The sequence below is a fragment of the Pseudomonas sp. P129 genome, from assembly GCF_020312195.1.
Classification (GTDB): Bacteria; Pseudomonadota; Gammaproteobacteria; order Pseudomonadales; family Pseudomonadaceae; genus Aquipseudomonas; species Aquipseudomonas fragariae.
The window spans coordinates 226,926-284,596 of record NZ_JAGPYS010000007.1 but is presented as its reverse complement, the minus strand read 5'-3'; the positions used below and the strand labels follow the sequence as shown (position 1 = coordinate 284,596).

Sequence of the window (57,671 nt, the reverse complement as noted above, 5' to 3'; positions counted from 1 at the left end):
CTGCAGGGCGCGGGCATGACGCTGGACGTGGATGGCCTCAGCAGTCGCCCGCTGCTGCCATCGGACCCGTTTGCATTCAGCGGTGACAGTCAGGTCAATTGCACCTTGCTGGACGGGCCGATTCGCGATTTCAACCTGATCTACGCCCCACACCGCTACACTGCACGCTTGCACTGGATAGACGTGCGTCACCCGCAACGCCTGTTCAGTTCAGCCAGTACTCTGGTGCTGTTCAGCATGGCCGAGCAAGTGGCGATCAGCATCGACAGTCAGCCGTGGGAAATCCTCGGCAAACACGATTGCGCTCAGGTGGACAACGCTGGCGGTCTGCTTGAAGTCGAACTGCAATCACCGCGCGCCAGCCGTTGCTGCCTGATCGAGCTTACCGCCACAGGCCAGTAAGCGCCTGTCTGCACACTTTATAAAAACAGCTTTGCGTTCAAGGACGACCATGACTCAAGTTCCGAACCGGGAAACGCCCAGAGGCATTGCCATCCTCGCCCGCTTCCTCGCCTCCGAATCGGCCGGCGGCATCGTGTTGATGGCGGCTGCGCTAGCGGCCTTGATCGTTGCCAACTCGCCGCTTTCTGCCGGCTATTTCTCGATCCTGCACAGCGTCTGGCTGGGTCTCTCGGTCGAGCTGTGGATCAACGACGGGCTGATGGCGATCTTCTTCCTGATGGTCGGCCTGGAGATCAAGCGTGAAGTCCTCGCCGGTGGTCTGGCGAGCTGGGGGCAACGTGCCCTGCCCGGCTTTGCGGCGGCCGGCGGCATGCTGGTGCCGGCGCTGATCTACATCGCGATCAACTGGGGTAATCCGCAGACCCTGAGCGGCTGGGCGATCCCGGCAGCCACCGACATCGCCTTCGCCCTCGGCGTGCTGTCGCTGCTCGGCAATCGGGTGCCGACCTCGCTGAAGGTCTTTCTGGCCGCACTTGCGATCCTCGACGATCTGGGCGCCGTGACGATCATCGCCTTCTTCTACAGCTCCGGTCTGAACCTGCCAATGCTGGCCGCCGCCTTCGTGACACTGGCGGTGCTGATCGTCATGAACCGTTTGAACGTGCGTCGTTTGCTGCCCTATCTGCTGCTTGGCGCGCTGCTGTGGTTCTTCGTCCTGCAATCGGGCGTACACGCCACGCTGGCCGGTGTCGCCCTGGCGTTGTGCATCCCGATGGGCAAGCCCGAGGAAGAAGCCCGCTCACCACTGCTGTTCCTCGAAGAAAAGATGCACTACTGGGTGGCCTTCGCCGTGGTGCCGATCTTTGGTTTTGCCAACGCTGGCGTGTCGCTGGCTGGCATTACTCTGGGCAATCTGGTCGATCCTGTGCCGCTGGGCGTTGCGCTGGGGCTGTTCGTGGGCAAGCAGATCGGCGTGTTTCTCGCCGCCGTGCTGGCCATCCGCGCCGGGCTGGCGGTATTGCCGGAAGGCAGCAACTGGGTGCAACTGTACGGCGTGGCGATGCTGTGCGGCATCGGTTTCACCATGAGCCTGTTCATCGGCAACCTGGCGTTCCCCGGCTCGCAACACCTGATCGACGAGGTGAAGGTCGGCGTACTGATCGGCTCGGGGCTGGCCGCAATTGCCGGAATTGTGTTGCTGCGCAGCCGTTTCAGCAGGCCCTGAAAAAATATTTTCAAATCACTGCATCCAGACGGGTTTCTCGCGGGTAGTACATTCAGCAGCCACTTCGAGTTGCTGAGCGCGGTTAAACCTTCTGGAGATTTCTGCATGAACGCAAAACGCTTGCTCTGCCTTGCTGGTACTACTCTGGCCTTCACTTGCCTGTCGTCCGTTGCCATGGCTCAGACCGACCTCCCCGAAAGCGTCCGTGTGCCGGCTGGCAACAAGGTCGGCATGCAAACCACCGGGGTTGGCGAGATCACCTACGAGTGCCGCGCCAAGGCCAACATGCCCAACGAAATGGAGTGGGCGTTCGTCGGCCCCAAAGCAGTGCTCAACGACAAGAGCGGCAAACAGGTCGGCACCTACTACGGCCCGCCTGCTACCTGGGAAGCCAAAGACGGTTCCAAAGTAACCGGTACCCAAGTCGCCGTGGCCCCTTCGAGCGCTGGCAACCTGCCGTACCAACTGGTCAAGGCCAACCCGGCCGAAGGCAAGGGCGCAATGACCGGCGTCACCTACATTCAGCGTGTAGCCCTGAAAGGCGGCGTTGCCCCGGCCAAAGCCTGCGCAGAGAGCAACAAGGGCGCGAAGGAAGTGGTCAAGTATCAGGCTGATTACCTGTTCTGGACTGCCGGCTGATCAATGCGCTTAATCAGGTGACCGTGCAACAGTAGGCTATGCTGCTGCGCGGGAGCCTCGTGATGTCAACGAGGCAGTAGTCTTCCATTGATGGCGGATCATCTTGTCTTCGCACGAATCTCTCTTTGATTACGAAGCGACGTTGCAGGCCTGCGCTCGCGGTGAAAAACAGGCCTTGCAGCGTCTCTATCAACAGGAAAGCGCCCGACTGCTCGGTGTCGCTCAGCGCTTGGTGCGTGACCGCGCACTGGCCGAGGACATCGTGCATGACGCGTTCCTGAAAATCTGGTCCCACGCGGCCAGCTTCGATGCCTCGCGTGGTTCGGCACGTGGCTGGATCTTCAGCGTGACTCGCCACCTGGCGCTCAACACGTTGCGCAACACGACTCGCGAGGTGCGTGTCGAAGACGACGGCAGTGAAGATCATCATGAACAGGCGACACTGGAAGGCTGGCAGGAAATCGGCGATGCCTTCGATTGGCAGGTCAATCCAGGACGGATCACGTCATGCCTGGAGCAACTGGAGCCGGTAAGACGCAACTGTATTTTTCACGCTTACGTAGACGGTTATTCGCATCAGGAAATCGCGCAGAAAATTGGCGCGCCATTGGGTACGGTCAAAGCCTGGATCAAGCGCAGCCTGACGGCTTTGCGGGAGTGCATGGGATGACCCGGCCTTTAGACGACAACATTCACGAGCTGGCTGGCGAGTATGTACTCGGCACCCTCTCGGGGCAGAAGCGGCTCGACGTACAGCGTCGCCTGTCGCGCGAGCCCGACCTGCGGGCCGCCGTCGATGCCTGGGAACAGCGTCTGCAGCCCCTGACCGGACTGGCCGAACCGGTAACGCCCTCGCCTGGCCTGTGGGATCGCATCGAACGTAACCTGCTGGACATGGCCGCGCCTGCCAGCACGCCGCAACGACCGCGCGTGCGCTGGTGGGACAACCTGTCGATCTGGCGCGGCCTCGCCGGGGCCGGCCTGGCTGCTTCGCTGGTATTGGGCATGACGCTGCTGACCCGCGCACCGGCGCAACCGTCGTATCTGGTGGTTCTCGTAGGGCCGCAGGACAAGGCACCTGGCTGGGTCGTGCAGGCCAGTAATTCGCAGGAAATACAGCTTATCCCGCTGGGCGTGTTCGAGGTTCCGACCGACAAGGCACTGGAGTTCTGGACCAAGGGTGACGACTGGCAAGGCCCGGTTTCGCTTGGGCTGGTCAAACCGGGGCAAAGCCTGCATGTGCCGCTGGATAAACTGCCGCCGCTGCAACCCAACCAGTTGTTCGAGCTGACACTGGAGAAATCCACCGGCTCGCCCATCGGCAAACCCACCGGGCCGATTCAGTTCATCGGCCGGGCGGTGAAGGTGATCTGACGCGAAAGCAGCCTACTTGCGGCTGCAGTCGTCCTGTTGCAGCAGGTTGGCCTGGGTCAGGTTGCAGTCTGCCGGTACGCTGCGCGTCAGCCAGACATTGCCGCCGATGGTCGAACCTTTGCCGATGGTGATGCGCCCCAGAATCGTCGCGCCAGCGTAGATCACCACGTCGTCTTCAACGATCGGATGTCGTGCATGGCCTTTCTGCAACTGGCCGTCCTCGTCTGAGGGGAAGCGCTTGGCGCCCAGGGTCACGGCCTGATAGATCCGCACCCGCTCGCCGATGATCGCGGTTTCGCCAATCACCACGCCTGTCCCGTGATCGATAAAGAAGCTCGGGCCGATCTGCGCGCCCGGATGAATATCGATACCGGTCGCGGAATGGGCGATTTCCGAGCTGATACGCGCCAGCAACGGCAAACCGGCGCGATACAGATAATGCGCCAGACGATGGTGGATCACCGCCAGAATGCCGGGATAGCACAGCAGCACTTCATCGACACTGCGCGCCGCTGGGTCACCGTGATAGGCAGCCAGCACGTCGGTGTCCAGCAACAGACGAATACCCGGCAGGGCCATGGCGAAACCCTGAATCAGCTCGAGCGCCCGCGCATCGATGCTCTTCAGGTCACCGCCCTGCTGATGGGCCACGTAGCGCAATTCCAGCCGGGCCTGAGCCAGCAGCGCGTTGAGCGCCACATCCAGCGTATGGCCGACATAGAAGTCCTCGCTTTCCTCACGCAGGTCCACAGGGCCCAGGCGCATCGGGAACAGTGCACCGCTCAGGGCTTCAAGAATCTCGCCCATGGCCGCACGCGAAGGCAGCTCACGTCCACCGTGTTCACCGCTCACCCGCCTGTTGCGAGCCCGCCAGTCTTCACGCGCGCCACGCAACTGGCTGACGATGCGCTGCAACTGCCAGTGGCTGGAGCGGCCGTCGGCGGACGCTTCTGGAATATCGCTCACGCTTGACTCTCCTTGATGTGAAGGGTGGCGACCGACAGTACGGGCCGCTGCTATTACCACTCTACGGCAAACATTCAGACGAAAAAAACAACAATTTCTGTCGGAATACGCGAAGAGCGCCGTGCGCACAGATAAGTTGCCGTGCGAGAAACGTCTGCCTATAGTCCGGTGACTCTTTACACGGCTTATCGACCACCATGATCAAAAATCAGCTTGCCCGCTTCAATCGCCTGGACCTGATCAGCGCGCCAACGGCTCTGGAAAAGCTCGAGCGCCTGTCGATCTGGGCAGATCGTGATATCTACATCAAGCGGGATGACACCACAACGCTGGCCCTGGGCGGCAACAAAGTGCGCAAACTCGAGTACCTGGCCGCCGATGCGCTGGTCCAGGGTGCCGATACACTGATCACCGCCGGTGCCATCCAGTCCAACCATGTCCGTCAGACCGCTGCCCTGGCCGCGCGTCTGGGCCTTGGCTGTGTGGCGCTGCTGGAAAATCCCATCGGCACCGAAGACCCCAGCTACCTGAAAAACGGCAATCGCCTGCTGCTCGAACTGTTCGATGCCAAGGTAGAGCTGGTGGAAAACCTCGACAACGCTGACGAACAACTGCATGCCCTGGCTGCACGCCTGCGCTCCAGCGGCAAAAAGCCTTATCTGGTCCCCATCGGAGGCTCAAGCCCGGTGGGTGCGCTGGGTTATGTGCGCGCCGGGCTGGAACTGGCCGAGCAGATCAAGCAGACCGGCATCGAGTTTGCGGCTGTTGTTCTGGCCTCCGGCAGTGCCGGCACGCACAGCGGCCTGGCGTTGGCACTGGCTCACGAGCTGCCGCAATTGCCGGTCATCGGTGTGACCGTGTCGCGCAGTGAAGAAGCACAGCTGCCCAAGGTCCAGGGCCTGGCCGAGCGCACCGCAGAGTTGCTCGGCGTTGCGCTGCCTGAACACTTCAAGGTCGAACTGTGGGATGAGTATTTCGCCCCGCGATACGGTGAACCGAACGCCGGTACGCTGTCAGCCATCAAGCTGGTGGCCAGCCACGAAGGACTGTTGCTTGACCCGGTCTACACCGGCAAGGCCATGTCCGGTCTGCTCGATGGCATCGGCCGTCAACGCTTCAACGACGGCCCGCTGATCTTCCTGCACACCGGCGGTGCGCCAGCGCTGTTTGCCTATCCGGATGCGTTCGACCAGTGACGTTCTAGCCAACGGGTCCTTTATGCTTTTGTGGAGGGGAAATAACTTTTTTTGTTATTTTTCCTCATAAGCAGATGGCTATATAGTCGCGCCCGGCAGAGCACAACGCTTAACCTTACACCTGACCTAACTGCCTGAAAAAAGCTGAATAATCAGCACGAAGTTGCTTGAGTCGGGTCAGAAAATGGCCAGACACTTCCATACCAACCAGGGGCTCGCATGAACATTTCCGCTATTCGTCGTACGTTTCTTTTTTCGGCAATGGGCTTGATGCTCAGTGCCGGTATCGCCGGGCAAGCCATGGCTGGCGAGCAACTGCAGAAAATCAAGGACAGCGGTACGCTCAATGTCGGCCTGGAAGGCACTTACCCACCGTTCAGCTTTGTGGATGAGAGCGGCAAGCTCACCGGCTTCGAAGTCGAGTTTTCCGAAGCGCTGGCCAAGGAACTGGGTGTCAAGGCCAAGATCCAGCCGTCGAAGTGGGATGGCATCCTGGCCGCTCTGGACTCCAAGCGTCTGGACGTGGTGATCAACCAGGTGACCATCTCCGACGAGCGCAAGAAGAAGTACGACTTCTCCGAGCCCTACACCATTTCCGGCATCCAGGCGCTGGTTCTGAAGAAGAACGCAGACACCATCAAGTCTGCCAAAGACCTGAGCGGCAAGAAGGTGGGCGTGGGTCTGGGCACCAACTACGAGGAATGGCTCAAGGCGAACGTTCCGGACGCAATCGTCAAAACCTATGACGATGACCCGAGCAAGATCCAGGACCTGAGCGTAGGTCGTATCGATGCGATCCTCGTTGACCGTCTGGCCGCCCTGGAAATGGCTGCCAAGACAAAAAACAAACTCGTCCCGGCAGGCGAAGCATTTTCCCGCCAGGCATCGGGTATTGCCCTGCGTAAAGGCGAGCCTGAATTGCTGGCGGCCATCGACAAGGCCATCGACAAACTGCGTGCCGACGGCACGCTGAAGAAGCTGTCGGAAAAATACTTCAACGCTGACGTCACCCAATGATTGAAGAGAGCCTTCAGCTCGCGCTGGACTCCGCGCCCTTCCTGCTCAAGGGCGCGTACTACACGGTATTCCTCAGTCTTGGCGGGATGTTTTTCGGTTTGCTGCTGGGCTTCGGCCTGGCATTGATGCGCCTTTCGCGCATCAAACCGGTGAACTGGATAGCACGCATCTACGTGTCGTTCTTTCGCGGCACGCCCTTGCTGGTGCAGCTGTTCGTGATTTATTACGGCCTGCCGGAGCTGGGTATCCAGCTTGAGCCGCTGAGCGCTGCACTGATCGGTTTTTCCCTGAACATGGCCGCCTACGCCTGTGAAATCCTGCGCGCGGCCATCAGTTCCGTGGAGCGCGGCCAGTGGGAGGCTGCGGCCAGTATCGGCATGACCCGCTGGCAGACCATGCGTCGGGCGATCCTCCCGCAGGCCGCACGCACCGCATTGCCGCCGCTGGGCAACAGCTTCATCTCGCTGGTCAAGGACACGGCGCTGGCAGCCACCATCCAGGTGCCAGAGCTGTTCCGTCAGGCGCAGTTGATCACCGCACGCACCTTCGAAATTTTCACCATGTACCTGGCCGCTGCACTGATCTACTGGATCCTTGCCACGGCGCTCTCGCACCTGCAAAACAAGCTGGAAGCCAGGGTCAACCGGCACGATCTGGAGACCTGACACATGATAGTGGTTGAAAAACTCACCAAGGCATTCAAGGGCAATCAGGTGCTCAAGGGCATCGATCTGCGTATCGAAGCCGGGGAAGTCGTGGCCATCATCGGGCCCAGCGGCTCGGGCAAGACCACCCTGCTGCGCTGCCTGAATCTGCTTGAAACGCCTGACAGCGGGAGGATCAAGGTCGGTGACATCGAGATCGATGGCACCCGTTCCATGAACCAGCAACAGGGTTTGATCCGCCAGTTGCGTCAGCAGGTCGGGTTCGTCTTTCAGAACTTCAATCTGTTTCCGCATCGCACCGCTCTGGAAAATGTCATCGAAGGCCCGGTGGTGGTCAAGAAGGTGGCCCGTGAAGCCGCCGAGGCGCTGGGCAGAAAGCTGCTCGCCAAGGTCGGCCTGAGCGGCAAGGAAGACGCTTACCCGCGACGCCTGTCCGGCGGGCAGCAACAGCGTGTGGCGATTGCACGGGCGCTGGCGATGGAGCCGCAAGTGATCCTGTTCGACGAGCCGACCTCGGCCCTGGACCCGGAGCTGGTCGGTGAGGTGCTGACGACCATCCGCGCTCTGGCTGAAGAGAAGCGCACCATGGTCATCGTCACTCACGAGATGAGCTTTGCGCGGGAGGTTGCCAACCGGGTGATCTTCATCGACAAGGGAGTGATCGTGGAGCAAGGCGAAGCCAAAGCGCTGTTCGCCAACCCGAAAGAAGAACGCACAAGGCAGTTTCTCGAGCGTACCCGCTCCTGATCAGGACGATCAGCCTGCGCAAAAAGCAGCGTCCATTCAGCGGCGCTGCTTTTTTCTTACATTTCTGGAAGGATTAATCGTTCAATATCCTTGCTGAATTCCCGCGTAATTTTCCGAAAAATCATCGAAATAATAAAATTAGCGTACGCCCGTTTTGCGCCTGGATTCGTAGCCGGCTGCGCCGCTGTGTGCCCGTCTTGCCAGACTTTCCCTTCCGTGCGTTGTCCTGTCGGTTACGGCCTGCTGCCATTGATACTTTGTGGTAGGACGGTTGTTTAGTGAGGAGTCAACGGTTCCAAACATACAGCGTAGGAAGTCTCCGGTTTTCAAGTAAACAACCCTCAAATGCACTTCGCACATTGACAAGTGCCCGCAAAGCCCATTAGCTCACTGACTTCACTCATTCCAGTGAGACCGCAAAGTTTCAAGCACGCATTTCATACCGTTTGTAATGTTTGCCATAACTTGGATATTTAAGGTACTTATCCTCCTGCCTGAACCGCACATTTTATTACTTGAACATGACAACTTATGACGAATCTTTACTTGAACTATTGATTATCAGGAGCACCCCGACATGAGTCAAAACACTTGCAAAGCCAGCCCTATGAGCTTGCCGATCCCTGCTGTTCCGCTGGCCAGCCGACATGGCATAGGCGTGAGGAACGCCTCTCAACTCGTCGTTCATGTGGACCCCTACGGCAGCATGGAAGAGGGCGATCTGATCGAACTGTTTTGGGACGGCTGTTACGTCGCGTCAACAATTTTGAAGGCATCTGACGTCGGCAAGCCTGTCGTCCTACGTGTGCCGGAAAGCTTTCTGCAGAATGGCAAGGCGAGAACCTACTACCGGGTCATGAAGATCGGCGGAGTGCCCGTCACCTCGCCCTGCCGCAAGCTATGGGTCAAGCTGGACGCCCCGGGAGGGCTGCTGGTCAGCGCCAGCACGGAAGAAAACCAGGGGCTGGCGCCGCTCTATGTTGCGCCATCGGTCATACGCCACGGCCTGTCGCGCAGACACCTGGAAGGCGGCTTGCCGATGACCATCGAGCCTTATCTGAACATGGCTGTTCACGACGAGATCACCATACGTTGGGGCGATCTGCGCATGGACCTGCCGCCGCTCACCGCCGACGATATCGGTGAGCCGGTCGATTTGGTTGTACCGCCTGAGTTGATACGCGAAGGCGGAGACGAGCAACGGCTGGAAGTGAGTTACTGTGTGATCGACCGGGTAGGCAACAACTCGCTCTGGGCACCACCCCGTATAATAAGGATCCAACCGCTGGGGCATTGAATGCCTGAGGACGGCACGTCGAACACACCGCTTCGCTAACGATACTGCTTGATAGACAGCACCGCACGGATCACTCTAAAAACGAAGCGTTATTCATTCACGCTCATTACCTGTATTAAACATTGGCCAGGCGTGTAAGAAAGTTCAACGTCGCTCAGGCATCCGCCGTGTTTCATCCGTACTTGGTTCTGCGCAGGCGTCTTACATCTTGCGTGACGCAAGGTGAGTACACGAACGGGCAGTGGCAATTGACAATAACTGTCTATGCTTATTCCAAAAAGCACGTTTTAAAAACTTTTATACACGCTTAGGGTATATACACCGGACCACCGGACATCGTGATGTTTTCCAGCCGCACCTGATGCGGCCTACTGCTACGAGGTTCCGATGGTCCCTTTCACAACTACCCCTGTGGATAAACCCAGGGTCGTATCGATTGACGGTGAGCGACGCGAGTCTGATCCGGCGACGGTAACGGCCCACAGCGTCGAGGCTCCACAAGAGCCTGACGTTGCACCCCGCCTGCTGAAGGCCAGCGTGTTGCAAAACGACGCGCAAGCCATTGCAGCAGCCCATGAACTGGCCGCGGCCGCGCAGGTCAACGCCGCCAATCGCGACAGACAACGCGCCTTGCCATGGGCTGAAATCGAACAGTTCACCCGTAGCGGACTGGGCAGTATTTCCATCCCGCGCGCGTACGGCGGCCCGCAAGTATCGTTCGTCACGGTAGCCGAAGTTTTCAGGATCATTTCTGCTGCCGACCCGGCACTGGGACAAATTCCGCAAAACCAGTTCGGCATTCTGCACCTGCTGCAGAGCAGCGCCACCGAGCAGCAGAAGAAAGCGCTGTTCCAGAGCGTGCTGGACGGTTGGCGCATCGGCAATGCAGGCCCTGAGCGTGGCACCAAAAACACGCTGGAACTCAAGGCGCGGATCACCGCCAATGGCGACCGCCTTGCCATTACCGGACAGAAGTTCTATTCCACCGGCGCGCTGTTCGCGCATTGGGTCGCAGTCAAGGCGCTGGATGATCAAGGCCGGCAGATCATGGCCTTCATCGAGCGCGGCACACCGGGCCTGCGCATCGTTGATGACTGGTCGGGCTTTGGCCAGCGCACAACCGCCAGCGGCACGGTGCTGCTCGACAACGTGCCGGTGGACGCCGGGCTGGTGGTCGATAACTGGCGCCTGTCCCTGACGCCGAACATTCAGGGCGCCGTTTCGCAACTGATCCAGGCCGCAATCGACGCGGGTATTGCGCGCGGCGCCATCGACGATGCGATTGCCTTTGTACGCGAGAAATCCCGCCCGTGGGTCGACGCCAATGTCGAGCGCGCCAGCGATGACCTCTACGTGATTGCCGACATCGGCAAGCTGAAACTCGAACTGCACGCGGCAGAAGCGCTGCTGCGCAAGGCGGGTCAGGAGCTCGACGAGATCAGCGCTGCCCCCATCGATGAGCACTCGGCAGCCCGCGCCTCCATCGCGGTCGCGCGGGCCAAGGTACTGACTACCGAAATCTCGCTGCTGGCCAGCGAGAAGCTGTTCGAACTGGCCGGCAGCCGCGCGACCCTGGCCGAGTTCAATCTCGACCGCCACTGGCGCAACGCGCGCGTCCACACCCTGCATGACCCGGTGCGCTGGAAATACCACGCGGTCGGCACCTGGCATTTGAACGGCACCCTGCCTGCTCGCCATTCCTGGATCTGAACCAGACCACTGGAGAACACCCTTCATGAGTTCCAACCCGAAAGCGCGCGTCAACGCAGCGTTGATCACCAGTGACGCTCAGGCCCTGCACATAGCCCGCGAACTGGCCCTGCAATTGAAAACCGACAGCGCGCAACGCGATCGCGAGCGCCGTTTGCCGCATGCCGAACTCGACCTGTTCAGCCAGTCCGGTCTGTGGGGCATCAGTGTGCCGCAAGCGTTCGGCGGCGCAGGTGTTTCCAATGTCACCCTGGCCAAGGTGATCCAGCTGATTTCCGAAGCCGATGGCTCGCTGGGCCAGATTCCACAAAACCATTTTTACGCTCTGGAAGTGCTGCGTGTGAACGGCAGTCCGCAGCAACAGGCGCGCTTGTACGCCGAGGCACTGGCGGGCGTACGCTTCGGCAATGCGCTGGCCGAACTGGGGACCAGAACCGCACATGACCGCACCACTCGCCTGAGCCGCGACGGGGACGGTTATCGCATCAACGGCCGCAAGTTCTACGCCACCGGCGCGCTGTATGCGCACCGTATCCCCACCTCGGTGATTGACGATGAAGGTGTGCAGCAACTGGTGTTCGTGCCGCACGACAGCGAGGGGCTGAGCGTCATCGACGACTGGAGCGGTTTCGGGCAGCGCACCACCGGCAGTGGCTCGGTGGTGTTCGACAATGTGTATGTCAGCGCCAACGATGTGGTGCCGTTCCAGAGCGCCTTCCAGCGCCCTACCACGGTCGGGCCACTGGCGCAGATTCTCCACGCTGCGATCGACACCGGCATTGCCCGAGCGGCCTTCGAGGACGCCCTGACGTTCGTGCAGACGCGTACCCGGCCATGGATCGATTCGGGTATCGAAAAGGCCGTGGACGACCCGCTGGCCCTGCACAGCTTCGGCAAGCTGGGTATTCGCCTGCATGCCGCCGAAGCACTGCTCGAACGCGCCGGGGAATTTCTGGATGTCGCTCAGGCCGACAGCAATGCCGAGACCGTCGCCGCCGCCTCGATAGCCGTGGCCGAAGCGCGCGCCATCAGCACGGAGATTTCCCTGGCAGCCGGCAGCACGCTGTTCGAGCTGGCGGGCAGTCAATCCACACTGGCGGAACACGGCCTGGATCGCCACTGGCGCAATGCGCGCGTGCATACGCTGCATGACCCGGTGCGCTGGAAGTTTCACGCCATCGGCAATTACTACCTCAATGAGACTAATCCGCCCCTGCGGGGAACGATCTGATGGCGCGTAAAAAGATCCTCCTCAATGCGTTCAACATGAACTGCATCGGCCATATCAACCATGGCCTGTGGACCCATCCACGCGACACCTCGACACAATTCAACAGCCTGGAATACTGGACTGAGCTGGCAAAACTGCTGGAACGCGGGCTGTTCGACGGCCTGTTCATCGCCGACATCGTGGGCGTGTATGACGTCTATCAGAACTCGGTGGACGTCACCCTCAAGGAGGCGATCCAGTTACCGGTCAACGACCCGCTGCTGCTGGTCTCGGCCATGGCCGGGGTCACCAGACACCTGGGCTTCGGCCTGACCGCCAACCTGACCTACGACGCGCCCTATCTGTTCGCCAGGCGCATGTCGACACTGGATCACCTGAGCCGTGGCCGGGTGGGCTGGAACATCGTCACCGGTTACCTCGACAGCGCAGCGCGGGCCATGGGCCTCAGCGAGCAGAACGAACATGACCGCCGTTACGATCAGGCCGACGAGTACCTGGAGGTGCTTTACAAGCTCTGGGAAGGCAGCTGGGAAGACGATGCCGTGATCAACGACCGCGAGCAACGCGTCTACGCCCAGCCAGGCAAGGTCCACAAGGTCCGGCATCAGGGCGAGTTCTATCAGGTCGAGGGTTATCACCTCTGCGAACCGTCGCCGCAACGCACGCCGGTGCTGTTTCAGGCTGGCAGCTCGGAGCGCGGCCTGCAGTTTGCCGGACAGAACGCCGAGTGCGTGTTCATCAGCGGGCAGAACAAGGCCGCGACCCGCGAGCAGGTCGACAAGGTGCGCGCCAGTGCCGTGCAGGCCGGGCGCAACCCGGAGGACATCAAGGTGTTCATGGGCCTGAACGTGATCGTCGCCGCCACTGAAGCACTGGCTCGGGAGAAACACGCCGAATACCGCCGCCATGCCAGCGCCGAAGCTGGCGTGGCGCACTTCGCCGCATCTACGGGCATCGATTTTTCTCAGTACGAACTGGACGAACCCATTCAGTACGTGAAAAACAACGCCATTCAGTCCGCGACCAAAAACCTGAAAAACAACGACTGGACGCGCCAGAAACTGCTCGACCAGCACGCCTTGGGCGGCCGTTACATCACCTTGATCGGCTCGCCCCGACAGGTCGCCGACGAGCTCGAATCGTGGATCGAGGAAACCGGCCTGGACGGCTTCAACCTGACCCGCATCGTCACCCCGGAAAGTTACGAGGACTTCATTGACCTGGTGATCCCGGAGCTGCAACGCCGGGGCTCATACAAAACCGCTTACCAGGAGGGCAGCTTGCGCAAAAAACTGTTTCCGCAAGGCACCGACCGCTTGCCGGAGCGGCATGCGGGGGCGGCACACCGACATATTTGATGAAGACATGCGCCCCACGCCGAAGCGCTTGGCGTTGTACACAGGCTTTGTGGGAGCGATGCGCTGCGGGGGCGGCACACCGGCGTATTTGATGACGACATGCGCCCCCACGCTGAAGCGCTTGGCGTTGTACACAAATTTTGTGGGAGCGATGTGCTGCGGGGACGGCACGCCGCCGTATTTGATGACGACATGCGCCCCCACGCTGAAGCGCTTGGCGTTGTACACAGGCTTTGTGGGAGCGAGCTTGCTCGCGAAAGCGATTGTCCAGACGCCCTGTTTTTTGTGTCTGCACTGGCCTATTCGCGAGCAAGCTCGCTCCCACAGGACCGATGCGCTGCGGGGACGGCACGCCGCCGTATTTGATGACGACATGCGCCCCAACGCTGAAGCGCTTGGCGTTGTGCACAGGCTTTGTGGGAGCGAGCTTGCTCGCGAAAGCGATTGTCCAGACGCCCTGTTTTCTGTGGCTGCACTGGCCTATTCGCGAGCAAGCTCGCTCCCACAGGACCGATGCGCTGCGGGGACGGCACGCCGGCGTATTTGATGACGACATGCGCCCCACGCCGAAGCGCTTGGCGTTGTGCACAGGCTTTGTGGAAGCGAGCTTGCTCGCGAAAGCGATTGTCCAGACGCCCTGTTTTTTGTGTCTGCACTGGCCTATTCGCGAGCAAGCTCGCTCCCACAGGACCGATGTGCTGCGGGGACGGCACACCGACATATTTGATGAAGACATGCGCCCCCACACTGAAGCGCTTGGCGTTGTACACAGGTCTTGTGGGAGCGATAAGCACAAGGCGTGGGGACGAGACTTAGGGATTTTTAAAAGGACCGCATCATGAGCAAAACACTCGCTGCACTGGCCCTCGGCCTGTTGACCCTGACCGCTTACGCCGACGACAAACCCCTGAAAGTCGGGACCACGGCAGCCTTCGCCATACCGCTCGAAGCCGCTGTCGAAGAGGCCGGCAAGCAGGGCCTGAAAGTCGAGCTGGTCGAGTTCACCGACTGGATCGCGCCCAACGTCAGCCTCGCTGCTGGCGATATCGACGTGAACTACTTTCAGCACATCCCGTTTCTGACCAATGCCAACGAAGCCGCCGGGTTCGGCCTGGTGCCCTACGCCCCGGGAATCATCAACAACGTGGGTCTGTACTCGAAGAAGTACAAGCGCTTCGACGAACTGCCGACCGGCGCCACAGTCGCCATCGCCAATGACCCGATCAACAGCGGACGCGGCCTGCAACTGCTAGCCAAGGCCGGGCTGATCACGCTCAAGGAAGGTGTCGGCTACAAGGCCACCGAGGAAGACATCACCGCCAACCCGAAAAAACTCAAGCTCATTCAGGTCGAAGCCGTGCAACTGGTACGAGCCTACGACGATGCCGATCTGGTGCAGGGCTACCCCGCCTACATCCGTCTGGCCAAGACCTTTCCCGCCGACTCGGCGATCCTGTTCGACGGTCTGGATCACCCGGAATACGTGATCCAGTTCGTGATCAAGCCTGACCACAAGGATGATCCGCGTCTGGCGAAATTCGTCGACATTTATCAGCACTCGCCGGTCGTCCGCGCCTCACTGGACAAGGTCAACGGCAAGCTTTACCAGGCCGGGTGGAAAGAATGACCGCAACCGCGCAACGCCAACGGCCACTCGACACAACGGGCGCAGGTCAACGGGCGCAACAGGCCGAGCTGCATCCGGAGTTGAATCGCGCGCATGTGCGCTTCATCAACCTGGGCAAGACCTATCACGGCAAGCAAGGCCCGGTGGAGGCGCTGGGCAATATCGATCTGGCCGTCCAGCACGGCGAGATCTTCGGCATCATCGGCCGCAGCGGCGCAGGCAAATCCTCGTTGATCCGCACCATCAATCGCCTGGAGCAACCGAGCAACGGTCGCGTATTGATCGATCAGGTGGACATCGGTGAGTTCGACGAAGACAAGCTGGTGGAGCTGCGCCGACGCATCGGCATGATCTTCCAGCACTTCAACCTGATGTCGGCCAAGAACGTCTGGCAGAACGTCGAGCTGCCGCTCAAGGTCGCCGGCGTGCCCAGGGAGCAACGCGCGCGCAAGGTCGCGCAGTTGCTGGAGCTGGTGGGGTTGCAGGACAAGCACAAGGCGTATCCCGCGCAACTGTCCGGCGGGCAGAAACAGCGTGTCGGCATCGCTCGCGCGCTGGTGCACGACCCGGCGATTCTGTTGTGCGACGAAGCCACTTCGGCACTGGACCCGGAAACCACCCAGTCGATCCTCGGCCTGCTGCGCGAGATCAACCAGCGCCTGGGCCTGACCATCGTGCTGATCACCCATGAAATGGCGGTCATCCGTGATATCTGTCACCGCGTCGTGGTGCAGGAACAGGGACGAATCGTCGAGCAGGGGCCGGTATGGCAGGTGTTTGGCGACCCGCAGCACGACGTCAGCAAAACCCTGCTGGCGCCGCTGCAAACCGGACTGCCGAAAGAGTGGGCCGAGCGCCTGAGCGATCAGCCGCAACGACCCGATGCGGCCCTGCTGCTGGACGTGCATTTCACCGGCGTCAGCGCTGAAGGGCCGGATCTGGCGGCGCTGTTCACGGCACTGGGCGGCAAGGTGGAGTTGCTGCAAGGCGGCGTCGAGCGCATTCAGGACCGGGCCATCGGGCATCTCATTCTGTCGGTTGCCGGCTCGCCACACAGTCGGGACGAGCTACTGGCGCGCGCCCGCACACTGGCGCCACGCGCGGAGGTATTGGGTTATGTGGGTTGATCGCTTGCTGCAAGGCACCCTCGACACCTTCCTGATGGTCGGTGTGTCGTCATTGATCGCACTGCTGCTGGGCATCCCGCTGGCGGTGATTCTGGTGACCAGTTCCAAAGGCGGCATCTACGCAGCACCGGGGATCAACCGCGTGCTGGGCGGCTTCGTGAACCTGTTTCGCTCGATTCCGTTCTTGATCCTGATGGTCGCACTGATTCCGTTCACCCGGATGATTGTCGGCACCACCTATGGGGTCTGGGCAGCCGTCGTGCCGCTGACCATTGCCGCCACGCCATTCTTTGCGCGGATCGCCGAGGTCAGCCTGCGCGAGGTCGATCACGGCCTGGTCGAGGCCGCCCAAGCGATGGGCTGTCGTCGCTGGCACATCATCTGGCACGTGCTGCTGCCGGAAGCGCGTCCCGGTATCGTCGGTGGCTTCACCATTACCTTGGTGACCATGATCAACTCATCGGCCATGGCCGGTGCCATCGGTGCAGGCGGATTGGGCGATATTGCCTATCGCTATGGCTATCAGCGCTTCGACACGCAGGTGATGCTGACCGTGATCGTCTTGCTGGTTGCGGTCGTCGCGCTGGTGCAGCTGGGCGGCGACCGATTGGCACGCAGCTTCGACAGGCGCTGAGCAGCCGCCACGCAGCGAGGGTATATTGGCGGTCTTCCCTTACCGGACCGCCCTTGATGAAACTCGACCCACAGACCCTTGCGCAGATCACCGCCGCGACGCTCGGCAACTACAACAGCGTGGCCGACGACTTCCGCGCAGGCACCCGCGACCACGATGTCAGCCAGAATATCGACGCGCTGCTGCGCCATATCGAAGGACCGACGCCCTGGCAGATTCTCGACTTCGGCTGCGGGCCGGGGCGTGATCTGAAGGCGTTTACCGCGATGGGCCATGTGGCGGTCGGGCTCGACGGCTCCGAACGTTTCGCCGAGATGGCCCGCGCCGAGACCGGCTGCGAAGTGTTGCAGCAAAACTTCCTCGAACTCGACCTGCCGCAAGGCCGCTTCGATGGCCTCTTCGCCAACGCAGTGTTATTCCACATCCCCAAACAGGAGCTGCCGCGCGTCCTGCGTCAGTTGCATGCCACGCTCAAACCGGGCGGCGTGCTGTTCAGCTCCAATCCGCGCGGTGAGAATCAGGAAGGCTGGAACGGCGAACGTTACGGCGCTTATCACGACCTGGAATCATGGCGAAAATTGCTGACCGAAGCCGGCTTTGTCGAACTGGAGCACTACTACCGTCCCGCCGGGCTGCCGAGGGAGCAGCAACCATGGCTGGCGAGTGTCTGGCGGCGTCAGTGATGTCCGGCGTTGTGAAGCCGGTGTGCTGTTACTTCTGACAGTATCGCCCTGGCCACGCAAGCTTTAGCATCGTTGCACAGCAGTACTTGCATACGGCTGACAATGGACCTGACATCAACCGATCAAAGGAACTGATCATGGCGAATGAATATGTGCAGAACGGCGACTTCAGCGACGGCCTTGCCCACTGGGTAACACCGGAGGACTTTGAGCCAGACTTCAAGCCCATGGGGGAAGGCGCAGGTCAAAGCATTAAACTGAACATTGGAGTGGCAATCAGCCAGTCCATCGTCGATCTGCGGGCGAAGACCCTGCATATCGAATTCGATGTGATGAGCGCAGACCTGCGCATAGATGAGGTACTTTTTGTTATAGCCGTGGGTGGCTACAATCAGGAAGGCGCGATGAATCTATCCCCGGTCATCGGCCTCGCAACCCAGAAATGGGAACACATTTCCGGCGATATCAAGTTCGGAGAATTGCTTGATGACTTCTTCCTGAACGTATCGGCTCCGTCAGAAGCTTTTATCCTCGCGTTTTCAAACTCAAGACTGGCCTCACCGTACGGCCCTGTACGGTTCGCCAATCTCAGCCTGTCCATGATCGACGCCGAAGACGCCGACGGGAACGACTGATTACCGCGTCAGCAGCCCTGCCCCCTGTCACAGGCGGCAGGGCACGCCAGACTCAATGCGCCGGCTGCGCGTGCTCGCCTTCATCCTTGTCAGCCGCTTCGCGACGCTGTTCGTCGGTCGGCTCCTTGATGCGGTACCAGGCCACGTACAACGCGGGCAGGAACAGCAGGGTCAGCAGCGTGGCGATGATGATGCCGCCGATCATGGCGTAGGCCATCGGCCCCCAGAACACCTCACGGGCGATTGGAATCATGCCCAGGCTGGCCGCAGCCGCGGTCAGCAGGATCGGACGACGACGATGCTCGGTGGCTTCGACCACGGCGTCCCACGGCAGATAACCACTTTTCTCATAGGCATCGATCTGGGTCACCAGAATCACCGAGTTGCGGATGATGATGCCGATCAGCGCCAGCACCCCGAGAATCGCCACGAACCCCAGCGGCGTCCCCGTCGGGATCAGCGCAAGCACCACGCCTATCAGGCCGAGGGGCGCGACACTGGCCACCAGGAACATCTTCTGAATGCTGTGCAACTGAATCATCAGGAACGTCGCCATGAGGAACAGCATCAGCGGCGCAACGCTGGCAATCGGCCCCTGTGCCTTGCTGCTTTCTTCGACCGTACCGCCGGTTGCAACCTTGTAGCCGACCGGCAGACCCGCGGCAAACTTGTCGATTTCCGGTTGCAACTGCTTGACCAGATCAGTCGGCTGAATCGCGTCGCGGACGGCGCCTTTCACAGTGATGGTCGGCTTTCGATCGCGGCGCCAGACCAATGGCTGCTCCAGCTCGTAACCGACGGTGGCAAACGCCAGCAGCGGGATCGACGTGCCGGTCGGTGTCACGATTTGCAGGTTCTGCAGGGTTTCCGGCGTACCCCGCTCGGCGTCTTCAGCACGTCCGACCACGTTGATCAGATAGATGTCATCACGCACCTGAGTCACGGTAGAGCCGCTGACCACGCTGTTCATCAGCTTGGCGACGTCCTCGGACGACAGACCCAGCTGCCGGGCCTTGTCCTGGTTGATGTCGATGCGCAGCACCTTGCCCGGCTCGTTCCAGTCGTAGATCACTTCGCCCACATGTGGGTTGTGATCAAGCAGCGTGGCCAGCTCGATGGCGTGCTGACGCACCTTGTCGATGTTCTCGCCGCTGACGCGATACTGCAACGGACGACCCACCGGCGGGCCCATTTCCAGCGCCTGCACATACGACCCGATGCCGACGAAGTCATCACGCAGGCGCTTTTGCAGACGGGCAGTCAACGCGCCGCGCTCTTCCAGGCCTTTGCTGACAATGACCAGCTGGGCGTAAAACGGATTTTCCAGTTGCTGATCGAGCGGCAGGTAGAAACGCAACGCGCCCTGGCCGATGTAGGTGCTCCAGCGCTCGATGTCCGGATCGTCCTTGAGGCTCGCTTCAAAACGATCGACCAGCTTGCGCGTTTCGTTGATCGAGGCGTTCTGTGGCAGGTTCAGGTCGACCAGAATTTCCGGGCGGTCCGAAGACGGGAAGAACTGGTTCTGCACGAACTGCATGGAGAACAGCGATGCAGCGAACAACCCGACCGTGATGGCAATCGCCAGCCAGCGATGACGCATGGCCCAGAGCATGCTGCCGTTGAATGCCCGGCCTATGCGCCCCGGCTCTTCGGATTTGGGCTTGATGTTGGCGCTCAGAATGTGCACGCCGATCACCGGCGCAAACAACACGGCAACCACCCACGACACCAGCATCGCCACGGCAATCACGGCAAACAGCGTGAAGGTGTATTCCCCCGCCGAGCTGTTGTTCAGACCGATCGGCACAAAGCCGGCCACGGTCACCAGCGTACCGGTGAGCATCGGGAACGCGGTCGAGGTGTAGGCGTACGTCGCGGCCTGCTCCTTGGATTCCCCCATTTCCAGCCGTGTGACCATCATTTCCACGGTAATCATGGCGTCATCCACCAGCAGGCCGAGGGCGATGATCAGTGCGCCGAGGGAAATCCGTTGCATGGTGATGCCGCTGTATTCCATGAACACAAACACCATCGCCAGTACCAGCGGAATCGAGCACGCGACCACCAACCCCGCGCGAAACCCGAGGCTGACGAAGCTGACCAACAGCACGATAATCACCGCCTCGAACAACGCGCTGGTAAAGCCGCCCACGGCCTTGTTCACCACTTCGGCCTGATCCGACACCTTGTGCACGCCAATGCCGACTGGCAGCTCCGCCGTCGTAGCGTCCATACGTTCATGCAGCGCCTTGCCGAACGACTGGATATTGCCGCCCTTCTGCATCGCGATGGCCAGGCCGATCGCCGGTTTGCCATCGAAGCGGAACAGCGGCTTGGGCGGATCGGTGTAGCCACGGGTGATGTCAGCAATGTCGCTCAGACGGTAAAAACGGTCATTGATGCGCAGATTGACGGCAGCCAGATCCTTCTCGGAAGCGAACTGCCCGGAGGTGCGTACCGAGATCCGCTCCGGCCCGGCTTCGATCACCCCGGCGGGCGTCACCGCGTTCTGCGATTGCAGGCTTTGCACCACCTGGCTCTGATCGATGCCCAATGCCGCGAGTTTGCGTGTCGAGAAGTTCAGGTACAGCACTTCGTCCTGCTGACCGATCATCTCGACCTTGCCCAGGCCGGGCACGTCACGGATGTCGGCGCGAACCTTCTCGACGTAGTCACGCAACTGACGCATCGAGAAACCGTCGGCGGTAAACGCATAGATCGAGCCGTACACATCGCCGAACTCGTCGTTGAACGACGGGCCTTGCAGCCCCTGCGGGAACTGGCCACGGATGTCATCGACTTTCTTGCGCACCTGATACCAGATTTCCGGTATCGCCTTGGCATTGGTCGTATCACGCAAGTACACGAAAACCGTGGACTCGCCCGGTCGGGTATAGCTCTTCACGTAGTCCAGCGAGTCCAGCTCTTCGAGCTTCTTCTCGATCCGGTCGGTGACCTGCTCGAGGGTCTCGTCCACCGTCGCGCCCGGCCAGCGGGTCTGGATAATCATGGTCTTGATGGTGAAGGATGGGTCTTCCTCGCGGCCCAGCTTCATGTAGGAAAACACGCCCATCAACAGCGCGACGAACATCAGGTACCAGACGAACGACTGATGCTTGATGGCCCACTCGGACAGATTGAAATTCCCTTTCATCGCGGGCTTTCCTCATCGACTTTGACTTTCTGGCCCGGCTTGAGGCTGTTGACGCCCGCGCTCACCACTTTTTCACCCGCTTTGACGCCATCGGTCAGCACGAAGGAGTCGCTGTCACGGCTGGCAATAGTCACCGCTCTGGGGTTCACCGTCTGGCTCTGCGAGTCGACGATCCAGACCTGGCGTTTGCCATCGACTTCCTGCAGGGCATTGATCGGCAGACGCATGCGCGGCGTGATGGTCGAGCTGAGCGTCACGCTGATGGCCGTGCCCAGCCGGAACGCCGCTGGCGTTTGCGCCAGCGACAGACGCGCACGGCGCGTACGTGTGGTGCGGTCGGCCTGGGGCTCGATTTCGCGAATGGTGGCAGTGGTGTTCACTTCCGGATTCAGCTGACTGGCGACGGTGAAGACCACGTCGGACGGTAACTGGTCGGCCAATGTATCGGGCAGGTCGATCACCGCTTCCTTGATGTCCGGCCGCGCCAGGGTCACGACTTCCTGACCGGCTGTCACCACCTGTCCGGCTTCGACTTTCCACTCGGTAACCACCGCATCGTGATCACTGCGCAGCTCGCTGTAGCTTAATTGGTCGCGGGCCTGTTGAGCCGCGGCTTTGGCCTGCTCCTGCGACGAGCTGGCGGTCTTCAGGTCGGTCAGGGCGATGTCCAGTTGCGCCTGGGCACCGACGCCGCGATCGAACAGCTCCTGCTGGCGCCGAGCATTGGCCTGGGCGTTGATCAACTGCGCCTGAACATTGGCCAGGTCGCCCTGCCGGGCACGCACCGTGTTCTGCTGATCGGTCGGATCGAGGGTTGCCAGCAAGTCGCCTTTCTTGACTTCAGCGCCTACGTCAACATCGCGCCGGGCAATGCGCCCCGCGACACGAAAGCCCAGCACACTTTGATAACGCGCCTGGATATTGCCGGCGAAACGCCCGAAATCCTGATTCGACTCAGGCCGGACTTCGACAAACACGACGGGACGCACCGGCTCGGGAGGTGCTTCATCTTTGCCACAGCCACTCAATAAAACGCCGCTCAACAGCAGGCTGCCCAGCAACAGACATGACCGACGCTTCATGGCTGCACCTGTGCATTCTGTGGTTTGGGCTGTTCGGCAATGTCGACCTGCATGTCCGGGTGTAACAACTGTCCGCCTGCCACCACAACTTTCTCTCCACTCTTGAGCCCGTCGCCAATGATGACTTTGGACGTCAGGTAACGGGTAACGGTGACCTTGCGCAGATTGACCTTGCCCTGCTCGTCCACCACCCATACGGCAGGCTTGCCCAACTGTTCGCCGAGGTCCTTGGTCAGCGCCGCCCATGGCAACTCGACACTGGCGTTGGCCGGTGCGCTCAGCGCCACGCTGACCACCGAGCCCAGGTCCATGCCTTCCGGCAGCGGGTCCAGGGCAATCTTGATCTGCAAGGTACCGGTCTGCGCCGACACCGCCGGGGTCACTTCGCGCACTTTGCCGCTGACCTTGATGTTCGGGTTATCGAGCAACGTGACCTGCACGGCCTGATTGGTCGGCGGCTGAACGAACAGCGACTCGTAGACATTGAACACCGCATCGCGATCACCGTCGCGCGCCAGATCGAAAATCGGCATGGTGGCCTGCACCACTTGCCCGACTTCAGCCTGACGCGCGGTGATCACACCCGGCGCGTCAGCGACCAGAGCGGTATAACCCAGTTGCTCGCGAGCATTGGCCAGTTGCGCCTGCGCCGCTTTCAACGAACTCTCGCTGCCACGCACGGCGGCCTGGGCCGAGTCATATTCGCTGCGACTGGTATAACCCTTGGGCAGCAGCTTTTGCTGACGGACAAACGCAGCGCGGGACTGGCTCACGCGGGCCTGCTCGGCCGCCACGGCAGCAGCGGCCGAATCGACATTGGTCTGCAGATCCTTCGGATCGAGCCGCGCCAGCACCTGCCGGGCAGTGACCCGGTCGCCCACATCGACGTTACGCTGAATGATCTTGCCATTGACCCGGAAAGACAGGCGGGTCTGCACCCGCGCCTGAACATCACCGGTCAGGGCGACACTGGCGGCGAAGTCGGCACTTTTTACCGTCTGCACGTAAACCCTGGGCAGTTCGGGCGCCGCCGGTTTTTCCTCGCCACAGCCCGCCAGCGCCGCCAAGGCAGCGGCCAGACCGAACGTAACCAGTCTTGAAATACGAACGGGCATGCAGACTCCTTGTGCGACTGCCGGATGCGGACGTGATCAGGGCGAGAGAATAGCGTGAGTATGCGACTGTGTGCGAGAGGGAGGGTTCATTGGGGGGCGCTATTTGCAGGAGAAGGGAGCCTGTCAGCTGACTATAGAGAACAGGACATGCTACGAGAGTGGACCGTTCTGAAAGAATGACTGACAGGCACATGATACATACTTGAAACCCCGGCTAGCCCAAGCCTTCGTTTACCGTGCGGGCCGTGACAACAGACATGAGCGGAGTCTGCTTTTATAGTTAGATGAGACTGACCTCTTTAGTCCCGCAACAGCGATGCATATTGATCCCTCCCGGTAATTTCAATGCCACTCACGTTATCTCCCTGATCGCGTGTGCTTTAGTGCGAAGCGTCTGACCATCATCGATACGCGTCAAAGTCAGTAAACCAGGGGGCCTACTAGTCGAATCAAGTACTACAACGCGTTTCGCATCTTTATCTCGTATTTTATTGAGCATAACCGGGTCAAGAAAGCTGGAAGAATAGTAATCGTAAGGACCGTTCTTCATGACGTCGGCCTCCATAAGCTCTAATCGAAACGTAAGTGCACTGTCAGAAGATGCGGGGGGGCCCTTCAATTCATCAGCATGGCGAGTCAATTCATCAGCCTGGCGAGTCAATGCCTCAGCATGGCGAGCGCTCGATTGTTTTCTAGCGGACGCCAAATCACTCGCCTCCCTCTTGCCTGTTTTAATCTTGGCTCTCATTTGTTTTAACTTGACGCTCGTCTGTTTTAACTTGAAACCCGTCGTAGCAAATGCCCCCAAGCCGGCCATCAAAGAGATGCTCCCGACGACGGTGAGCGTGGTACCGAGCGTACTGTCCGAATCCTTGAGCCCGGCAGCCGTCGCTATTGCGCCCGCTCCGGCAGCACTAAGTACAATGCCTGATATCAAAGCAGCCAACGCCGAGAAATGCCCCGTCGGATCAACCCGATTGACCGGATCACCCACACAATACGCATACGCATTCAACCCGCCCTTGCCAAACGGGCTCATGCTGTCAGGACTGTTGAAGCGCATCAAAACCGGGTTGTAGGCGCGATAGCCATTGCCGAGCAGGTAATGGCCGGTCAGCGGGTCAGGCTGCTCGCCGTTGAAACCGGGTAGCTCTGCACTAGCCTGCACGGCTTGATGATGCCCGAATGGCGTATAGACAACGTCAGATTGTTGCCCGGCTTCGCTCGCGTGCAGAACGCTATTGTTACGGTCGCCGGCGATCATCGTCGTCACGACCTCATCGCCCTCCCGAAGCTGTTGCGCCAGCAGCTGGCCGCCTGCGCGGACACAGGTTCTTTGCCTGCCGCCCTGCAACTCGGTCATCAGTTGTTCGCCGTTGTAGAACCGGTTGAAGACGGCCTGAGCTAACGGGGTCAATGTGGACACACGGTCCAGCGGGTCGTAGGTGTACCTGCACAGAATGGCCATTATCGTTCCTTGATGATGACGAAGTCAGAGCTTCAGCGTGACCCGAGTCGTGATGCAGGTCTACTGGCAGAAATGTCAGCGACCAGGTTCATGTAGAGCGTGGAGAGACGCAATGCTGATTTCAGGCCAAACGGACTCAGGCTCTCGGCGCCGTTGAACCGCATCAAAAGGGGTTTGTAGGCGCGATAAAATTCCAGAAGACACATCTACCCTGAAGGTCCCTGACGAAATGGAATCTGGTTTAGATTAAACTGCCGTTTCGCGCACCGACCCGGCACTCCCACGGATACGCGCAACATCAATTGAAATACCGGGTAATGCAGGTGAGGCCGAATTGCTCCGCACCGAGGAATTACCAGGCCGAGAAGGAAATTCAGCTAGCTCTATCGCCTCGGCATAGGTGGGCGGTGGCGCTTCGACATAGACGGGCGGTGGCGCGTTGGGACGCTCCATCGCTTGGTCGTAAGTTGGGGGCCTGTCGGTGGATGCAGCGGATGGCGCAGAGTGGTGATCTGGAAGCTCTCTCGCGGAGCTATTTGTCGGGCCGCGAGCCCGGCCACGAGTAAAGGCGGATTTTGCGGACATTGCACCACCGGCCAATGACAAGGCACCCAGACCAACAGCCGCCCAACCCAGTTCCGAGCCACCCTCTACATCGTAATAATTCATAAGCGCAGATGCTGTAGTCGCGGAAGAAGCACCAAATCCGGCAAGCATAGTCGGCCCAACCACTTTAACGTTCCGTACTCTAGGAAAGGCATAAATGCCTAATGCAACACCCACCACAGCCATGGCCAAGCTTGCATAAAATTCCCAGGACTCATGCCCTGTAGGGTCTGTGCGATTAACCGGATCCCCCACACAATAGGCATACGCATTCACCCCACCCTTGCCAAACGGGCTCATGCTGTCCGGACTGTTGAAGCGCATCAAAACCGGGTTGTAGGCGCGATAACCGTTGCCGAGAAGGTAATGGCCGGTCAGCGGGTCAGGCTGCTCGCCGTTGAAACCGGGTAGCTCCGCGACAGGCCGGACAGCATCACGATGACCGTAAGGCGAATAGGCAATATCTGCTTGCTGCATGGCACCGCTCGCGTGCAGAACGCTGTTTTGCTGGTCACCGGAGAGCATCGTCGTCATCACTTCATCACCCTCGCGACTCTGCTGCGCCAGCAGCTGGCCGCCTGCGCGGACACAGGTTCTTTGCCTGCCGCCCTGCAACTCGGTCATCAGTTGTTCGCCGTTGTAGAACCGGTTGAAGACGGCCTGAGCCAACGGCGTCAATGTGGACACACGGTCCAGCGGGTCGTAGGTGTACCTGCACAGAATGGCCATTATCGTTCCCTGATGATGACGAAGTCAGAGCTTCAGCGTGACCCGAGTCGTGATGCAGGTCTACTGGTAAAAATGTCAGCGACCGGGTTTATGCAGAGAACGAAGAGGATGTTCAAAGATGAGTGTTTTGAATCTCTGGATCATCACTTCGAATACTTGAACGTGAGGATCGAATGCGATTAGACCCAGTTAAGGAGCTCTGCTTAGACATCGAAGCTTTTTTTGCAGCTCGCGCTGAGGGTCTGGAACGATAATACGTCCAGCCACGAAACCCGAGGACAGGGACAACAACAACTATAGCAACGCTTCTCAGCGTACGAGCTGCCAGTGAATCACGCTCGAACTTACCTGCAATATAAGAGGCGGTCCATGTCGCACTGGCAATCAGCGCTCCGACACCAATGGCTGCCGAGACTTTTTCCACCGTGGTCGCCGGTCTTCTGAGCGCGGAAGTCTGGGAGAGGGCATTATCGACAGCGTTTGCTTCGGGATCTAGCTTCACTCCCTTTATCACAGCCTTTATAGACGAACGAGCCGTCAGAAGGCCAAAAACGCCGGTAACAAGGGCTGTGCCAAGGTAGATGTACGTCTGCACATCATCAATGAGTCCATGTCCCGTAGGATCGGATCGATTGACCGGGTCACCCGCACAATAGCCATACGCATTGACTCCGCCGTTGCCAAACGGACTCAGGCTGTCAGGGCTGTTGAAGCGCATCAGAACGGGGTTGTAGGCGCGATAACCATTGCCCAACAGATAATGACCGGTCAACGGGTCAGGTCGCTCACCGTTGAAGCCTGGCAGCGGGTTCAGCGCTTGCCGATGCCCATAGGGGGTGTAGGCGATAGCGGCAGGCAAGCCGGCCGATACGGTGTGGAGCACGCTGTGCTGTTGGTCCGAGCCGATCAACAACGTGGCGAGCGCTGACTGCGTAGCGAGCAACTGGCGATCGTGATGCAGGAAGCGAAGGTGTTCTGCATCCTGAATCTCGCTGGCCAGCGTGTCGGACTGATAGAACGAACGGGCAATGGACCCTCCCACAGGCGTGCGAGTCGCGAGCCGGTCCAGCGCGTCGTAGCGGTAGCGGCATGGAGTGGTTTGCTGGCGCATGACGAGTAACCGGAGTGGTCTTTCAGCGAGGCAGGCCTCTTCAAGCACACAATGCGTTAACTGAACCTTAGCGGCTACTCGTAGAACTGCTAGGTTTCATCAGGGCTGTCAGGGTTCTGAACACATTCCAGCGAGCGCTCCAGCTCGGCCTTGGCCATATTGATCAGATGCACCACCGAGAATGCCAGATCGCGTTTCAGGCCATCGAGGTTGTCACCGGTTTCATACGCGGTGGCAGAGGCACAGCGCAGTATGTCGCTGACCTGTATCAGAGAGTCTTCCAGAGAGTTGGGGAGCGGCGGGGACGGGGTTGAGTTGATCATCATGTGTGCCTCTGCAAGTGGGGCCATCAGATGTTCGCTGCTAAACAAACAAGGGTGGCGACTTTGACGCGGGTTAGCAGACCGGTAGAGAACACAGACCCGGCGCACTCGAAAGTGCCCCACGCAAAGCCGCCATAAAACGGTAATTGCGCTGCGTGTCTCTGGACAGGCTGCTAAACCCGATCGCTGAAAATCAGCGACCGACGCAGCCTAGAGTGCAGAGTTGGCAGGCACAAGGGCCCGGGATTTTCTAGGAAAGGTCATACGCAGGAAAGAGAAAAGACTGAAAGAAAGGTCCTGCAGGACAGGTTTTTCGTGAGCGGAAGTAACCTGAATCTTTCAGAAGAGGACGCAGAGCGTCCAGAACGGCATTCCCACGCTGGAGCGTGAGGAACGATAGGCGCCCGGGAGATCACTTATCGTTCCTCACGCTCTGCGTGGGAATGCTCTTCATGACGCTCCGCGTCATACATTCAGGAGGACGCAGAGCGTCCGGAAATCCATACCCACGCGGAGCATGGGTACGATGGCGTTCCCGAGATCACTTATCGTTCCTCACGCTCTGCGTGGGAATGCCGTTCGTGACGCTCCGCGTCATCCGCAAACCGCGCCGATCAACTGCCCTCGGTGCCGTGCGCTTCTTCGAAGAAGAAATCCTTCCAGCTCGCCGCCTTGTTTTTCAACACACCCAGTTCATGCAGTTTCTCGGCGTAGATGAAGGTGCGCTGCGGCGTGACGGTGAAGTCGATTTCCGGGTCGGCGACGATTTTCTCTACCAGTGGCAACGGTAGCTTCGATTGCTCGACGCGGATGTAGGTCTGCGCGGCAGCGGGCTTGTCGGCCTTGATGATCTTCTCGGCTTCGGCCAGCGCATCGTAGAACGCCTTGTAGGTCTTGGGGTTTTCGTCGTGAAATTTCTCGGTGGTGTAGAGCACGTTGAACGTCGCCTGGCCGCCCAGCACGTCATAGGAACTGAGCACCTTATGCACGTTGGCGCTCTCCAGTTCCTGGTACTGGAACGGCGGGCTGGAGAAGTGCGAGTTGATTTCCGAGCCACCGGCAATCAGCGCGGAAGTCGCATCCGGGTGCGCGAGGCTGACCGAGATGTTGTCGAATTTCTTGTAGTTGTCGTTACCGAACAGCTTGGCGGTCTCGATCTGCAACGTGCGCGACTGGAAGCCCACGCCCGCAGCCGGTACGGCGATGCGGTCCTTGTCGGTGAAGTCCTTGAGGGTCTTGACGTTGGGGTTGTTGGTCAGCAGGTAGTTGGGCATCGAACCCAGCGAGGCAATCGCCTTGACGTTCTGCTTGCCCTTGGTGCGGTCCCAGACGGTCAGCATCGGCGGCACGCCTGCCGACACCACATCCAGTGCGCCGGCCAGCAACGCTTCGTTCATCGCCGTGGCACCGGAGATGCTGTTCCAGTCGACCTTGATGTCGAGGCCCTGCTCCTTGCCGTGTTTCTCGATCAGTTTCTGATCGCGCACCACGTCGAGGATCAGGTAGCCAATGCCGAATTGCTGAGCGATGCTGATCTTGCCTTCAGCCTGGGCACCGCCGCTGAGCAGCGCGCCAAACAAGCCAAGCGTCGCCGCCAACACACTCAGTGCCGGGCGTTGAAATGCAGTTTTCATGTGGTTCTCACCCTGATTATTCAAAAAAAGACGGCGTTTCAACGCTGCATGCCCCAGCGCTTGACGGTCAGGCGTTCGATGTTGGCGAACAGCAGGTTCTCGACCAGCAGGCCGATGAGGATCACCGCTGCCAGGCCTGCGAAGACCTTGTCGGTATACAGCTCGTTACGGTTCTGGAAGATGTACCAGCCCAGACCGCCCTTGCCGGAGGACGCGCCAAACACCAGTTCGGCGGCGATCAGCGTGCGCCAGGCAAAGGCCCAGCCGATCTTCAGACCGGCGAGAATCGATGGCAGCGCAGCGGGGATCAGGATGTGCCAGACAAAGCGCAGGCCTTTGAGACCATAGTTGCGCCCGGCCATGCGCTGGGTTTCCGAGACACCCAGAAAGCCCGCGTAAGTATTGAGCGCCAGTGCCCACAGCACCGAATGCACCAGCACGAAGATCAGGCTGTTCTGACCCAGCCCGAACCACAGCAGCGCCAGCGGTAGCAGGGCAATGGCCGGTAGCGGGTTGAACATCGCAGTCAGCGTGCTGAGCAGGTCGCGGCCCAGTTGGGTGGACACTGCCAGGGTGGTCAGGGCGAACGCCAGCACGATGCCGATCAGGTAGCCCTGAATCAGCACGGTCAGGGAGATCCAGACCTTGCCCGGCAACTCACCGGAAATCAGCCCGTCATAAAAGGCGGCCGCCGTTTGCAGAAAGCTCGGCAACAGCAGGTCGTTGTTCTGCAGACGTGCGGCCAGTTCCCAGATCACCGCCAGGGCGATCATGATGACGCATTTGCGCACCCAGCCCAGTTGCCAGATGCGCTGTGCCAGGGGCAGGTCGCGGGTCAGGTCTTCCTGAGTGAAAGGCTCCAGCGTGATTTCATATTCTTCGCGAGCGGGAGGTGCGAGGCTCATGATTCGGGTTCTCGGTAGTCGTAAAAAGCGTATACAGAACGCTCTGGGAAGCGTTAATACGCACAGCATTCATTATTTAGCCTTTGATTCTGCTCGCAGGGCGTGGAGCGAGTTTGTTCGCGAATGGGCCGTTACATTCTCAGAAGATGCATTGTCTGAACTACCGTCTTCGCGAACGAGTTCGCTCCTACGGCCTTCGGCCAGAATCAAAAACCTGTACCAGTGCGGCCAGTCAATAAGCGATCCGGATGTCCTGAAAATTCAGATCCTGCTCCACCGGCCCGGCCTCGCCCTCATCGAACAACAACCGATGAATACGCTGCGCGGTTTGCTGAAAACCGACACCGCCGAGGCTTTTCAGGTCGTATTGATGGCTGTTGATTTCCGCCCTTACACGGCCCGGATGCGGCGACAGCAGCAGGATGCGATTGCCAACCACCAGCGCTTCTTCGATGGAGTGCGTGACGAACAGCAGCGTAAAGCGCACCTCATCCCACAGCTCCAGCAGCTCTTCCTGCATCTTGCGTCGGGTCAGTGCATCCAGCGCGGCAAAGGGTTCGTCCATCAGCAGGATTTTCGGCTGCATGGCCAGAGCCCGGGCAATCGCCACGCGGGCTTTCATGCCACCGGACAAGGTGTGCGGGTAGGCATCGGCAAACGCACTGAGGCCGACCTTTTCCAGGTAGTAACGCGCGCGCTCCAGCGCTTCGGGGCGCTTCAGCGTGCGTGATGCCAGCAGCGGAAACATGACGTTCTCGATCACGGTTTTCCACGGCGGCAGCTGGTCGAATTCCTGAAACACCACGATGCGGTCCGGGCCAGGCTCGGTGACCTGATGCCCCGCCAGACGAATCTCGCCCTCACTGGGCTCGATGAAACCGGCCACCGCCTTGAGCAGGGTCGACTTGCCGCAACCGGACGGGCCGAGCAGCACGAAACGATCGGCCGGATCGACTTCGAAACTGACCTGATGCGTCGCCCGCACAACGCGTTCTGGCGTGCGGTATTCGAGGCTGACGCCGCGAACTTGCAGCAAGGCTTCAGCAGTGGGCTGTGCAGCCGACTGCGCTTGGGTGCTGGTGCTGGCCGTGTGGCCTTGCGCGACAGCATTCATGAACGGCTCTCCTGGATCAAAATGGCGCGGTGCCTTGAATGGTCGTGCGATGCAGTTTGCGGCGCAGATGCGCCGGGCAGCCGGCAGCCAGATGGATCAGGGAGCGGTTGTCCCAGAACACCATGTCGTTGGCCTGCCACTGGTGCCGATAGATGTGCTCGGGCTTCACGCTGTGGGCGTAAATCTCGTTGAGAATCTGACGGCTCTCGTCTTCCGGCAGACCGAGGATGCGTGTAGTAAAACCCTCGCTGACGAACAGCGCCTTGCGCCCGTTTTCAGGGTGAGTGCGAACGATCGGATGGCTGACTTCAACTACCTGCGCCAGTTGCTCGGCGGTCAGGGTCGGACGCCAGTTGGCGGCGTTATGGCCCTCGGCGTAGCGTGCGGTGTAACTGTGCACCGCTGAACGCCCCTCGACGGCATCGCGCAGGTGTTGCGGCAACGTTTCCCATGCCAGGTGCATGTCTGCAAACAGCGTATCGCCGCCTTCACTCGGCAACTCCTGGGCGTAAAGCATCGAGCCCAGGCTCGGCAACTCTTTGTATGACAGGTCCGAATGCCAGTATTTACCGGCATCGCCCAGGCCCACAGGCTTATCGTTCTCGACAATGTTGGAGACGATCAGGATTTCCGGGTGGTTGGCCAACAGAAACTGCTTGAGCACATGGATCTGCAGCACCCCGAAGCGCCGGCTGAAATCGATCTGCTGTTGCGGCGTGATCTGCTGATCGCGAAACACCACCACATGATGGTCCAGATGTGCCTGATGCACACGAGCGAAGTCGGCATCGTTCAACGGCCTGGACAGATCCAGCCCAACAATTTCCGCGCCCACCTTTTCAGTGAATGGACGCACTTCGAACGCTTGCGAAGCAGGTTGAGCGGACGATGAAGCGAGGGAGGCTGCTGGCATGAGAACTCCGACTCCAGGACTGTGTGACTGAAAGAAGAAACTCTATAGATATAAGAAAGAGAATTTAAATACCGTTAAAGAATATCGATAGTGCTGAAGTTTTCACTGCCTCGCTGTGTAACGTCAGCCAGCATAAATGTGTCACAGCAGATACATCCAAGTGTAAGACCGCCTTGCTAGGGTCGGCGCCTTATTCGACCTGAGTGAAGCGCCCGCTATGCGATCCAATAAACCGGTTGCCCATGTAATGGTGTCGTCATTGATACTGTCGCTGCTTGCCGTCTCGGTTCAGGCAGCGAGCCGTGCCAATGACAATCGTATAAACGGTGTGGACCTGCTCTCCGGGTTCAACACCCTGTGGACAACCGGTGCAACCTGGGACACCGGCACGCCCACCGCCCTGGGTCAGAGCCTGCTTCGGCGCAACCTGCAGATCGTGGTCGACCGCGCCAACTCGCGCACGCTGGCGCAGGAAACCGCTGCCTACTTCGATGACCGCCGCGACCAGAGCTACAGCGCCATCAGCGGCCTGGGCTCACTGAGCGATGCCTACAAAGCCGGCGCGGGCGCGTTCACGACGATTACGCAATTCGACGACAGCAACAAAACCGTCAGGTACGACGACAAGGGCAATGGTGCAGGCAGTTCGTCTTCGGCGCTGGGCAAGGTGGTCGATCTGGTCGGCGCGGTGCGCAACGATGCCTCCACGACTCCGGCCAAGTCCCACTATCTGTACCCACGACCATGGCGGCAGAGCCTCGACGGACAGAGCCTCGCATTCGTCGTCGCGCCCTCCCTGCGCCCGGCCGAAAGCACCACGCCGGCCAGTGACTCGGGCTTCCCCAGCGGTCACACCAACGCCGCTTACCTGTCAGCCTACGCCTTGGCCTACGCGATCCCCGAGCGGTTCAGCGAGTTGATGCTGCGTGCTTCGGAGATCGGCGACAACCGCATCGAAGCGGGCATGCACTCGCCCTTCGACGTGATGGGCGGGCGAATCACCGCGACCTATTTCGCCATCGACAACCTGTCCAACCCGGCCAACGCCCAACTGCGCGCCGATGCTCGCGCACAGGCGCTGGCGTATTTCACTGCTCAGTGCGGCGGCAACGTCAACAATTGCATGACGGCCATCGACCCGGCCACCGACCGCACGTCCCAGCACGCGCAGGACAAGGCGCTGTACACCGCGCGCATGACCTACGGCTTCGACCCGGTCGGCCCGACCAACCTGGCCCCGGTCGTGCCGACCAACGCGGAAGTGCTGCTGGAAACACGCTTCCCGTACCTCGACGCCAGCCAGCGTCGCGAGATTCTGGCGACCACTGAACTGTCATCGGGCTATGCAGTGATCGATCAGTCAGGTGGCTACGGTCGCCTGAACCTGTATGCCGCAGGCGATGGCTACGGCGCGTTCAATTCCAACGTCACCGTCAACATGAACGCCAGCCTGGGCGGCTATAACGCCATCGACGCCTGGCGCAACGACATCAGCGGCAGCGGTGCGCTGATCAAGAACGGTACGGGCAACCTGATCCTGACCGGCAACAACACCTACTCGGGCGGCACGCTGATCAACGGCGGCACCCTGACCGGTCATGCCCAGGCCTTCGGCAGCGGCACGATCACCGACAACGCAACGCTGGTGGTCGATCAGTCCACCAACGACACCCTCGCCAACACCCTGACCGGCAACGGTGCGCTGATCAAACGCGGTGTCGGCTCACTGAACCTGACCGGCAACAGCAGCCTGTCCGGCGCGACGACCGTGCAGGCCGGTCGCCTGGCAGTGAATGGTAGCCTCGGCAACTCCATCGTCAGCGTGCAGCAAGGCGCAACGCTGGGTGGCAACGGCACCGTGGGCGGCATCAACGTCGCTCAGGGCGGCGTGGTCGCGCCGGGTAATTCGGTCGGGCAACTGAACGTCAACGGTGACGTCAACCTGGCTCAGGGTTCGGTCTATCAGGTCGAGTCGGACGCCAGTGGCAAAGCCGACCGCATCGTCGCCAGCGGTCGCGCGACGATCAATAACAGCACGCTGTCGCTGGTCGAAGGCGGTAACTGGCTGGCCGCCAGCCGTTACTCGATCCTCTCCGCAGCCGGTGGCGTCAGCGGTGCATTTGCCGCCGTGCAAACCAACTTCGCGTTCCTTACCCCGACGCTGAACTACACCGCCACCGATGTCGGGCTGACGCTGGATCGCAACGCACAAACCTTCGCCAGCCTGGCGACCACGCGCAACGCCAAGGCGGTCGCACAGGGTCTGGACAGCGCGGGCGCAGGCAACGCGCTGTGGCGTCAGGTGGTACAGGACGACGCCTCGACGGCGCAGGCCACGTTCAGCGCGCTGTCCAACGAACTGCATGCATCGACCCAATCTGCATTGATCGAAGACAGCCGACTCGTGCGCAATGCCATGAATGCTCGCATGCAACAAGCGCAATCCACACAGGCATTCGGCAGCACCACGCAAACCCTGGCCGGTGATGCCTCGCGCGGTGTGGTGTGGACCCAGGCCATCGGCGCGACCGGTCAGACCGACAGCAGCCGTGACGCCTCGGGCCTCGAAACCCGTACCAGCGGCCTGCTGTTCGGCGCCGACGTACCGCTCGACGACACCTGGCGTGTGGGTGCATTGGCCGGCTTCAGCAACAGCAGCTTCGACCTGCGCCACGCGTCCGGCTCGACCGACAGCGACAACTACCACCTGGGTGTCTACGGCGGCGCGAAATGGGGCCAACTGGGCCTGCGCCTCGGCGCGGTGCGCACCTGGCATGAGCTGACCGCCAAGCGCACGCTGGACCTGCCGGGCTCGTCCGAACACTTCAAGGAAGACTACAAGGCAGCGACCAATCAGGTCTTCGGCGAACTGGGCTACACCCTGGAAATGGGCAACGCACAGCTCGAACCCTTCGCCAACCTAGCGCATGTGCGCCTGGACACCGACGCCTTCGACGAGAACAGCAACGCCATCAGCCTGCAGAACAAGTCCCAGGACAACCACATCACCTTCAGCACCCTGGGCCTGCGTGCAGCGACCCGCCTGAGCGCTGGCAGCGTCGTGATCAAACCCAACGCCACACTGGGCTGGCGTCGCGCCTACGGTGACGTCACCCCGGAAAGCCGCTCGGCCTTCAGCGGCGGCAGCACCTTCGAACTCTCCGGCGCCCCCATCGCCCGCAGCGCAGCCGTGCTCGGCGCAGGTGTCGACCTGGGGTTGAGCGACACCTTGAGCGTGGGCCTGAGCTACGACGGTCAGGTGAGCAACGACGCATCGGATCAGTCGCTGAATGCCCGGGTGACATTGGCGTTTTAAGGCTGAAGCGGCGGCTGCTCTCTGTAGGGACGGAGAGCAGCCTGCAGGATTTCTAGACTCGGCATGTAGGACCCATCAGAAAATCCCGGGCTACTTTGACTTCATTATCGGCCTTCTCTATGGTGCAACTACCAACCGGGGCAGTCAGGGAGACACCCAATGCAGCTATCGAGCATTGTGCCGTCGTGGCTCGATATAGAACGACGCATCAGCCGAAGCATGGGCTACCAGCCTGGAGCCAGCTTCCAGCGCAGACTCAACAATGAGCCGGTTTCAACACTACAGCTCAACCTCCGACGCGTCGGTAACATCAGAAGCGCGTTCAACCGCGCCGAACTGGAAGCGGCCCGCCGGCTTGGGCGGCGTTTCCTGGATATCGACATCGCCAGCATCATCAACGACCTGATAGACGTGGTCACCCAAATGGCCATGATCGTCGCGGGCAGCACGCTCACAGGGGGCGCGATAGGTGCGGGAGTCGGCAGCTTTTTCTTTGGTGCAGGCGCGGTGCCCATGGGCATGGCGGGTGCCGCAATCGGCCTGGAGCTCAGCACCTGGATCCTGGGCATTCTCGGCCTGGCGTCCATTGCCGAATTCTTCGTCGACGGCCTCCCGCGGCTTGTCGACCACTACGTACGTGGCATCACAGTCGCTTGGGAAGGCACCCGTGGCGAGCCTGGCCTCAACCCCTTCGGCGGCGACGATCCGCAGGTTGTAGACCGCGCCGCATATCACATCGCCCAAGGCCACGAAGAAGTGGTGGTACTGCTACTAGGCGCCATCGTCGCCTACCTGACGCGCGGCCGAGGCAACGCAAGCGTACTTGCCAATGAAATGCAAGCCAGCAAAAAAGGTGCGAAGCTCGGCCAATGGATGCTCCAGCACGAAGACGCCCTGACAAGACACCCCGACCTGCAACATGCCGGCCCTCGTAAAAGTGCACTGGACAAACAGGAACCGCCACCGCCGCCTCCGCCGCCCAATCGACGTGCGGACGAGCCCGAGCCGAAAAGAGCGTCGGGCATGCCTGAGCACAAGGTGCCATGCTTTAACGTGAGCGATAAGCACCTCGACCGGATCCCTGAGTTTGATCGTCAACTGGCGGGCCAAGAGAAGGGGTTGAATGATTTGACGGTGGAAGAGTATTTGAAGGGGCGGGAGGCGTTTAAGAACGGGGAAGCCTTGAGGGATCCGATAGTAGCAGCGGATGCGCGTAAATTACTCAGTCGCAAAATGGAGTTGAGCATTGTGCGCGAGCTAAGATTAGGCGGTATGAGCCCAGAGATCGCTGACGCAACCGCAAAAAAAGAAGTAGCAGAAAAAATGAAGACACTGTCCGCTTTGCATAATCCAGACATGATCGCAGGAGGAAAGGACATCATCAACGATCTCGGCGATCGACGTATTAACTCAAGTATAGGGCCGCAGTGGCCAAGTCGCATCAGGGGGCTGGATAACGCAGCCAACTTAATCCCTGAAGCGTCGCGCAGCACGACAAAAATCAACGCCAAACTCAAAAGATGCAAATAGGAGGCAAGTGATGGACGAAGATTATGCTTTTTTCCTAAAGAAATTTGGCTCAGCAATTGAGCACCAAGTGGTTCCAAACTCGAGCATTGAACGATATAAGAACAAACTACCTGAGCAGCTATTAAAGTATTGGGAAGATTTTGGCTGGTGTGGATACGCCGAAGGCTTATTTTGGACTGTGAATCCGCAGGATTACGAGAGCCTACTCAACACTTGGCTTGCAGGTACAGAAGCTTTCAAAGGTGATAACTATTATGTAATCGCTCGCAGCGCGTTTGGAGAGCTGTATCTTTGGGGAGAAAAAAGCGCAGACAGCTTATCCATAACTAGCTATATGTCACGATACTCTACCAACAGCTCAATATTTGCTGGCGAAAATCTGGACTTTGGAATTAAAGTATTTTTCTCATCAATGCAGCTTGAGTATAATGACTTCAACAGCCTTTTCAAGCCCGCGCTAAAAAGTCTTGGCCCGCTCGAAGCGGACGAAATGTATGGATTCGTACCCGCATTGGCGCTCGGCGGACCAGTGGAATTAAAAAATCTGCAAAAAGTAAAAACCATCGAACACTTAACACTCCTATCCCAGCTCTCTCCACTTCAGGATTGGGGCTTTCCTGATGTCTAAATTCGGGAACCAGAAATTGGCTTTCTTTGTAATAATGCTAGCTCGGACTGCATGATGGACGAGCACTATGCTTTTTTTCTCCAAAAGTTCGGCCAGGCGATGGAACGCCGTGAAGTACCCGCATCAAGCATTGCCAAGTATAAACACAGACTCCCTGATCAGCTACTTGATTACTGGGCTGATCACGGCTGGAGCGGGTATGCGGAGGGACTTTTCTGGACGGTAAACCCTCAAGATTATGAATCCATACTTAGTAATTGGACCCCCAACACAGAACTTGATCCGACTGAAGAATACCACGTCATTGCACGCGGAGCTTTTGGCGTACTTTATGTATGGGGTAAAAAGGGAGGGCACTGCCTTAACATTTCCAGCTACGCTGGACGCTACCATGCTTTTGCCAACCAATTTACTGGAGAAAAATTAGAATTGGGCGCAAAAGTGTTTTTCTCCTCATTAAATCCTATCTACAATGACCTATCCGATCTATTTAAACCGGCTCTAGAAAAACTTGGCCCACTCAAAAGTGACGAGATGTACGGCTTCGTCCCAGCCCTGGCACTCGGCGGTCCGATGGAACTTAAAAATCTACAAAAAGTAAAAACCATCGAGCATCTAACTTTTCTGTCTCAGCTCTCCCCACTTCAGGATTGGGGATTTCCCGATCTTTGAATACAGCAATGAAATCAATTCTTCACGGCGCTCTTGGCATTGCATCGTGGACAAGCACAATGCCTTTCCTCAAAAGTCCTGACTTCATCCAGATTCAGCGAAACGGATTCAGCTCCCTTTTCATTTCCCGGCCTCCCGATCAGCCTCAACAATCGGGGTCGGGAAAGGGCTGCGTGCCTTTGCAAACCACCACAGGGCACCCGCTCCGATAACGCTCGTCAGCACGGCCAGCATCAGGATGACCTGGCGAATGCCCAGGGGCGCTGCGAGCAGCGCCACCAGCAAACCCGCCAGAGGCTGCGACAGGTTGTTGAGCAACGTGATCACGCCCACCGTCTTGCCGAAGTCCTGAGGCGGTATCACCCGCTGCCGGAGGGTGCGCATGTAGACGTTGAACATCTTGTCGAAACCGACGATCAACAGGAACCCCAACGCATAGCCAATCAGGTTCGGGCTCAGGGCGCTGATGAATGCCCCGGTCGCGATCATCGAAAAGCCGACGCCACCCAGCACGCGCATAGGCAGAGCCACGCGGGCCAGGAAGAACAGGATAACGATGGTCGTCACCGCGCCCGCCGCCTGCAGCCCGGCATAGCTGTCTTTGCCGGCGCTGTACTCACCGATCACCATGGCTGCCGAGGTCGCCAGCGTGACACCGACGATCAGGTTGACGCCTACCGCCAGCGTGATGATCTTTTTCAATTCCGCGAGGCTGCGGATGTGCCCGAAGGCAATCCGCAATGGCTGCAGCCAGATGTCCTGATGCTGCTCGAACACCTCAAGCGTGATACGGCTGAGACGTTGCCACGCGAGCATGCTCAGGTCTGCCAGCAGAAAAAGGCCGGCGGTCAACAGCACCACCCAGTGCCAGGCCCACACTTCAAGCATCAGTGCCGCGACCAAGGGCCCGAGAACCAGCCCTGACTGGTCGGCGATCTGGGAATAGGACAGCGTTCTGGTGTAGCTGTAGTGCTGAAAGATATACGGCATGAGCACTTCGCGCGCCATGATGCCTTGCGTGGTCAGCACCCCGCACAGTGCCGATAACACCACCAGCCATCCGATACCGCCAAAGATGGCGTAGAGCACCATCGCCAGCACGCACAGCGATGCCCGGTAGATCTGGCTGATATGCAGAATTTTGACTGGCGGGTATTTGTCGCAGAGGGCACCGCACAACGGAAACGCGAGAAACCTCGGCAGCGATTCGACGAAAAACGCCAGCCCGGCCCATGAAGCGCTGTTGGTGGTCTGGAATACCACCAGCGGCACGATAAACAACAGGATCTGGTCCGCCAGTCTCGATAGAAAAAGCGAGATAAAAAAAGCGAGGTAATCCTTACGCATGGAGAACTCCTGTCAGTAAGCGGTGTGGCATAGCGGCCAGAAGAAACATTAGTAGGCGGATCCCGTACCGTCATTGAGGTTATGTCGCTCGTCCCCACGCAAAGGCGGATTGAAGACGCTGACCAGTATCAGGTCCTGCTCCTTGCCTCCGCGCAGAAAGTGCCGATCGTGCTGGTCAAGCACATACACATCCCCAGGCCGGATCGGAAATACGTTGCCTTGCATGTCCTCGACTTCGCCTTCACCTCCAATGCAATAGTACGCCTCAAGGTGATTGCGGTAATGCAAGAGCGACTCTGTGCCCGCGCGGACAATGGTGTGGCACAGCGTAAAGCCCATAGCATCACGTTCAGTGAGCAGACGGTGACTGGTTCCGGCGCCCCATTCGACGAAATAAGGGGTGTTCTCGACATCGGTTTTGTTGCGAACAAACATGTGAAACCTCTCTGAGGTGGCCGACGGGAAAAAACTCAATTCTTTTGAGCGTTGTCAGTGGCAGGCCGCAGAATCGCGTCGCCACAGGCCTGCATCGTTTCGTTCCAGGTCACGTCTCGGTGCGCGGCCATCGCCTGGATATCACGCCAGTGACGCTGAAGCGGGTTACTGGCAACCAAGGAAGACGCACCGAGCCTTTCCACTAACCGGTGCACGGCCTGTACGCATTGTTGCGCCAGATAGGCGCGGTCGCGCTTGAGCTGCAACAATTGCGCTGCGTCCAGAACCCGGTCACTGAGTCCCGCCTCGTGCAGCCGGGAGATCAACGAGTCATACAACAGCTCGACGCTGTAGAGCTGTGCGGCCGAGTGGGCAGCCTGTTCGGCGATCCGGGGATCACTTACCGCCGATGAACTGTTGAAGGCCGCTACAAACGCGGCAAGAGCACCCTCTGCACAGCCCAGTAGCGGGCCAATGATCGAGGTGGTCAGATAGGGCACGAGGGGCAACCTGTCGATGTAGTCGCACGCCAATGCAAGCGGGTCCTGCGCAAACACTTCATGCAGCGCGAAGACGCGGTCATGCGGCACCAACAACCGCCGGAGCAGCACGTCGTGAGAACCGGTTGCCGCCATACCGCAGCTGTCCCAATTGTGAAGCCTCTCCACTTCGTTGGCGGCGACCAGCACCAGAAAGCGCGGGGTGCAAGCGGCTTCAGGGTGGTCAGCGCAGGGGGCGTTGAGCATTAACCAGGTAGCATCCTCAATGCCCGAACTGAAGCGCCAGCGCCCGTCAACCCGAACACCTTCTGGTTCAAAGGACAGCAGGCTATCGGTACTGGTAGATGCTGAAGCGAACAACTGTCGTGGGCCATGGCTGTAAAGCTGGTCTACACAGGCGGGGGGCAGTCGCCGGGCGATTGAGCCGTGACCACCCACCAACGCCAGCATCCAGCCTGTGGAGGCACACGCCCGAGCCGCAATCCGTGCGCTTTCTACCAGAGTGGGCCAGTGACCCGTACGTGTGACAGGCGCGCGTGGCGACACCAGATCCAGCCAGCCTTCGGTAAACAGTTCGTCGAATGTGCTACTGCTCAGCCGGCGATTTGTTTCGGCCACAGCAGCCCGCTCTCGCCACAAAGGCAGATACGCGACCGCCCGCTGACACATCAAGGACACTACGTTGCGCTGGAACGCTTGCTCGGCAGGCTCAAGCATCGCCAAACTCCACAACACCTTTTTGCGAAGGAGCTATGGCGCCAAGACGCGAACGTTCAAAGCAAAAATCCGCTGGCTGGACTGTCGGGCCCAGTAGATCCAGAAACTGTTCTAACTGTTGCGGGTCGTCCGAGGCAACGAACTCACAGAAGTTGCTGCTGCTCCATAGCAGGTGCACACATTTGAAGCGAGCGCAAAGAGCGCTCACCAGCGCTTCCAGCGTGACTTGACCGTTTTGCATGTATTCGAGCATCTGCTGGCGCTTCCAGCGTATCTCTTCTTCACTGAAGTAGCGGGTCTTGAACTGCTCATCCTTGATCCGCTCCCGCAAAAGGTATTCTTCCGAATCGGGGTGATCGAGCTTCTCCAGAAAAAATACCAGGCCGCCCGGCTTCAGAAATTGCTTGATGTGGGAAATCTGGCCAATGCGGTCACGGGTATAGAACTGGAATGCGGCCATCTCATAGATGAAGTCGAATCCCCCCCTGAAGCGATCGTATTCGGGGGTCGCCAACAGAGCGCCTGTTACCTTGAACACCGACTGCGCAAAGAACAACGACAACGCCGGGTCGGCATGCCGATTGAAGGTAATCTGATTGGCCGCGTTCGGAGAGGACGTAAAGCTTTGAATCAAGCCATGCGAATGACCCGCGAGTGCGCGGCCGTTACTTCCGTCAAAGGCGTCCACTTCAAACAGGCTGAAGGTTTGGCCTGTTTCCCTGCTATTTAGCTGAGCAAAACGGGCCAGCGCAACGCCGACTCTGGCCAGTTCCTCAAGGATGTAGGGCACGCTGGCCAGAAAGTGGGAAAATAATGGCCCGGCACCCGAGATGAGTCGATCGTGGTAATCAAGGACCTGCGGGTCCTGGATCTCGCACCGTAGATGACTGTCCAGGGACTGCAAGGGCACTTGAGTGGCACCTGTTGCCAGACTGTGGAAGTGTCCTGCAAGTTTCAGCATCGCACTCTGTTGCAGGTCACGGTCGAGGGGCGTGTCGACATTTGGCTGGAGTAACGTCTTCATGGCATAGCTCCTTCTATCAGATCAGTCCTTTGGCGGAAAACTTGCCCGAATCGGTTTTTGGCAGAGCCTCAAGAAACACGCACTGAGTCGGGACCATGTGCCAATCCAGATGCGCCTTGCAATAGTCGATCAGCGTTTGTCCGCTGGTCTGACGGTGGTCGCTATCAAGCACGATGCACGCCTTGGGCACATGCCCGGCCGACTCGTCAGCGACCGGCACCACCAGCACCTCGGCAACCGCCGGGTGCGAAGCCAGACACTGCTCGATCTCCCGTGGGTTCACGTTCCAGATATTGCGCGCAAATACGTCGTCCTTGCGGGCAACATAGTAGAGATAGCCCTCTGCGTCCTGCTTGAACAGATCGCCCGTGCGGTACAGCCGCGAGTGACCGAAAGCATTGTGAACAAAGGCTCTGGCGTTCGCTTCAGGCATGTCCCAGTACTCAAGCATCAGGTAGTCGCTTGTCACCAGCAACTCGCCAACCTGCCCAGGCTGGTCGATCACCCGGTCATGCTCGTCCAGCAAGTACAGACTGACACCGGGCAGAGGTTTGCCTACAGACGTTGGCCGGCGATCAATTTCCTCGGGGGGCAGGTAGCTCACGCGCTTGCATTCAGTGAGTCCGTAGTTGGAGAAAATCTGCACCTGAGGCAGCGCCTGGCGAATGCGCTGAATGTGACGGCTATGAAGGGCCTGTCCGCTGCTGGAGATATAACGCAAGCCAGGTACCCGTGCCTGCCACTCGGGTCCGGCATTGGCCAGCAGGCAAAATACCGGAGGAAAGACATGCATTGCGGTCACCGCCTCGCGTTCGACGACCGCGAGTACTTCTTCTGCGCTACCTGCAGGCCGGCTCTCAATGACACTGGTAGCCCCTGCGTACAACGGCATCATTACGTTATAGACGCCGTAGTCCGATGCCAGTGTTGAGTAGCTGAGGATTCGGTCATCGGCTTCGTTACCCAGGTAAGCAGTGACCCGACTGCTGGCCGCCAACATGATGCGGTGATTGACGAGTACGCCTTTCGGATTGAAGGTCGACCCCGAGGTATAAAATATCGATGTGGGGCGTTCAGGGTCATTGGTCAATAATGAGGCTACGGCGCTCACTTCATCGCGGTACCCCGAGACAGCCTCGGCAAGTTGAATAACCCCAGGTATTGCTGTTGGAATCGGGACAGTGAGCAAAACAAGCTCGAGACCGGCCTCATTGATCAAGTCAGGCAAATCATCAGTGCAGTCGGTGATCAGCACCCGGGCACCGGAATGCTTGAGTTGATGAATCAGCTTGGTACGGCTGAGGGTGTGATGAGTCGCAGCGGTGATCACTCCGGCTTGCAGCATACCCAGATAGCTTGCGATCAGGTCAATGGAGATCGGCGCGTAGAGACCTAAACGGTCGCCAGGGAGGATACCGAGCGTTGCAAGCAACGACGCGATGTCATCTACCCGCTGTTGCAATTCCCGATAAGAAGTCGCCTGCCCGTCTAGAATAATGGCCGGCTTGGTCGGATATCTACGGGCGTTATCTGCGATAACCTGATGAAACAACTGCATCGTTTAACTTCCTTTTAAGCGAAACATCCCTGGCATTACTTACGTTTTTTAGCACACACCGACACATAAGTACCTTGCCATGTATAAGGCTCTATTGGCAGGCTGACGGAGTCGGTAAGTGGCCAACTTTGATTATCAAAAAAGTGACTGAAATCAACAATATCGAAGCCACTAAGCCATCGATCAAAAAAGCCTTCGCTGTCCTGGATGGATAGCCCGGCTTCTTTATCCCAGATAAACGGCTCTCCCGTGGCTTGAAAGAAACGAGTCAAGTCGGACAACAAGTCCAGAACGATATACCCGCCGGGTTTCACTGCACCGATTATTTTCGGCATGACCTGTTGAAGCTCATCTTTAGTGAAAAAGTGGAGCACTTCAGAACACACCAGTACGTCGTAACCTTCAGGTGCGGGTGTGTAGTTCAGGATATTCGCTTGCTGAAAATTCATGTCCTTTAGCCATGGATTGAGCTGGCGGCTATGTACCGTGCTGTCAACCATGTCCACGCCGCTAAGGCTGTAGCCTTTAATCGCCAAAGCCGCGAGGTTGCGACCGTCTCCGCAGCCAAGCTCCAGCACGTCACCAGGACCATCAGGCAAGTTTGATAAAAACCGTTTTAACTCCTCCCTTAACTCGCCAAACAAAGTACCACTACTGCACGCACTGTACTCGCTGTCGTACCACTTTTTCAGAACGGAACTGTCCACTACTCTCATAGTAACTCCCTGCCTATTTTAGAGGTCAATGTACAACACATTGTTTCGCGCTACCGGCGCGACCTGTAAATACCAGCAATGAGATTATGGACTTTGAAGCGCTGTCGCGAATAGAAGATGGCGATCGAGACAATAGGGCATCATTTAAAATCCATTTTATTATGAGTCGTTTCGCATCCATTTTTAACAGCCTAATAAACGGATTGCAGCGGGCAAAATATTTACACCCAACCCCATTTCCTGTCAAGAAAAATCAAGGTATTGGATCCGGTATTTTGTCAACGACGAATGACAGGATTCATCCATATGAGGGTCTTAGTTCAAAAGTACGAATAGAATAGCGGGCTTGCTCACATCGCTCGATTCATGCACTGAACCTGCTGCACTCAGTGACGCGGGTACTTCAATCGGCTTACTATCGAAGACACTGATACGCCCTCTCCTGTGAACGCGCGGAGAAATATTCATGTACTCGTCGCCAGGATCCTCGACCGCTCTGGTCGCCTTGCTGATAGCTCTGCTCACAGGCTGTAGCGGAGCACCAGGCACTAGCGCGAAAACTGTCGGCGCTACCCAGCCAGGCGAAGGCGGTGTTCCCGCGTTTTACGCATGGACAGATAAAGTGCCGTCAACGCCCGGACGGATGCTGCGCGCCGAGCCACTGACGCCCATTCAGAGCCTTGATAATGCTGGCCAGAATGTCCGTATTTTGTATACCTCCACCGATGGGCTCAACAACCAGCCAGTCGTAGTCTCCGGCGCACTGTTTACTCCCAAGGGCACGCCGCCGAAGGGTGGATGGCCGTTGATGGCGTGGGCGCATGGCACGGTTGGTAGTGCGGATGTCTGCGCGCCTTCTTTTGCCGGGCGCAGTGGTCGCGACACGCGCTATCTGAATGAATGGCTCGGGCGCGGTTACGCGATTGTGGCCACTGACTATGAGGGGCTGGGGACGCCGGGGCTGCATCCGTTCGGGCTGAGCAGCCCGCTGGCTTACGGCGTTCTGGACAGCATTCGTGCAGTTCAGAGGGCGGATTTCAATCTGTCTTCGCGGGTTGTTGTGTTTGGTCAGTCGCAGGGCGGTCGTGCGGCGTTTGCGACGGCTGTCTACAAGAAGACTTACGCACCGGAGCTGAATATTGTCGGCGTGGTTGCGACCGGGACGCCGTATCCGATGGCTTCAGGGCATGCCGGGCATATCGGGCAAGGCACGTCACGCGATCAGGTCACGCCATCCTTGGCTTACAACCTGCTGCGGCTGAGCACTGCCGGGCTGATCAACCCGTCGTTCGTGCCCACTGATTATCTGAGCGACCGTGCAAAGCCTGCGTTTGGAGTCAGTCAGCGTGATTGCCTGCATGCCATTGAGCGTGAGGTTGTTGCAGATGGGCTGACGTTCAACAACAGTTTCAGGCGCTCGCCGGAGGCTGCGCTTGATCAGGTAAACCGCGAGTCGTCCTACCCGACGTTAACGTCGGACATCCCGATTTTTATAGGTACGGGCGGCAAGGATGTCGTTTCACCGGTCCGCAGCCAGATCGCGCTGGTCAAGGACGCGTGCAGGGCAGGCGACCGCATCGAATGGCATTACTACCCGCAACTGGATCACTCCGGCGCAGTGAATGGCTCACTGCCGGACTCGACACGTTTTGTCGAGAAAGCATTTTCGGGGGAGCTTATGACGGGGAATTGTGGGGAGACGAAGAGCGTCGCACGATAGTTGAGGTTATCGTTCCTCACGCTCCAGCGTCGGAACGCCTTTCGTGACGCTCTGCGTCACAGATCTGCGCTGCGTCGCACATTCACGATCGGACGCGGAGCGTTCAGAACGGCATGCGACGCGGAGCGTCGCATGATAGTTGGAGAAACGAGAGTCAGTGGGTCAGAACGCAGGCAGTACCGCGCCGTCGTACTTCTTGTTGATGAAGTCTTTCACTTCCTGGCTGGTCAGCGCTTTCGACAGTTTCTCGATGGCGTCGGTGTGGGCGTTGTCTTCGCGGGTCACGAGGAAGTTCACGTACGGCGAATCCGAACCCTCGATGATCAGCGCGTCTTTCTTCGGATTGAGCTTGGCTTCCAGCGCGTAGTTGGTATTGATCAGCGCGAGGTCAACCTGGCTCAAGGCGCGTGGCAGTACAGCCGACTCCAGTTCGCGGAACTTGAAATTCTTCGGGTTGCTGGCGATGTCTTTCGGCGTGGACAGTGCGTTTTTCGGATCCTTCAGGGTGATCAGGCCGTTCTTGTCCAGCAGGATCAGCGCACGCCCGGCGTTACTGCCTTCGTTCGGAATGGCAATGGTTGCGCCTTCAGGCAGATCTTTCACGCTCTTGTACTTTTTCGAGTAGCCGCCGAACGGTTCGACGTGTACGCCAACGCCGGTTACCAGGTTGGTGCCTTTACCCTTGTTGAAGCCATCCAGGTAAGGCTTGGTCTGGAAGTAGTTGGCATCCAGACGCTTCTCGCTCAACTGGACGTTGGGTTGTACGTAGTCAGTGAAGACCTTGATTTCCAGATCCACACCTTCCTTGGCCAGCGTCGGCTGGATCAGTTTGAGGATTTCCGCATGCGGTACGGGCGTTGCGCCGACGACCAGCTTTTCACCTGCGTGAGCCAGGCCAATGGAGAACACAGCCGCCAGAGCGGTCAGCAAAAACGTCTTTTTCATGCAATGTCCTTAACGAAATCCGAGAGCGTCATCCAGAAAATGACACCTTATTATTCAATGATTTGCCACAGCTATCCGAACCCTGCGACATCATGCTGACATTACCGGTGTTTTATATTCCGATAAAATACTTTTTAATCGAGTGCTTATGCTTTTTTGCACCAGAAGCTACTGTACCTCATCAAGACCGCGCCGGGACGCGCTCAAGCAGGTAGCCGCGCCAGCTCCGAGGTGACTGTTTCAAGCAATTGCCTGAGCGCGGAAAGCTGCCTGCCATCACTACCGTTGAGCAATAGCTGCGTCTGGCGCTCGATCAGCGTCAACGGATCGGCGATGTCCGGCAGATTGATATCCTGTGCGCGAATTTCATCACCGCTGCTGACCAGCAGGGCGAAGTGAATGACGTTCTCCAGTTCACGGGTATTGCCGGGCCAGCTGTGGGCCTCCAGCGTCCGCTGCGCCTCCTCGCTGATCAGTTGCACCGGCAGGTTCAGACGCTGGCTGTAGATCCCGACAAAATATTCGGCCAACGGCAGGATGTTGCCCGGCTGCTCGCGCAATGCAGGCAGATCGAGGCGGCCCTCGCTCAGGTAATGATAAAGACGCTCGTGGAATTTCCCGGCAGCCACGGCCTGCGCCAGATCGATACTGGTGGCGGCGACCAGACGCACATCGACCGGGCTCGGCTGCTGCGCGCCCACTCGCGTGACTTCGTGATTTTCAAGGGCCGCCAGCAGCTTGACCTGGATCGGCAACGGCAGGTCGCCGATCTCGTCCAGGTACAAGGTGCCGCCATTGGCCGAACCGAACCATCCCGCGCGGCTGCTGACCGTCCCACTGTGGGCTCCGGCGGCATAGCCGAACAATTCGGCATCGGCGTATGTAGGGCTGATGGCACCGCAGTTCACTGAAACGAACAAACCCGAGCGATCACTGCCGCGATGAATGTGCCGGGCCAGCAATTCCTTGCCGGTCCCGGACTCGCCACGGATCAGTACCGGAAGAGAACGGGGAGCCAGTTGCTCCATTTCTTCACGCAACCGGCGCGAGCGTGGATCGATGAACACCAGCGCCTTGGCGCGAATGCTCAGTGGGCTTTTTTCCGCATCGGGAAAGGTCAGCAGCGGCTGGCCGAAGTTTTCGTGAAGGCTCATGACACACTCCCGCCTGAGCCCTTGCGATGGCTCAAGCGTTTAAAAAGACGGGACCCGGTGAGTCCGATAAACAAGCTGCCCGGTCATGCGCGACGACGCGCGTGTTGCTCCAGACGGTTTTGCAGGCGGTACAGGTAAGCGAAGCCCTGCTCCCAGCGTTGATGGCCGGACTTGACGTTGATATGCCCGGCCTGACTCAGAAAGCCTAGCTCGGCGCCCCAATGACGCGCCATCTCCATGGCACGCTGGGAGCTGACCGCAGGGTCGTTGTCAGAGCTGACGATCTGCGTCGGAAACGGCAATAGATCAGTAGGGATCGGCGCGAAATTACGCAATGCAGGCGGGCAATTCGGACGCTCGACGTCGGCCGGTGCCACCAGCAGTGCGCCCTGCACCTGACGCAAGGTTTCCAGCGGCGCGAGTCGAGCCCAGTGCGCGACCGTGACGCAACCCAGGCTGTGCGCGATCAGGATCACTGGCGTGTCATGCACGGCAATCGTGCGTTGCAACTCACCCACCCAGTCTTCACGACGTGGCTTGAGCCAGTCGGCCTGCTCCACGCGCGTGCTGTTGGGCAGGCTGTTCTGCCAGTGGGTCTGCCAATGATCGTCAGGAGACCCTTGCCAGCCTGGCACGATCAGATACCGGATCGACTCGTTATGCATGGATTCGCCTCCTGCATGTATGCGTTCATGAGACGAGTATAGGGATGGAAGTTATATTCGCCAAGGAATAAGAAGCTATTTATTAATTCCCAAAACGAATATCGGCTGACAGACAAAAAAAGAGGCCACTCCCTGCCTTCGAGGAACGGCCTCTAATAAAAATCACTTTCAGGGCAAAGATTATCCGCACTTCGTTACAGGATTACGACGGCCTCAGGTTGCAGGCACAGTACGCGGACCCTGCTCGCCCGCAGTCAACGGCACTGTCTCGTCATGCTGCGGGACTTCACGGGCAACGTTCCACACCACAATCGCAGCGACGATGTCGAAAATCGCCAGCACCACGAACAGCGGGCTGTAGCCGATTTTGGTGACCAGCACGCCGAACACCATAGTGAATGCCGCCGCCCCGAAAAAGCCGAACATTCCGCCCATCCCGGTCGCCGTGGCCACCTCGTTTTTGCCGAATGAATCCGAGGTGATCGAATACAGCGCGCCCGACAGGGTCTGGTGAGCAAAACCACCGATGCACAACAAGGCAATAGCGGTGTAGGGACTTTCGACCAGCCCGATGCACGCTGGCCCGATCATGCAGGAGCAGCCGAACAGCATGACCATCTTGCGCGAGGTGAACAGCGACACCTTGCAGTACTTGTGGAACAACGGGCTCAGGTAGCCGCCCAGTACGCAGCCGATGTCAGCCGCCAGAAACGGCAGCCAGGCGAACATCGCGACTTCCTTGATGTTCATGTGACGCTCGGTCATCAGGTACAGCGGAATCCACGCATTGAAGGTCTGCCAGGCAGGCTCGGAGAGGATTCGCGCCGAGGCAATCGCGTAGAAATTACGGTTTTTGAACAGTCGCTTCCAGCTGCCTTTCTGGGCAGGTGCGTCCTTCAGACGCGCTTCCTGGCCGCTGAGGATGTAGTCACGTTCGGCATCGCCCAGACGCTTCTGATCGCGCGGGTGTTTGTACAGCAGCAGCCACAGGCCGCTCCACACAATGCCCAGACCGCCGACAATCAGAAACGCCAGCTCCCAGCCACTCTGCAGAATGGCCCAGACCACCAGCGGCGGCGCAAGCAATGCGCCGAACGACGAACCGATGTTGAACCAGCCGATGGCGACCGAGCGCTCCTTGGCCGGAAACCATTCAGTGGTCGCCTTGACGCCGGCCGGAAGCCCCGCGGCTTCGGTCAGGCCGAGCATGCCGCGGAAGATCGCCAGACTCTGCCAGCCGGTTGCGAAGGCGGCAGCAGCGCAGGCGGCAGACCAGGCGATGGCGAAAATCGCAAAGCCCATCTTGGTGCCGATCGCATCAATGATGTAGCCCGCCACAGGTTGCATGATGGCGTAGCACAGTTGCCAGGCGACCACGATGTGCGCGTACTGCTCGGTGGAAATGCTCAGCTCGCTCATGAGCGTCGGAGCTGCGACGGACAGTGTGTTGCGTGCCAGGTAGTTGACCACCAGGCCGGCCGTGACCAGCCCCACCATCCACCAACGAATGCCTTTTATCTTCATCTCTTCACCCTGTTTATTTTTAGATTGGCGATGAGCGTCCCGCGGCCAAGGCCGTGAGGCGGCTGGTTTTGTGTAACTTCAGATTACGTTTTCTTCAGAAGACTTTTAGGCGCTTTCTGCCGACGATCATGTGTAAAAACAGATTTTCCGTGCGAGAAGCATGCTTTTATGGCCTGAGAATTCAGACTGGTCATGAGGTTGTTACTCTTTGAATTATTTTTGTGGTTGTAATTTTTTTCGAGTCTTATGTTGTCGTACAACATAGTGAACTTATAGTCATTTGCCATTCCGGTGTCAAATGACAGAAACGCTATGACCTGCTTCAGCAATGGGTCAGGGGAGCATTGAGAATGGGAGATGCATTTTCGCGTCATACGACGACTTTGCAATCAGCGTCTGTACGCAGCTCGTTTGCGCCTATAGGGCATCGCTCAGCGGTTACAGCGCGGGATATTTTCTGCGAGACGGCAAGAAATGCGTCCTGGCACTTGCACAACTGTCACAAATGCTCTCATTCTTGAAGGCGGCGTCAGGCAAGGGAGTTGTCCGGAGAGGCCCTGCCGGCACGGGCCTGATGCTGAAGTCACCTCATGTCAGGAAGAGGCGTGCGCATGCCCGAGCCAAGCAGTCTCGCCAGCTGGACCCCCGCGCTGCGCAAGCAGCTTACTGCCCTGGGTATGGACAGCGATGCGTTGTGCCAGAGCGCGGGCATAGACCTGAATTTGCTCAGTGAACCCGGTGCGCAATTCTCGCCGGATGTCACCGCCGCGCTTTGGCAACGGGCAGTGCAAGCCAGCCTTGATCCGGCGCTGGGTTTGCGTGTTTCACGCTTTGTCAGCCCGACAGCGTTTCATGCGCTGGGCTACACGCTGGTCGCCAGCGGTTCGCTACGCGAAGTTTTCGAGCGCATCGTACGTTACCGCTCGATGGCCGAGGACTCTCTGGAGCTGGACTTCAGGACAGTCGGCGAGCGTTATGAATTTCGCTTCGGCACGCCGCCCTCCTGTCAGTCACCGGTGCATGAGCTGCTGGATGCATTTGCCGCCATTTACGTGCGCACCTGCCGCAATCGGCTCGGCCGGGGCTACGCGCCGCTTGCCGTGCACCTGCAGCGTCCGGCACCCGACGACCCGCGGCCCTGGCACGACTTGTTTCGCTCACCGGTCATGTTTGCGGCGCAGGAGAACTTGCTGGAGTTTGACGGTGATCAATTCGACAGCCACCTGGATGACGGCCCGGTACAGCTGAACGGCCAGGAATCCCAAGGGGATCCGTTACCGTCCCTGATCTGGGAGCAGCGCGTACGCTCGGCCATCGAAACCCTGCTACCGGACGGCGAGCCCACCGTCAGAAGCATTGCCGAAGCCCTGCACCTGAGCCCGCGCAACCTGCAGCGCCATCTGGCCGACGAGGGCTGCTGCTATGACCTGCTGCTCAACCAATGCCGCCAGAACCTGGCGCTGCTGCACATGAACGATCAACAAAGCTCGCTGAGCGAAATCGCCTACCTGCTGGGTTTTTCCGACACCGACTGCCTGAGCCGCGCCTTCAAACGCTGGACCGGGCTGACACCGGAACAGTACCGCAGCAGCGTGGTGCGTTGAGCGCTGATGGAGGACACACCATCGTGTCCGATGCTCAGCGTCCACTCTTGCTCAAGCGGCGCAGCGCACATCCATGACGCGGAGCGTCACGAAGGGCGTTCCCACGCTGGAGCGTGAGGAACGATAGGTGTCCGGGGGATCGCGAGCGTAACGCGCCCTGAAGAACACCATCGTACCCATGCTCCGCGTGGGTATGCCGTTNCGTACCCATGCTCCGCGTGGGTATGCCGTTCTGGACGCTCTGCGTCCTCTCCTGATTATGTGACGCAGAGCGTCACGACAGGCATTCCCACGCTGGAGCGTGAGGAACGATAGGTGTCTGGGGGATCGCGGGCGTAACGCGCCCTGAAGAACACCATCGTACCCATGCTCCGCGTAGGTATGCCGTTCTGGACGCTCTGCGTCCTCTCCTGATTATGTGACGCAAAGCGTCACGACAGGCATTCCCACGCTGGAGCGTGAGGAACGATAGGTGTCCGGGGGATCGCGAGCGTAACGCGCCCTGAAGAACACCATCGTACCCATGCTCCGCGTGGGTATGCCGTTCTGGACGCTCTGCGTCCTCTACTGATTATGTTACGTAGAGCGTCACGCGACGCTGGAGCGTGAGGCACGATAGTGCTCTCAAGAACACCGCCGCGCCTGGGCTCCGCGTAGGTATGTTTTGGTTTCTAGCGTGCTTCGATCCGCGCCAGTTCAGGCAGATCCCCCGACAAACCCAGTGCCTCGCGGACGAACAGCGCCTTGGCTTCGGGCATGCGGTTGACCATTTTCAGGCCGGTGTTGCGCAACCAGCGCAAGGGCAGCGGGTCGGCCTGGAACAGGCGTTCGAAGCCTTCCATCGCCGCCATCAGTGCAAGGTTGTGCGGCATGCGGCGGCGCTCGTAGCGGCCCAGCACACGCAGGTCAGACCAGCGCTCGCCGCGCCTTGCGGCATGGGTCAGGACTTCCGCCAGCACTGCGGCGTCGAGAAAACCGAGGTTCACGCCCTGCCCGGCCAGCGGGTGAATGGTGTGGGCCGCATCACCAATCAGTGCCAATCCTCCGGCAACGTAACGCTTGGCGTGACGCTGACGCAGCGGCACACACAGGCGGCTATCGGCAGACAGCACCTGGCCCAGTCGTCCTTCGAATGCCTGCTCCAGTTCGCGGCAGAACAGGTCATCTTCCAGCACCATCAGGCGCTCGGCTTCGGCAGGTGTGACTGACCAGACGATGGAACACCAGTGCTCGCCCTCACGCTCCAGCGGCAGAAAGGCCAGCGGCCCGTCATCGGTGAAACGCTGCCAGGCGGTTTTCCTGTGGGGATCGGCGGTGCGCACGCTGGTGACGATCGCGTGATGCAGGTAATCCCATTCACGCGTCGGCGTTTCAGTCAGGCGGCGCACGGCGGAATTGGCACCGTCGGCAGCCACCACCAGCGGTGCGCGCAGCTGACGGCCATCAGCCAGGGTCAGCAGCCAGTCATCGCCGGAGTGACGCATCTGTTCAAGCCGCGCATTGGCCAGCAGGCCGATGTCGCTGGCATGCAGACGGTCGAGCAACGCGTCCTGCACCACACGATTCTCGATGATGTGACCGAGCACGTCGGCATGCACGCTGGAGGCCGAGAAGTGAATCTGCCCGGTGCCGCTGCCGTCCCAGACCTGCATATGCGCATACGGGCTGATGCGCCGGGCTGCGATGCCTTCCCACACGCCCAGCCGCTGGAGGATTCGCTGGCTGGCCGCCGACAAGGCGCTGACCCGCGGCTCGAAGCTCGACTGCTGATCAAACGGTTCGACGCTCAGCGGCCCACCGTCGACCACCAGCACATCAAGGCCGCTGTCCTGCAATGCCAAGGCAAGGGCAAGGGCACTGCCGACCATTCCGGCTCCGACAATCAGCACATCTGCGCGCGTTTCCATGGTCAAACCGTTCTCGCTTGCGGCCGAAGCCCTGTGTTTAAAGTGGATGATTCACACATCGGATCGAGTCCCCAACCCCATGGCCTGGCGGGCAAACCAGCGCTTGGCGGCAGGCAGCAGGTCCAGGCCGAGCAACCCGACGTTACGCCCGGTGGCAACCGCCGACCGGGAGCTGCCGAACAGGCGCGTCACCTTGTCGGAAAAGCCCACGGTCAATTGCTGATCCTGGCGCTGGCGCTCACGGTAGAGTTGCAGCGTCGGCAGCGCACCGGGCGGCGCGTCGCTGTCCAGCAGCGTCTCGGCCAGTGCATCGGCGTCGCGCAAGGACAGATTGAACCCCTGCCCGGCGACCGGATGCAGACTGTGCGCCGCGTTGCCCAGAATCACCAGATGCGAGCGCACCTGCTCTTCGGCTTCGATCAGTGCCAAGGGGTAGACATGCCGGGCGCCGACCTGGCGCAGCGTGCCCAGGCGATAGCCAAACACGCCCTGCAGTTCTTCCAGAAAACTGCGGTCGTCCAGCTCGGCCAGACGCTGGGTATCGTTGCCCGGACGTGTCCAGACCAACGCACAGCGGTTTTCCGGCAATGGTAGCAACGCCATCGGCCCGTCCTCGGTAAAACGTTCGAACGCCTGCCCGCAGTGAGCTTCGCTCGGCGTGATATTGGCAATCAGCGCATGTTGGTCGTAAGGCCGTTGCCGCACCCCGATACCCAACTGTTCGCGCAGACTGGAACGGCCACCGTCGGCCAGCACGGCCAGGTCGCAGTCCAGTTCGCTGTCGTCACTGAGGCTCAGGCGATAACCATCGGCCAATGGCTGCATGTGTTTGACCTCGGCCGGCACACGCCAACTGACCACATCACGATCCAGCCCGGCCCACAGAGCCTGACCGAGCCAGGCGTTTTCGACTACATAGCCAAGCGCCGGAACGCCCTCTTCGATCGCCGACAGGCGAGTGGCGCCGAAGCGACCCCGGTCCGACACCTGGATTTGCAGGATCGGCTCGGCGCGTCGGGAAATCTGCTGCCAGAGGCCAAGCCGTTCATAGATGCGTCGCGAGCCGAACGACAGTGCCGAAGAACGCGCATCGTAGCTGGGCTGCCAGGCTTCACCCGGCGCGAAGGGCTCGATGAGCACGATTTTCCAGCCGCGCGCCTTGGCACCGGCCTGCAGCGACAGCGCAAGGCTCGCACCGACCAATCCGCCGCCGACGATGGCGATATTGAAGCGGCTCATACGACCTGTTCCTGTGCAGCCGCCATCAGCGCCTCGATCTCGGCGACGGTCTTGGGCACGCCGCCGGACAGAATTTCACACCCCTGCCTGGTCACAACCACGTCATCCTCGATTCGCACACCAATACCTCGCCATTTCTTCGCGACGTCCAGGTTGTCGGGGGATATGTAAATCCCGGGTTCAACGGTCAGCGTCATGCCAACCTCCAGTACGCGCCACTCGCCGCCGACCTTGTATTCGCCGACGTCATGCACATCCATGCCCAGCCAGTGCCCGGCACGGTGCATGTAAAACATCTTGTAGGCCTCGCTTTCGATCAGCTCGCCGACATCACCGCGCAGCAGGCCCAGCTCGACCAGCCCGGCGGTAATCACCTTGACCGTCGCCTCGTGTGCCTGGTTCCAGTGTTTGTCAGGCCCGATGGCCGCGAAGGCCGCCTGCTGGGACTTGAGCACCAGCTCGTAGATGGCTTTCTGTTCGGGGGAAAACCTGCCGTTCACCGGGAAGGTACGGGTGATGTCGCTGGCATAGCAGTCGATTTCGCAGCCCGCGTCGATCAACACCAGATCACCGTCCCTGAGCACCGCGTCATTCTGCTGGTAATGCAGGATGCAACCGTTGCGACCCGAGGCGACGATCGAGCCGTAGGCAGGCATCTTCGAACCGCCCTTGCGGAACTCGTAGTCCAGTTCGGCCTCCAGACTGAACTCATGCAACCCCGCGCGGCAGGCCTGCATCGCACGCACATGGGCCCGCGCGGAAATATCCGCCGCGCAACGCATGACTTTGATTTCCGCGGCGGACTTGTACAGGCGCATGTCGTGCAACAGATGGTCCAGCGCCACGAACTCCTTGGGCGGCTGGGCACCGAGGTGCGCCTTGGAGCGAATCACGTTGATCCAGTCCATCAGGTGCCGGTCGAATTCGGGATTGCTGCCCATCGCTGAATACACCCGATCCCGGCCTTCGATCAGGCCGGGCAGGATTTCATCGATGTCATTGATGGGGAACGCATCGTCCGCACCGTACTCGCGGATCGCGCCTTCCTGCCCTGCACGCAGGCCTTCCCACAGCTCGCGCTCGGGATTGCGCTCGCGACAGAACAATACGTACTCACCGTATTCACGACCGGGGATCAGCACCACCACCGCTTCGGGCTCGGGAAAGCCGCTCAGGTACTGAAAGTCGCTGTCCTGCCGATAGACGTGCTCGACATCACGATTGCGAATGGCAACCGCAGCGGCGGGCAGGATGGCAATGCTGTCCGGCTCCATCTGAGCCATCAGAGCCTTGCGGCGGCGGGCGTACTCGGACTTCGGGATCTGAATCATGGGCAGCGGGCGTCCTGATGGAGTCCACCGGCTCGCGCTGCGGCAAGCGCTGGCCGGTGTCGCAGTGATCGGCTATCAGTGCAGGGAAGGCTTGGGTTGCGGCGCGGACGGCTCGTTGAATTCAGTGAACAGCAGCAGCGGCGCTACACGCATGTACTCCATGACTTCCATGTAGTCGGTTTCGCCGTCTTCGGACTCTTCCAGCGCGTCCTGAACCTGGGCAATCGCCGCCAGATCCTCCAGAACAGCCTTGGCCTCGGTGCCCAGCGGCTTGTCACCAATGTTCAGACCGAAGCCCATCAAAAATCCCTGACACCATTGGCCCAGCGCAGCAGCACGCTCGGTCAGCGGTTCATCGTCGCCCGGCAGCAACAGCACGACGGTCATGTCGTCGCCGGTGAGCTCGCCCTTGACCATCTCTTGCAGGCCGATGAGGGCCTGACGGATATTGT

At 59.4% G+C, this 57,671-nt stretch carries 50 protein-coding genes (2 of these 50 cut by a window edge); 24 read left to right on the top strand and 26 right to left on the bottom strand.

Annotation, left to right across the window (positions count from 1 at the left end; all coding sequences use genetic code 11):
• From KBY02_RS18265 to KBY02_RS18245, 5 genes are all read left to right on the top strand, one after another.
• A protein-coding gene (locus tag KBY02_RS18265) for a HutD family protein (RefSeq protein WP_096135742.1) crosses the window boundary here: on the top strand, positions 1-402 show its 3' portion. 195 nt of this gene lie to the left of the window's left edge; 402 of the gene's 597 nt are visible here — the last part of the coding sequence; its start codon lies off the left edge, out of view; it ends in the stop codon at positions 400-402.
• A 49-nt stretch (positions 403-451) separates the two neighbouring features.
• On the top strand, positions 452-1,627 hold the full coding sequence (gene nhaA, locus KBY02_RS18260) for a Na+/H+ antiporter NhaA (RefSeq protein WP_024640804.1): 1,176 nt from the start codon (positions 452-454) through the stop codon (positions 1,625-1,627).
• Between the two features lie 105 nt (positions 1,628-1,732).
• Positions 1,733-2,266: a DUF3455 domain-containing protein gene (locus KBY02_RS18255; protein WP_024661050.1), complete on the top strand. Its 534-nt coding sequence runs from the start codon at positions 1,733-1,735 to the stop codon at positions 2,264-2,266.
• Between the two features lie 103 nt (positions 2,267-2,369).
• Complete coding sequence (locus tag KBY02_RS18250) at positions 2,370-2,936, top strand: sigma-70 family RNA polymerase sigma factor (protein ID WP_011266351.1); 567 nt, start codon at positions 2,370-2,372, stop codon at positions 2,934-2,936.
• Positions 2,933-3,640: an anti-sigma factor domain-containing protein gene (locus KBY02_RS18245; protein WP_011266350.1), complete on the top strand. Its 708-nt coding sequence runs from the start codon at positions 2,933-2,935 to the stop codon at positions 3,638-3,640. Before KBY02_RS18250 ends, KBY02_RS18245 begins: the two co-directional genes overlap by 4 nt.
• A 12-nt stretch (positions 3,641-3,652) precedes the next feature.
• Here the strand turns inward: KBY02_RS18245 and epsC are convergent, their stop codons facing one another.
• Positions 3,653-4,606 carry a serine O-acetyltransferase EpsC gene (epsC, locus tag KBY02_RS18240; RefSeq protein WP_003414200.1) on the bottom strand — a complete coding sequence of 318 codons (954 nt, stop codon included), beginning with the start codon at positions 4,604-4,606 and terminating at the stop codon, positions 3,653-3,655.
• Positions 4,607-4,803: 197 nt separating this feature from the next.
• Between epsC and KBY02_RS18235 the strand changes: the two genes are divergently transcribed.
• The 13 genes from KBY02_RS18235 (at position 4,804) to KBY02_RS18175 (ending at position 18,533) form a co-directional block, all read left to right on the top strand.
• Complete coding sequence (locus tag KBY02_RS18235) at positions 4,804-5,802, top strand: D-cysteine desulfhydrase (RefSeq protein ID WP_225650671.1); 999 nt, start codon at positions 4,804-4,806, stop codon at positions 5,800-5,802.
• Positions 5,803-6,021: 219 nt separating this feature from the next.
• The gene (gene tcyJ, locus KBY02_RS18230; protein ID WP_024640802.1) at positions 6,022-6,819 is read left to right on the top strand and encodes a cystine ABC transporter substrate-binding protein; all 798 of its coding nucleotides are present in this window, start codon (positions 6,022-6,024) and stop codon (positions 6,817-6,819) included.
• The gene (gene tcyL / locus KBY02_RS18225; protein WP_003403129.1) at positions 6,816-7,484 is read left to right on the top strand and encodes a cystine ABC transporter permease; all 669 of its coding nucleotides are present in this window, start codon (positions 6,816-6,818) and stop codon (positions 7,482-7,484) included. Before tcyJ ends, tcyL begins: the two co-directional genes overlap by 4 nt.
• Positions 7,485-7,487: 3 nt before the next feature.
• On the top strand, positions 7,488-8,231 hold the full coding sequence (tcyN, locus tag KBY02_RS18220; RefSeq protein WP_024639247.1) for an L-cystine ABC transporter ATP-binding protein TcyN: 744 nt from the start codon (positions 7,488-7,490) through the stop codon (positions 8,229-8,231).
• Between the two features lie 577 nt (positions 8,232-8,808).
• Entirely contained in the window at positions 8,809-9,528 is a 720-nt protein-coding gene (locus tag KBY02_RS18215; RefSeq protein ID WP_003403135.1) for a hypothetical protein, read from the top strand.
• A gap of 537 nt (positions 9,529-10,065) precedes the next feature.
• The gene (locus KBY02_RS18210; protein WP_024639248.1) at positions 10,066-11,238 is read left to right on the top strand and encodes an SfnB family sulfur acquisition oxidoreductase; all 1,173 of its coding nucleotides are present in this window, start codon (positions 10,066-10,068) and stop codon (positions 11,236-11,238) included.
• 25 nt (positions 11,239-11,263) lie between these two features.
• Positions 11,264-12,469 carry an SfnB family sulfur acquisition oxidoreductase gene (locus tag KBY02_RS18205; protein WP_110393124.1) on the top strand — a complete coding sequence of 402 codons (1,206 nt, stop codon included), beginning with the start codon at positions 11,264-11,266 and terminating at the stop codon, positions 12,467-12,469.
• Positions 12,469-13,827 (top strand): LLM class flavin-dependent oxidoreductase, encoded by a 1,359-nt coding sequence (locus KBY02_RS18200; protein ID WP_011266344.1) that lies wholly within the window; start codon positions 12,469-12,471, stop codon positions 13,825-13,827. Before KBY02_RS18205 ends, KBY02_RS18200 begins: the two co-directional genes overlap by 1 nt.
• An 838-nt stretch (positions 13,828-14,665) precedes the next feature.
• Positions 14,666-15,454 (top strand): MetQ/NlpA family ABC transporter substrate-binding protein, encoded by a 789-nt coding sequence (locus KBY02_RS18195; protein WP_103359486.1) that lies wholly within the window; start codon positions 14,666-14,668, stop codon positions 15,452-15,454.
• Positions 15,451-16,581 (top strand): methionine ABC transporter ATP-binding protein, encoded by a 1,131-nt coding sequence (locus KBY02_RS18190; protein ID WP_225650670.1) that lies wholly within the window; start codon positions 15,451-15,453, stop codon positions 16,579-16,581. Before KBY02_RS18195 ends, KBY02_RS18190 begins: the two co-directional genes overlap by 4 nt.
• Positions 16,571-17,215, top strand: a complete 645-nt coding sequence (locus tag KBY02_RS18185; RefSeq protein WP_003403166.1) for a methionine ABC transporter permease — start codon at positions 16,571-16,573, stop codon at positions 17,213-17,215. Before KBY02_RS18190 ends, KBY02_RS18185 begins: the two co-directional genes overlap by 11 nt.
• A gap of 56 nt (positions 17,216-17,271) precedes the next feature.
• Positions 17,272-17,898 (top strand): class I SAM-dependent methyltransferase, encoded by a 627-nt coding sequence (locus KBY02_RS18180; RefSeq protein ID WP_024661045.1) that lies wholly within the window; start codon positions 17,272-17,274, stop codon positions 17,896-17,898.
• A gap of 137 nt (positions 17,899-18,035) precedes the next feature.
• Positions 18,036-18,533: a hypothetical protein gene (locus KBY02_RS18175; RefSeq protein WP_003403170.1), complete on the top strand. Its 498-nt coding sequence runs from the start codon at positions 18,036-18,038 to the stop codon at positions 18,531-18,533.
• A 52-nt stretch (positions 18,534-18,585) separates the two neighbouring features.
• Here the strand turns inward: KBY02_RS18175 and KBY02_RS18170 are convergent, their stop codons facing one another.
• The 11 genes from KBY02_RS18170 to KBY02_RS18120 all read right to left on the bottom strand — a co-directional run bounded on the left by KBY02_RS18170 (position 18,586) and on the right by KBY02_RS18120 (position 32,687).
• Positions 18,586-21,687, bottom strand: coding sequence for an efflux RND transporter permease subunit (locus KBY02_RS18170; RefSeq protein WP_024661043.1), 3,102 nt, complete (start codon positions 21,685-21,687; stop codon positions 18,586-18,588).
• Complete coding sequence (locus KBY02_RS18165; protein WP_024639257.1) at positions 21,684-22,769, bottom strand: efflux RND transporter periplasmic adaptor subunit; 1,086 nt, start codon at positions 22,767-22,769, stop codon at positions 21,684-21,686. Before KBY02_RS18165 ends, KBY02_RS18170 begins: the two co-directional genes overlap by 4 nt.
• Positions 22,766-23,884 carry an efflux RND transporter periplasmic adaptor subunit gene (locus KBY02_RS18160; protein ID WP_011266337.1) on the bottom strand — a complete coding sequence of 373 codons (1,119 nt, stop codon included), beginning with the start codon at positions 23,882-23,884 and terminating at the stop codon, positions 22,766-22,768. The genes KBY02_RS18165 and KBY02_RS18160 overlap by 4 nt, the downstream gene beginning before the upstream one ends.
• 352 nt (positions 23,885-24,236) lie before the next feature.
• Positions 24,237-25,352: an RHS repeat-associated core domain-containing protein gene (locus KBY02_RS18155; RefSeq protein ID WP_024641565.1), complete on the bottom strand. Its 1,116-nt coding sequence runs from the start codon at positions 25,350-25,352 to the stop codon at positions 24,237-24,239.
• 246 nt (positions 25,353-25,598) lie between these two features.
• Positions 25,599-26,687 carry an RHS repeat-associated core domain-containing protein gene (locus KBY02_RS18150; protein ID WP_225650669.1) on the bottom strand — a complete coding sequence of 363 codons (1,089 nt, stop codon included), beginning with the start codon at positions 26,685-26,687 and terminating at the stop codon, positions 25,599-25,601.
• A 112-nt stretch (positions 26,688-26,799) separates the two neighbouring features.
• Positions 26,800-27,798, bottom strand: a complete 999-nt coding sequence (locus KBY02_RS18145; protein WP_225650668.1) for an RHS repeat-associated core domain-containing protein — start codon at positions 27,796-27,798, stop codon at positions 26,800-26,802.
• A gap of 89 nt (positions 27,799-27,887) precedes the next feature.
• Complete coding sequence (locus tag KBY02_RS18140; protein ID WP_024641568.1) at positions 27,888-28,121, bottom strand: DUF6124 family protein; 234 nt, start codon at positions 28,119-28,121, stop codon at positions 27,888-27,890.
• A 614-nt stretch (positions 28,122-28,735) separates the two neighbouring features.
• The gene (locus tag KBY02_RS18135; RefSeq protein ID WP_116830728.1) at positions 28,736-29,755 is read right to left on the bottom strand and encodes an ABC transporter substrate-binding protein; all 1,020 of its coding nucleotides are present in this window, start codon (positions 29,753-29,755) and stop codon (positions 28,736-28,738) included.
• Positions 29,756-29,793: 38 nt separating this feature from the next.
• Complete coding sequence (locus KBY02_RS18130) at positions 29,794-30,660, bottom strand: ABC transporter permease (protein ID WP_103754362.1); 867 nt, start codon at positions 30,658-30,660, stop codon at positions 29,794-29,796.
• A 232-nt stretch (positions 30,661-30,892) separates the two neighbouring features.
• Positions 30,893-31,774 carry an ABC transporter ATP-binding protein gene (locus KBY02_RS18125; protein WP_096104311.1) on the bottom strand — a complete coding sequence of 294 codons (882 nt, stop codon included), beginning with the start codon at positions 31,772-31,774 and terminating at the stop codon, positions 30,893-30,895.
• Positions 31,775-31,790: 16 nt separating this feature from the next.
• Positions 31,791-32,687: a TauD/TfdA dioxygenase family protein gene (locus tag KBY02_RS18120; protein WP_032655453.1), complete on the bottom strand. Its 897-nt coding sequence runs from the start codon at positions 32,685-32,687 to the stop codon at positions 31,791-31,793.
• A 217-nt stretch (positions 32,688-32,904) separates the two neighbouring features.
• Between KBY02_RS18120 and KBY02_RS18115 the strand changes: the two genes are divergently transcribed.
• The 4 genes from KBY02_RS18115 to KBY02_RS18100 all read left to right on the top strand — a co-directional run bounded on the left by KBY02_RS18115 (position 32,905) and on the right by KBY02_RS18100 (position 38,833).
• Positions 32,905-36,003, top strand: coding sequence for an autotransporter domain-containing protein (locus KBY02_RS18115; RefSeq protein ID WP_225650667.1), 3,099 nt, complete (start codon positions 32,905-32,907; stop codon positions 36,001-36,003).
• Positions 36,004-36,162: 159 nt separating this feature from the next.
• Positions 36,163-37,533: a DUF6861 domain-containing protein gene (locus KBY02_RS18110; RefSeq protein WP_032655448.1), complete on the top strand. Its 1,371-nt coding sequence runs from the start codon at positions 36,163-36,165 to the stop codon at positions 37,531-37,533.
• 10 nt (positions 37,534-37,543) lie between these two features.
• Positions 37,544-38,161 (top strand): GAD-like domain-containing protein, encoded by a 618-nt coding sequence (locus tag KBY02_RS18105; protein WP_096135396.1) that lies wholly within the window; start codon positions 37,544-37,546, stop codon positions 38,159-38,161.
• 54 nt (positions 38,162-38,215) lie between these two features.
• A complete protein-coding gene (locus tag KBY02_RS18100) occupies positions 38,216-38,833 on the top strand; it encodes a GAD-like domain-containing protein (protein ID WP_225650675.1) in 618 nt (205 codons plus the stop codon).
• A gap of 120 nt (positions 38,834-38,953) precedes the next feature.
• Here the strand turns inward: KBY02_RS18100 and KBY02_RS18095 are convergent, their stop codons facing one another.
• From KBY02_RS18095 to KBY02_RS18070, 6 genes are read right to left on the bottom strand one after another with little or no spacing between them, the layout of a single operon-like run.
• Positions 38,954-40,180, bottom strand: coding sequence for an MFS transporter (locus tag KBY02_RS18095; protein ID WP_032655443.1), 1,227 nt, complete (start codon positions 40,178-40,180; stop codon positions 38,954-38,956).
• A 48-nt stretch (positions 40,181-40,228) separates the two neighbouring features.
• Complete coding sequence (locus KBY02_RS18090) at positions 40,229-40,615, bottom strand: ectoine synthase (RefSeq protein WP_225650666.1); 387 nt, start codon at positions 40,613-40,615, stop codon at positions 40,229-40,231.
• A gap of 35 nt (positions 40,616-40,650) precedes the next feature.
• Positions 40,651-41,832, bottom strand: coding sequence for an acyl-CoA dehydrogenase family protein (locus KBY02_RS18085; RefSeq protein ID WP_011266329.1), 1,182 nt, complete (start codon positions 41,830-41,832; stop codon positions 40,651-40,653).
• Positions 41,825-42,856 carry a class I SAM-dependent methyltransferase gene (locus KBY02_RS18080; protein ID WP_225650665.1) on the bottom strand — a complete coding sequence of 344 codons (1,032 nt, stop codon included), beginning with the start codon at positions 42,854-42,856 and terminating at the stop codon, positions 41,825-41,827. The genes KBY02_RS18085 and KBY02_RS18080 overlap by 8 nt, the downstream gene beginning before the upstream one ends.
• Before the next feature lie 16 nt (positions 42,857-42,872).
• On the bottom strand, positions 42,873-44,414 hold the full coding sequence (locus KBY02_RS18075) for a class I adenylate-forming enzyme family protein (protein WP_080377086.1): 1,542 nt from the start codon (positions 44,412-44,414) through the stop codon (positions 42,873-42,875).
• A gap of 35 nt (positions 44,415-44,449) precedes the next feature.
• The gene (locus KBY02_RS18070; protein ID WP_011266326.1) at positions 44,450-45,130 is read right to left on the bottom strand and encodes a class I SAM-dependent methyltransferase; all 681 of its coding nucleotides are present in this window, start codon (positions 45,128-45,130) and stop codon (positions 44,450-44,452) included.
• Positions 45,131-45,596: 466 nt separating this feature from the next.
• Here KBY02_RS18070 and KBY02_RS18065 point away from each other — a divergent pair, with 466 nt between their 5' ends.
• Positions 45,597-46,850, top strand: a complete 1,254-nt coding sequence (locus KBY02_RS18065; protein WP_116894020.1) for a lipase family protein — start codon at positions 45,597-45,599, stop codon at positions 46,848-46,850.
• A 162-nt stretch (positions 46,851-47,012) separates the two neighbouring features.
• Here KBY02_RS18065 and KBY02_RS18060 read toward each other — a convergent pair whose 3' ends face one another.
• From KBY02_RS18060 to KBY02_RS18045, 4 genes are all read right to left on the bottom strand, one after another.
• Positions 47,013-47,795 (bottom strand): MetQ/NlpA family ABC transporter substrate-binding protein, encoded by a 783-nt coding sequence (locus KBY02_RS18060; RefSeq protein ID WP_003403204.1) that lies wholly within the window; start codon positions 47,793-47,795, stop codon positions 47,013-47,015.
• 203 nt (positions 47,796-47,998) lie between these two features.
• Positions 47,999-48,949 (bottom strand): sigma 54-interacting transcriptional regulator, encoded by a 951-nt coding sequence (locus KBY02_RS18055; RefSeq protein ID WP_024639271.1) that lies wholly within the window; start codon positions 48,947-48,949, stop codon positions 47,999-48,001.
• A gap of 83 nt (positions 48,950-49,032) precedes the next feature.
• Positions 49,033-49,614, bottom strand: coding sequence for an alpha/beta hydrolase (locus KBY02_RS18050; protein WP_003403209.1), 582 nt, complete (start codon positions 49,612-49,614; stop codon positions 49,033-49,035).
• Positions 49,615-49,827: 213 nt separating this feature from the next.
• On the bottom strand, positions 49,828-51,111 hold the full coding sequence (locus tag KBY02_RS18045) for an MFS transporter (RefSeq protein ID WP_024639273.1): 1,284 nt from the start codon (positions 51,109-51,111) through the stop codon (positions 49,828-49,830).
• A gap of 638 nt (positions 51,112-51,749) precedes the next feature.
• Here KBY02_RS18045 and KBY02_RS18040 point away from each other — a divergent pair.
• The gene (locus KBY02_RS18040; protein WP_011266321.1) at positions 51,750-52,742 is read left to right on the top strand and encodes an AraC family transcriptional regulator; all 993 of its coding nucleotides are present in this window, start codon (positions 51,750-51,752) and stop codon (positions 52,740-52,742) included.
• Positions 52,743-53,413: 671 nt separating this feature from the next.
• On the opposite strand, the gene KBY02_RS18035 is transcribed toward KBY02_RS18040, so the two are convergent.
• From KBY02_RS18035 to KBY02_RS18020, 4 genes are all read right to left on the bottom strand, one after another.
• Entirely contained in the window at positions 53,414-54,649 is a 1,236-nt protein-coding gene (locus tag KBY02_RS18035) for a 2-octaprenyl-3-methyl-6-methoxy-1,4-benzoquinol hydroxylase (RefSeq protein WP_116894016.1), read from the bottom strand.
• Between the two features lie 51 nt (positions 54,650-54,700).
• Positions 54,701-55,888: a 2-octaprenyl-6-methoxyphenyl hydroxylase gene (gene ubiH / locus KBY02_RS18030; protein ID WP_116894015.1), complete on the bottom strand. Its 1,188-nt coding sequence runs from the start codon at positions 55,886-55,888 to the stop codon at positions 54,701-54,703.
• Positions 55,885-57,219, bottom strand: a complete 1,335-nt coding sequence (gene pepP, locus KBY02_RS18025) for a Xaa-Pro aminopeptidase (RefSeq protein ID WP_024640253.1) — start codon at positions 57,217-57,219, stop codon at positions 55,885-55,887. Before pepP ends, ubiH begins: the two co-directional genes overlap by 4 nt.
• 75 nt (positions 57,220-57,294) lie before the next feature.
• On the bottom strand, positions 57,295-57,671 hold the 3' portion of the coding sequence (locus KBY02_RS18020) for a YecA family protein (RefSeq protein WP_003403224.1). Its footprint extends 178 nt past the window's final position; the window shows 377 of its 555 coding nt (coding positions 179-555); its start codon lies beyond the right edge, outside the window; the stop codon is at positions 57,295-57,297.

Coding starts and splice junctions, on each gene's coding strand:
- nhaA (WP_024640804.1), top strand. CDS start 452: ATGACTCAAGTTCCGAACCGGGAAACGCCCAGAGGCATTGCCATCCTC.
- KBY02_RS18255 (WP_024661050.1), top strand. CDS start 1,733: ATGAACGCAAAACGCTTGCTCTGCCTTGCTGGTACTACTCTGGCCTTC.
- KBY02_RS18245 (WP_011266350.1), top strand. CDS start 2,933: ATGACCCGGCCTTTAGACGACAACATTCACGAGCTGGCTGGCGAGTAT.
- KBY02_RS18235 (WP_225650671.1), top strand. CDS start 4,804: ATGATCAAAAATCAGCTTGCCCGCTTCAATCGCCTGGACCTGATCAGC.
- tcyJ (WP_024640802.1), top strand. CDS start 6,022: ATGAACATTTCCGCTATTCGTCGTACGTTTCTTTTTTCGGCAATGGGC.
- tcyL (WP_003403129.1), top strand. CDS start 6,816: ATGATTGAAGAGAGCCTTCAGCTCGCGCTGGACTCCGCGCCCTTCCTG.
- tcyN (WP_024639247.1), top strand. CDS start 7,488: ATGATAGTGGTTGAAAAACTCACCAAGGCATTCAAGGGCAATCAGGTG.
- KBY02_RS18215 (WP_003403135.1), top strand. CDS start 8,809: ATGAGTCAAAACACTTGCAAAGCCAGCCCTATGAGCTTGCCGATCCCT.
- KBY02_RS18205 (WP_110393124.1), top strand. CDS start 11,264: ATGAGTTCCAACCCGAAAGCGCGCGTCAACGCAGCGTTGATCACCAGT.
- KBY02_RS18200 (WP_011266344.1), top strand. CDS start 12,469: ATGGCGCGTAAAAAGATCCTCCTCAATGCGTTCAACATGAACTGCATC.
- KBY02_RS18195 (WP_103359486.1), top strand. CDS start 14,666: ATGAGCAAAACACTCGCTGCACTGGCCCTCGGCCTGTTGACCCTGACC.
- KBY02_RS18190 (WP_225650670.1), top strand. CDS start 15,451: ATGACCGCAACCGCGCAACGCCAACGGCCACTCGACACAACGGGCGCA.
- KBY02_RS18185 (WP_003403166.1), top strand. CDS start 16,571: ATGTGGGTTGATCGCTTGCTGCAAGGCACCCTCGACACCTTCCTGATG.
- KBY02_RS18180 (WP_024661045.1), top strand. CDS start 17,272: ATGAAACTCGACCCACAGACCCTTGCGCAGATCACCGCCGCGACGCTC.
- KBY02_RS18175 (WP_003403170.1), top strand. CDS start 18,036: ATGGCGAATGAATATGTGCAGAACGGCGACTTCAGCGACGGCCTTGCC.
- KBY02_RS18170 (WP_024661043.1), bottom strand. CDS start 21,687: ATGAAAGGGAATTTCAATCTGTCCGAGTGGGCCATCAAGCATCAGTCG.
- KBY02_RS18165 (WP_024639257.1), bottom strand. CDS start 22,769: ATGAAGCGTCGGTCATGTCTGTTGCTGGGCAGCCTGCTGTTGAGCGGC.
- KBY02_RS18160 (WP_011266337.1), bottom strand. CDS start 23,884: ATGCCCGTTCGTATTTCAAGACTGGTTACGTTCGGTCTGGCCGCTGCC.
- KBY02_RS18155 (WP_024641565.1), bottom strand. CDS start 25,352: ATGGCCATTCTGTGCAGGTACACCTACGACCCGCTGGACCGTGTGTCC.
- KBY02_RS18150 (WP_225650669.1), bottom strand. CDS start 26,687: ATGGCCATTCTGTGCAGGTACACCTACGACCCGCTGGACCGTGTGTCC.
- KBY02_RS18145 (WP_225650668.1), bottom strand. CDS start 27,798: ATGCGCCAGCAAACCACTCCATGCCGCTACCGCTACGACGCGCTGGAC.
- KBY02_RS18140 (WP_024641568.1), bottom strand. CDS start 28,121: ATGATCAACTCAACCCCGTCCCCGCCGCTCCCCAACTCTCTGGAAGAC.
- KBY02_RS18135 (WP_116830728.1), bottom strand. CDS start 29,755: ATGAAAACTGCATTTCAACGCCCGGCACTGAGTGTGTTGGCGGCGACG.
- KBY02_RS18130 (WP_103754362.1), bottom strand. CDS start 30,660: ATGAGCCTCGCACCTCCCGCTCGCGAAGAATATGAAATCACGCTGGAG.
- KBY02_RS18125 (WP_096104311.1), bottom strand. CDS start 31,774: ATGAATGCTGTCGCGCAAGGCCACACGGCCAGCACCAGCACCCAAGCG.
- KBY02_RS18120 (WP_032655453.1), bottom strand. CDS start 32,687: ATGCCAGCAGCCTCCCTCGCTTCATCGTCCGCTCAACCTGCTTCGCAA.
- KBY02_RS18115 (WP_225650667.1), top strand. CDS start 32,905: ATGCGATCCAATAAACCGGTTGCCCATGTAATGGTGTCGTCATTGATA.
- KBY02_RS18110 (WP_032655448.1), top strand. CDS start 36,163: ATGCAGCTATCGAGCATTGTGCCGTCGTGGCTCGATATAGAACGACGC.
- KBY02_RS18105 (WP_096135396.1), top strand. CDS start 37,544: ATGGACGAAGATTATGCTTTTTTCCTAAAGAAATTTGGCTCAGCAATT.
- KBY02_RS18100 (WP_225650675.1), top strand. CDS start 38,216: ATGGACGAGCACTATGCTTTTTTTCTCCAAAAGTTCGGCCAGGCGATG.
- KBY02_RS18095 (WP_032655443.1), bottom strand. CDS start 40,180: ATGCGTAAGGATTACCTCGCTTTTTTTATCTCGCTTTTTCTATCGAGA.
- KBY02_RS18090 (WP_225650666.1), bottom strand. CDS start 40,615: ATGTTTGTTCGCAACAAAACCGATGTCGAGAACACCCCTTATTTCGTC.
- KBY02_RS18085 (WP_011266329.1), bottom strand. CDS start 41,832: ATGCTTGAGCCTGCCGAGCAAGCGTTCCAGCGCAACGTAGTGTCCTTG.
- KBY02_RS18080 (WP_225650665.1), bottom strand. CDS start 42,856: ATGAAGACGTTACTCCAGCCAAATGTCGACACGCCCCTCGACCGTGAC.
- KBY02_RS18075 (WP_080377086.1), bottom strand. CDS start 44,414: ATGCAGTTGTTTCATCAGGTTATCGCAGATAACGCCCGTAGATATCCG.
- KBY02_RS18070 (WP_011266326.1), bottom strand. CDS start 45,130: ATGAGAGTAGTGGACAGTTCCGTTCTGAAAAAGTGGTACGACAGCGAG.
- KBY02_RS18065 (WP_116894020.1), top strand. CDS start 45,597: ATGTACTCGTCGCCAGGATCCTCGACCGCTCTGGTCGCCTTGCTGATA.
- KBY02_RS18060 (WP_003403204.1), bottom strand. CDS start 47,795: ATGAAAAAGACGTTTTTGCTGACCGCTCTGGCGGCTGTGTTCTCCATT.
- KBY02_RS18055 (WP_024639271.1), bottom strand. CDS start 48,949: ATGAGCCTTCACGAAAACTTCGGCCAGCCGCTGCTGACCTTTCCCGAT.
- KBY02_RS18050 (WP_003403209.1), bottom strand. CDS start 49,614: ATGCATAACGAGTCGATCCGGTATCTGATCGTGCCAGGCTGGCAAGGG.
- KBY02_RS18045 (WP_024639273.1), bottom strand. CDS start 51,111: ATGGTGGGGCTGGTCACGGCCGGCCTGGTGGTCAACTACCTGGCACGC.
- KBY02_RS18040 (WP_011266321.1), top strand. CDS start 51,750: ATGCCCGAGCCAAGCAGTCTCGCCAGCTGGACCCCCGCGCTGCGCAAG.
- KBY02_RS18035 (WP_116894016.1), bottom strand. CDS start 54,649: ATGGAAACGCGCGCAGATGTGCTGATTGTCGGAGCCGGAATGGTCGGC.
- ubiH (WP_116894015.1), bottom strand. CDS start 55,888: ATGAGCCGCTTCAATATCGCCATCGTCGGCGGCGGATTGGTCGGTGCG.
- pepP (WP_024640253.1), bottom strand. CDS start 57,219: ATGATTCAGATCCCGAAGTCCGAGTACGCCCGCCGCCGCAAGGCTCTG.